Below are 54,597 nucleotides of genomic sequence, written 5' to 3'. Positions count from 1 at the left end.
ACGGCCGTCCGTGACCTGCTGGCGGACGCCGACCTCGAACATCCGCCGGAAGGCGAATCCCGCGAGATCACCCTCGACGTGACCTACGACGGCGAGGATCTCGAACTCGTCGCGCGGGACGCCGGAGTGTCCACTGAGGACGTCGTCCGGCTGCACACCGGCGCCGACTACACCGTGGCGTTCACCGGGTTCGCGCCCGGCTTCGGTTACCTGACAGGACTTCCCGAGCCGCTCCGTCAGCCGCGGCTGACGGCGCCGCGCACTCGCGTGCCACCGGGTTCGGTCGGCATCGCGGGTGAATTCACCGGCGTGTACCCACGCGTCTCACCCGGCGGCTGGCGGCTTATCGGCCACACCCGGACCGTCCTGTTCGATCCGCGCGCCGACCCGCCGGCCCTGCTGGCGCCCGGCGACCGCGTGCGGTTCCGGAGCGCCGGATGAGGGCCCTCGAAGTGGTCGCGACCGGCCCGCTCGCGCTGGTCCAAGATCTCGGCAGGCCCGGCTACGCGCATCTCGGCGTGCCGCCGTCGGGCGCGCTGGACGTCCCGGCGCTGAAACTGGCCAACCGGCTCGTCGGCAACGCCGAGGACGCGGCCGGCGTGGAGTGCCTGTTCGGCGGGTTGCGGCTGCGCGCGACGACGTCCTGCACGGTCGCGGTGACCGGCCCTGCCGTCGCCGTCGAGGTGGACGGGCGTCCTGTCGGCTCGCACGCCCCGGTGTGGCTGGCGAGGGGGCAGGTCGTGACGATCGGCGCGCCCGCCACCGGATTACGGTGCTACCTGGCGGTTTCCGGCGGCATCACGGTCGACGCGGAACTCGGCAGCCGATCGCGCGACGTCCTTTCGGAGATCGGCCCCGCGCCGCTGAAGGAGGGCGACGTCCTGCCGCTCGGCACGGCGTCCGTGCCCGGAGGCGCCGACGTCGTGCTGCCCACGACGGCACCGGCGGAACTGGTCGTGCGGGTGGACCCCGGCCCGCGGGCGCACTGGTTCGAGAACCTGGCGGCGGGGCTCGCGAACACCTGGACGGTGACGGCGGAATCCAACCGCGTCGGCCTCCGGCTCGACGGACCCGCGTTGACTCGCGGGGACGACTACGCGGGGCGGGAACTACCGAGCGAGGGCCTGCTGACCGGCGCCGTCCAGGTGCCGCCGAACGGGTTGCCGGTGGTGTTCTTGGCGGATCATCCGACTACCGGTGGTTATCCCGTGGCGGCCGTGGTGAGACAGGCGTCACTCCCGGCCCTCGCGCAGGCCAGACCCGGAACCCTTCTCCGCTTCCACTCGTCCACGAGGGTGTGGAACAGGTAAAGGTCGACGGTGGCACGGGTGTCATCGACACGAATTCGCTCCCAACCCAACCGGAACTGCCGCAGTCGCTGCGGATCGCGCTGGCCACGGGCCAGATGCGGCGTCCGCTCGGCGACACGCTCCGTCCGCTTCTCGATCTCTTCGCCGACGGCGAGTACCAGGTCACCGGACCCGAACGGCTGACCGAGGACCGCTACCTGACCCCGAGCGCCGACTGGCCGCCCGCCGACGTGTCCCGGGTCGGCTACTACCGGACCGCGATCAAGAGCGGGCACCGGCCGGTCGCGGTCGTGCTGGAGACCTCCGACGCGGCGGTGATCCTCGACGGGCACCACAAGATCGCTGCCTACCGTGAAGAAGCGATCCTGCCGCATCTGCTGATCATCAGCCCGCTCAGCTGATGGACGCCTCACGGTTCCGCGATCCGCAACTTCGGCTGAGGCACCTGGCCGACGAGCCGATCCTGGTCGTCTGCCCGCGCTGCTCGCGCCGGGCCTCGGTCACCCGTGAGCGGCTGACCTGCGCCGGGCTCAGGAATCCTCTCGGCATGCCCCTGGTCGCGCGGCTGCCCGCGGCGAAGCACCGGGACGAGGTCCTCCGGACCATCGCCAAGCTGCGCGCGACGCTCAGCTGATCGCGTACTCGCTCTCGTACGCGGCGGCCAGCTCGGCGTGGATCGCGCTGGAGTCGGTGAGGGCGACGCCGTCGAGCGTGTGCACCCTCGTCAGCTTGCGGACCGACGACGCGAGGAAAAGACCTTCGCCCTCAGTGAGGTCCGAGACCTTGAGCGGCTCGACCTTGACCGACCAGCCCGCGCGCTCGGCGCCGCGGAACAGCGCCGCCTGCGTCGTTCCCGGCAGGATGCCGATGGTCGCCGGCGGCGTGTAGAGCGTCCTGTCCTTCGCGAGGACGACCGTGGAAGTCGGTCCTTCGAAGACCGAACCATTGGCGGCGGTGAAAATCACATCGCTCGCGCCCCGGCGGCCCGCCTCCCGCAGCGCCGCCATGTTGACGCCGTACGAAATCGACTTCGCGCCGAGCAGCAGCCACGGCGCGCGCTCGGCGAGCTCGGGCTCGATACCGCGCTCGAGGGTGATCGCCGCGACGCCTTCGACGCGGGCCCGCTGGACCTTCTCGTCGATCTCCACGCCGAGCGCGAAACCGAACGGCTTCGCTTCCGGATCGCCGTCGATTCCCCTGGTGTACACCAGTTTCAGCGCGATCTCGGCCGGGCCGGACCAGTTGTCGATGACGACCTGCGCGGCGCGCTCCCAGTCGGCGAGGTCCGGCTCCGGCAGGTCGAGCATGGCCGCGGAACGGGCCAGCCGCTCGAGGTGCGGGCGGAGCTCACGAGGCCGTCCGTCGACGACGAGGATCGTCTCGAACACGCCGTCGCCGCGAAGCAGTCCCAGATCGTCCACCCGCAGGTGAGCGGCTTCGGGGTCGGCCAGGGTCCCGTCGAGGAAGGCAAGCACGCGCATGGGGACACGGTACTCACTAGCATGGGTTTCATGCCCTACCGCTCCCCCCTGCTCGACCTTCCCGGACCGATCGCGGCACCCGACGGGCATCCGGAAGAGGGTGTCCCGTGGCATTGGGGTGACCCCTTCGCCGAGCAACGGACCGCGGCGCGCGGCGCGGTGGTGATCGACCGTTCGCACCGCGAGATCCTGGCCGTGACCGGGGAAGAACGCTTGTCCTGGCTGCATTTGGTGATCTCGCAGCACGTCACCGGGCTCGCCGAAGGCACCGGCACCGAGGCGCTCGTGCTGGACAGCCAGGGCCGCGTCGACACGCATATGGTCGTCGCGCACGCGGACGGCACGGTGTGGCTGGACAGCGACAGGGGCGCGATGGCGTCCAGCGCGTTGCCGTCCGGCGGCAAGCAGACCCTGCGCGAGTACCTCGAAGCGATGAAGTTCTGGTCCAAAGTGGACATCCGCGATGTCTCGGACGAGCTGGCGCTGCTGACCGTCCTGGGCCCCGAAGCGGACCGCGTGCTGGACTCCGTGGGCGTCTCCGTGGGCTCGGAGCCGTACTCGGTCGTGGCGATCCCCGGCGGTTTCGCGCGGCGGATGCCGTGGCCGGGACGGCACAGCGTCGACCTCGCCGTGCCCCGCGCCGAACTCGCCACCTGGTGGCGCCGCCTGACCGACGCTGGCGCGCGACCCGCGGGCAGCTGGGCCTTCGACGCGCTGCGGGTCGAATCGCTGCGGCCGCGGCTGGGCATCGACACCGACGAGCGCACGATCCCGCACGAGGTGAATTGGGTCGACTCCGCCGCGCACGTGGCGAAGGGCTGCTACCGCGGGCAGGAGACCGTCGCGAAGGTCCACAACGTCGGGCGGCCGCCGCGGTACATGGCGCTGCTGCATCTGGACGGCTCGCCGGAGATCACGCCGGAAACCGGCGATCCGGTGGTGCTGGGCGAGCGGACGGTGGGGCGCGTCGGCAGCGTGGTGCAGCACCACGAACTGGGCCCGATCGCGCTGGCGCTGGTCAAACGCTCGACACAGCCCGGCGCGGAACTGCTGGTCGGCGCCGAGGACCGCGTCGTGCAGGCGGCCATCGACCCGGACTCGGTCCCGGGTGAGGCTCCGGCTCCCGGCCGGGAAGCGGCTCAGCGACTGCGGGGCTAGGCGACTTCTCGCTGGTCGGCGCGCTGGTCGGCGCGTTCCGTGAAGGCCTCCTTGAGGGACTCTGGGTCCCTCAAGGAGGCCTTCACTACCGCGGCCCAAGTACATGAAGGCCCCCATACTTGCGCCTAGGTACAGGAAGGGGTCCTTCATGTACTCACCACCCGCGCCCACCCAGCCATCCACAAGTTGTCCACAACCATCCCCACCTGTGGACAACTCCGCCGACCAGCACCTTTCCCCGCCCACCCCCGGTAGACTGGACCAGGGGCCGCCCCCGGGACGGGTGGGGGGCGGGCTCTGGAAGGAACCGAAGGAGCAGCGGCCCCGCGGAGGGTGTCGCGAGAGGTGAGGATCCTTGTGGTATCGCTCCCTGCGGAACATTTTCGCTGGAGCGCGATAAGCTACGCGCGTGATCGAAGTCCGGCCCGGTGGTCGCCGTCGTATCGACCGCGTGCTCGGCCCTGGGTATCTCAGCGACCTCGGCGAGCTGACCCTTTCCGTGCTGCGCGAGCGCCGTGACGAGGCCGCGCAGGAGGAGACCGACCTGTCGTATCTGCGGCGCCTGCTGCACGCGCGGATCGACATCGTGCGGGCCGAGCAGGAGCGCCGGAGCTCCGGCGGCGAGAGCAGCGTCGTCGAGCGGCTGGCCGCGATCCTGGCGGACAACGCGATCGGCCCGGCCACGGGTTCGGGCAGGCATCAGCGGCTGGAGCCGTCCCGCGCGGGCGAGCACCGGCGGTTCGCCGAGGCCCTCATCGGCGACACGGACCTTTCCGACGTCAGCACCCTTTCGGACGAGAAGCTGGTCAACGCCCTCAACCGCTACGCCGACGAAGAGGTCTCCGTCTCCTCGTACCGCCGCGAGGTGCAGGGAGTGATGGACACGATCAACGCCGAGATCGCGACCCGCTACCGCAAGGGCACGGCGTCGGTCGACGATCTGCTCGACACCGAACGCGGCGGGCCCGAGTGACGAACCCCGTCCTGGTCGAGGTCGTCCGATCCGGTTTCGTGGAGAGCGTGCACCGCGGCGCGCTCGTGATCACCGCCCCGGACGGCTCGGTGCGGTTCTCCGCGGGCGACATCGAGCGGCCGGTCTATCCGCGCTCGTCCAACAAACCTCTGCAGGCCGTCGGGATGCTCCGCGCCGGCCTCACGATCGGCGACGAAGAACTCGCGCTGGGCTGCGGATCGCACAACGGCGAACCCGGCCACGTCGAAGGCGCGCTGGCGATGCTTTCCCGTGCGGGACTCACCGAGGACGCGCTGGCCTGCCCGCCCGCCTTCCCGCTGCACGAGCCGAGCATGCTGGCCGTGGCGTCGACGGGGAAACGCCGGGCCGCGATGAACTGCTCCGGCAAGCACGCCGCGATGCTCACGACCTGCGCGCAGCTCGGCTGGCCGACCGACGACTACACGGCCGAGATCCACCCACTGCAGAAGATCGTCCAAGCCGCCGTCGCCGACCTCACCAGCGAGACGATCGAAACGGTCGGCGTCGACGGCTGCGGCGCCCCGCTGTTCGCGTTCTCCCTCACCGGTCTCGCCCGCTCCTTCGGCAGGCTCGTCACCGCCATCGGCGGCCCGGAACGCCGCGTCGCGGACGCGGTCCGCGCCCATCCGTGGCAGGTCGCGGGCACCGGCCGTGAGGACACCGTGCTGATGCGGACCATCGACGGCCTGCTCTCGAAGGGCGGCGCCGAGGGAGTGCACGCGTTCGCCCTCCCGGACGGCACGGCGCTGGCACTGAAGATCGACGACGGCGCGGCCCGGGCCCGGATCCCGCTGCTGCTCGCGACGCTGCGTCACCTCGGCATCGACCCGGGTGACGAAGCCGTCGCCCTCGCGCGCGACGCCGTTCTCGGCGGCGGGAAACCGGTCGGCGAGCTGAGGGTCGCCGAAGGCCTCTTCGGCTAGTTCGCGCGTTCCCGCGCGGCCAGGTCGCCCCAGAAGTCCCGCAGGTCGGCGAACAGTTCCGCCAGCTCGTCGACGTTGCCGGTGCGGAGCGCGTCGAGGATGTCGTGCACCTCTTCGGCGGTCGTGTCGGCCTGCAGGATCGAGTCGGCGAAGAGCTGCACGAGCCCGCCGTAGTCGAGTTCGACCGCGGATCCGGGATGGAAACTGTCGAGCCAGCGTCGCGTCTCGAGCAGCACCCGGCCGGGCCCGGAGTCACCGAAGGTCGCTTCGAGCAGGTCCCCGACATCGCGGGCGCGATACCGCGCGTCGGCGATGGAGACCCGCCACGACACCTCGCGCTCCGGGTCGTCGCGTCCCTTGCCGAGTTTGACCCGGCGCATCCCGGGGTCGAACAGGACGAACCACGGGAGCGGAACGGTCCACGTCGTCGAGAGGGTGTGCGAGGCCGAGGCGGACAAGTCGCCGATCGCGGACTTCGCGCGCGAGCGGATCATGTCCATCGACGCTCCGCCGGCGTCGAGCACCGCGTTCTTCAGCGCGGGATGCGCGTCGCCGAGGAAGGTCACCAACGCCGCGGCCGAGCGCGCGCGGATCTCCATCGGGCAGATCAGCGGCCCCGGACCGGCGTCGCCGTGCTCACCCTCCGGCACGTCTTCCGGGTCCAGGACGAGAACGTCGGTGACGAGACTGGGGGCGGCCCTGCCGTCCGCGAGCTCGGCGGGCAGCAATCGCCCGACATGCTGTGACTTGAGCCACAATGCCTGCTCGCGCTCGCCCGCGGCCGAACGATCGAGCCGGGCCGCTTCGACGGCCTCGAGCAGGCGTTCGTCCGGTGGATCCCCCAGCGCGAGCAGGGGCTCATAGACGCGGAGATAAGCCGCGAACGGACGGGGCACACGAGCATCGTGGCACGCCGACCTGCGACTATCGCCACCGACCGGCCGGTAACCGGCGTTCGGTGAACACTGTCGCCACCGGCACACCGTGCCACGTCGCATCCAACCCCCCGGACACGGTACGGTGTCAGCAGGAAAGAATTGTCGAGACGATGCGGGGCCGCCGATTCCCCCGGCCGCCCCGCCCCTGTGCGAGGGGGTCGAGCCATGGGGCGCGGCCGGGCTAAGGCCAAGCAGACGAAGGTGGCGCGCGAGCTCAAGTACAGCTCGCACGAAACCGACTTCGATGCTTTGCAGCGCGAGCTGTCCAGTAGTTCCTCGGAAGACAGGCACGAGGACGACAAGCGGTACGACGAAGACCCGTACGACGGGTACGACGAATACCGCCGCTGAGCAACGCGTGACACGCGAGGGTGGATCGGGGCTTGCCCCGGTGACCGCCCTCGCGTGTCGCGTGCTGCCCAAAAACAAGGAGGTGCCATGTCCGACGTAGAACGAGTAGGCGTCATCGGAGCCGGGCTCATGGGCTCCGGCATCGCCGAGGTGCACGCACGGGCCGGTCTGGACGTGATCGTCACCGAGGTGAACCAGCCGGCGCTGGATTCCGGGCGGGCGCGGATCGAGAAGTCGCTGCAACGCGGCGTCAAGAACGGGAAGCTCTCGCAGGAAGACGCCGACGCGGCGCTCGGACGGCTCCGCTTCACCACCGAGATCGGCGAGTTCGCCGACCGCGACCTCGTCATCGAGGCCATCCTGGAACAGGAGCAGGCCAAGGTCGAGGTGTTCCGGTCGCTGGACAAGATCGTCGAGCGTGAGGACGCGGTGTTCGCGTCCAACACCTCCTCGATCCCGATCATGAAGCTCGGGATGGCCACCGGCCGCCCGCAGCAGGTGGTCGGCATCCACTTCTTCAACCCGGTCCCGGTGCTGCCGCTCGTCGAGCTGGTGCCCTCGCTGCTGACCAGCGACGACACCGCCCGCCGCGCCGAGGAGCACGCGACGACGGCGTTGAGCAAGACGGTGATCCGGTCGCAGGACCGCGCCGGGTTCATCGTGAACTCGCTGCTCGTGCCCTATCTGCTTTCGGCGATCCGGATGATCGAGTCGGGTTTCGCGTCCGCGGAGGACATCGACCGCGGCATGGAGCTCGGCACCGCGCACCCGATGGGTCCGCTGCGGCTGTCGGACCTGATCGGCCTGGACACCATCAAGGCGATCGCGGACTCGATGTACGCCGAGTTCAAGGAGCCGCTGTACTCCTCGCCGCCGCTGCTGTTGCGCATGGTCGACGCCGGCCTGCTCGGCAAGAAGACCGGCCGCGGCTTCTACAGCTACTCCTGACTTGTCTTCCTACGCGTTTAGTCCTCTGGATGCGTTTCTTGCGCGCGCAACTACCGCATCCAGAGGACTGAACGCGGGGCCCTAGACTCGGGGGCGTGGGACAGGGACAGCTGCGCGCGGGTCTGGTCGGTGCCGGTCCGTGGGCGAAGACGGTGCACGCGCCAGGTCTCGCCGATCACCCCGGGACGACGTTGCGCGCGGTCTGGGCCAGGCGTCCCGAGGCCGCTAAGGAGCTGGCCGAGGCGCATGGCGCCCAAGCCGTCGACAGCTTCGACGAGCTGCTCGACCAGGTGGACGCGGTCGCGTTCGCCGTACCGCCCGCCGTTCAGGCGGAGCTGGCGGTCCGCGCGGCCGAGGCCGGCAAGCATCTGATCCTGGAGAAGCCGATCGCCGCGGATCTCGACGGCGCGCGGCGGCTCGCGGACGCGGTGGAGGCCGCCGGCGTGGCCGCCCTCGTGGTCCTGATCCTGCGGTTCTCCCCGATGACCCGCGAGTGGCTCGACGGCATCAAGGAAGCGGGCGGCTGGCGGGGCGGCGGAGCGCGCTGGCTTTCGGGCGCGTTGCTCGGCGGGCAGTACCAGTCCTCGGCGTGGCGCCACGACTCCGGCGCGCTCGCCGACATCGGCCCGCACGCGCTCGATCTGCTCGACGCAGCGCTCGGCGAGATCACCGACGTGCTCGCGGCGAACCGGACCGATGACGATCTGTGGCAACTGCTGTTAGCCCACGAGGGTGGCGCGACCAGTACCGCGACCCTGTCGCTGCGGCTGCCGATCCAGCCGACGGTCGTCGAAGTGGCCGTTTACGGCGAGCACGGCTACCGCACGTTGGGCCGGAAGCCGGGTTCGGCGGGCGAGTCGTACACCGCGCTCCTCGACGATTTCGCCGCGATGGCCGCGAGCGGGACGACCTCGCACCCGTGTGACGTGCGTCGCGGGCTGCACCTCCAGAAGCTGCTCGAACACGCGCGGGAGCTCGCCGGACACGGCAAGTAGTACACAGGTCACCCACAAGGCTTTTCCTTGTGCGACAAGGCCTTCTTCCGGTTACTTCGCGGCCGTCCACAGGTTTGTCCACAGGCTCCTTTGTGGACGGTCTTCAGCATGGGAAAACCTTTTCCGCGACCGGAAAAGATCACCTCATAGTGAGGTCGCTCCGGCCTGCCGAGTCGATCTTGCGATGCGAAGGTGATCTTGGGCGCTCCGGAAAGGAAGGCCATGGGTGAGCTGCTCCGCGCTTTCGGCGGGATGATCCCGTTGACGATCATCGCGATTCCGTACGCGTTGCTCGGGTGGCCGCTCCTCGCGGCGCATCGACGGCGACGAAGACGGGCCGACCCGTTCTCCGCCTCGGCGACGGCCGCAGTCGACATGACGCTCGTTCTGGCCTGCTTCCTGGTGTTGTGCCTGGTCACCATGCCAGTGGCCGGCGCGCGGGGCAGCACGCTGAATCTGCAACCCGGCACCGACCTGCGCCTCGCCCTGGACGACAGCGCCAATCTCTGGCAGGCGCTGGGCAACGTCCTCATGCTGAGCCCGCTCGGCGCTCTCCTCCCGGTGCGGGCTCGCCGTCTGCGGTCGCTGGGCCGGATCGCGCTCGGCGCGCTGGCCGTCTCGGTGCTGGTGGAGGGGACGCAATATCTGATCCAGGCGGGCAGGGTGACCTCGGCGGACGACATCCTGCTGAACACCTTGGGCGCCATCGCGGGCGCGGCGTTCAGCAAACGGCTGTGGCATCGCCTGGACGTCCAGCCGCCAGTGGCGATCCCGGCGCAGGTCCGGCGGGTGTGCGACGCGCCCGTCCGGATGCGGGTTCCCCGCTCGGTGTGGGACGAGCGGTATTCGAGCATCGCGCATCGGCAGCGGAGGTAAACCGGTTGACCGTCGTGCGAGAGTGATTCGCGAAAGCCCTACGCAGCAAGAAAGAGGGATGCCTCATGCCTGACGCCTTCGGTGGCGTCGGCACGAGCTAGCCGGCGCACAAGCCAGCTCCACCACGCACGCGGATCCTCCCGTGCGTCTCTTCCTCTTGCCCGAAAGGCCTTCCACCAGTGCTTTCCGAGACGATCGGCGCTCTGCAGTCCTACATCCGCGTCACCGCGGCGAAATTCCGCGAAACCGAGCGGATCGGGCCGTTCCTGGCCACCTACACGACCGGGAACGACCACATGTTCCTCAACTACGCGATCCCCGACAACGGCGGTGTTCCGTCCGCCGAGGATGTCGCGAAGCTCTCCGAGGCGTTCCGCGCACGCGGTCTCACGCCGCGGCTGGAGTTCTTGACCGAAGCCGCTCCCGAGGCGGAAGCCGTGCTCGTCGAAGGCGGCTACACCTTGGAACGGCGGGTCCCGTTGATGATCTGCCCGCCGTCGCAGGTCGTCGAGCAGCCGGTTCCCGCCGGGATCACGCTCGTCATGCCGAAGACGCCCGCCGAACTCCGGCCGATGATCCGGGCGCAGAACGTGGCGTTCGGCGAGCCCGACCCCGGCGAGCACGTCGAGCCGTCACCCGCCCAGCTGAACGGCGAGACGATCTCCGTCATGGCGCTCACCGAAACCGGTGAATGCGTCGGCGGCGGCGTGGCGACCGCGATCCTCGACGGCGCGTCGGAGGTCGCCGGGATCGGGGTGATCGAGGAGTACCGGAGCCGCGGGATCGCCGCGGCGATGACGGAGTACCTGACGCGTGAAGCCCACGCGCGCGGTGGCCGGTCGGTGTTCCTGACGCCGGGTGCAGGGCAGGCGGAACGCGTCTACGGCCGGGTCGGCTTCACGACCGCGGCCGAATGCGTGCACCTGTCAATCATCTGAATAGCCGCCGCGGCGTGACTTCTTGACCTCGCCGCGGCGCTTCTTCGACGCCAGGCGGCGTTCCTTCGAACCTCGTGAGGGTTTGGTGGGACGCCGTTTGGCGGCCGGGGGCGCCGACGCGTCCGTCAGGAGCATCACCAGCCGGGCCCGCGCGGCTTCCCGGTTCATCAGCTGGGAGCGGTGTTCGGACGCGGCGATCGTGACGACGCCGTCGACCAGGCGCGACGAAAGCCGGTCCAGTATCCGGGCCCGGAGGTGCTCCGGGACGGACGCCGAACCGGCCACGTCGAAGGACAGCTCGACCCGCGAGTCCGTGGTGTTCACGCCCTGCCCACCCGGACCCGAAGACCGGGAGAACCGTTCGCTCAATTCGGCACCCGGGATCACGAACCGGGTGCCGATCACCACGTCATCAGCCACGGGTCCAGTGTGTCACCCGGGCTCAAGCAGTTATTGAGCCGAAGGTCGAACGTGGCGTTTTCTCGGGCGGCCCATGGTGGGTGGGATGAAGGCTCCCTTCGCCGCGTCTCATGCGGTGAAAGGAGCCTTCGGCCCTGGTCAAGCACGGGTCGTGAGTGGCGTTTCGGGTTAGGGCCAAGGGTGTCTTAGGTACCTACTGAAGGTGGTGGCCAGGGGTCGCGGGCTCGTGAAGGCCTCCTTGCCTACCCTGAAGGTAGGGAAGGAGGCCTTCACGGACACCACGATCGCCACCCGCGGCCTCAGCAACACCACCAGCCCCAGCAGTCACAGCGGCTCCGCGTGAAGGACCCCTTCCCTCGGCTCAGCCGAGGAAACTCGACCTTCACACCTTCCCCAAGTACATGAAGGCCCCCTTCACTGCGCCTGGCGCAAGGAAGGGGGCCTTCATGTACCGCGGCCTGGGTCCAGGCAGTGTTCGCCTTACCCCTCGATAAATCAGAAGCGGGGGTGGTCACCGGAGAGCACGGCGCGCGGGCCGTCCGGGTCTTCCGCGGGCTGCACGTCGCCGAGGATCCACGCCGGCACGTGCCGCGCGGTCAGCATCGCCAGCGCGCGGTCGACGTCGTCGGCGCCGACGATCGCGACCATGCCGACGCCCATGTTGAACGTCTTCTCCAGCTCGGCGCGTTCGACCTTGCCGCGGTGGCCGATCAGCGCGAACACCGGCGCCGGGGTCCAGGTGCCGCGTTCGAGCCGCGCGACCAGGCCGCGAGGCATGACGCGGGCGAGATTCTGCTCCAGGCCACCGCCGGTGACGTGCGCGAACGTGCGGACGTCGGCTTCGGCCGCCAGCGCGAGGCAGTCCTTGGCGTAGATCCTGGTCGGCTCCAGCATCTCCTCGCCCAGCGAGCGGCCGAACTCCTCGACGTGCCCGTCGAGCGGCATACGCGCGATCTCCAGCAGCACGTGCCGGGCGAGCGAGTAGCCGTTGGAGTGCAGGCCGGACGAGCCGAGCGCGAGGACGACGTCTCCGGGGCGGACCCGCTCCGGGCCGAGCACGTTCGACGCTTCGACGACACCGATCCCGGTGCCCGAAAGGTCGTAGTCGTGCTCGCCCATCAGGCCGGGGTGCTCCGCGGTCTCGCCGCCGAGCAGCGCGCAACCCGCCTGGACGCAGCCCTCGGCGATGCCGCCGACCAGCGCCGCGATCTTCTCCGGGACGACCTTGCCGACGGCGATGTAGTCCTGCATGAACAGCGGCTCGGCGCCGGTGACGACCAGGTCGTCGACGACCATCGCGACCAGGTCGATGCCGACCGTGTCGTGCTTGTCGAGCGCCTGAGCGACGGCGATCTTGGTGCCGACCCCGTCGGTCGACGAGGCCAGCACCGGCTCTTTCCACTTGTCCAGCTTCAGGGAGAACAGCCCGGCGAAACCGCCGACGCCGCCCATCACCTCGGGCCTCGTGGCCCTCTCGGCGTGCGGTTTGAGCAGCTCGACGGCTTTGTCGCCGGCGTCGATGCTGACGCCGGCGGCGGCGTACGTGGCGCTCGTGGACTCGCTCACGGAAGCGGACTCCAACTCTGGAAGAGAGGTCTAGGGACGCCGGATGGCGTCCTCAGCACCGTACCCGGCAGCGCTGACGGGCTTCGCCGCGCCATTCACCGAGTCCAGGCTCTCCAGCAGGTGCTTCCCGATCAGCGCGTCTTCGGGCAGCGCGATCGGGTACTCGCCGGAGAAGCACGCGGTGCACAACCGCGACTTCGGCTGCTCCGACGCCGCGACCAGCCCGTCCAGGGAGATGTAGCCCAAGGTGTCGGCGCCGATGGAGCGGCGGATGCCGTCGAGGTCGACGCCGTTGGCCACCAGTTCGGCGCGGGAGGCGAAGTCGATGCCGTAGAAACACGGCCAGCGGACGGGCGGCGACGCGATCCGGACGTGCACTTCGAGCGCGCCGGCCTCCCGCAGCATGCGGACCAGGGCGCGCTGGGTGTTGCCGCGGACGATGGAGTCGTCGACCACCACGAGCCGTTTGCCGCGGATGACGTCGCGCAGCGGGTTCAGCTTCAGTCGGATGCCCAGCTGGCGGATGGTCTGCGACGGCTGGATGAAGGTGCGGCCCACGTAGGCGTTCTTCACCAGGCCGGTGCCGTAAGGGATGCCGGAGCCCTGCGCGTACCCGATGGCGGCCGGGGTGCCGGATTCGGGCACCGGCATGACCAGGTCGGCGTCGGCGGGATGCTCGGCGGCGAGTTTGCGGCCGATCTCGACGCGGGTGGCGTGCACGCTGCGGCCGGCGATCGAGGTGTCGGGGCGCGCGAGGTAGACGTACTCGAAGACGCAGCCCTTGGGCTCGGGGTTCGCGAAGCGCGAGGAGCGCAGACCCTCGGCGTCGATCGCGATGAGCTCACCGGGCTCGACCTCGCGGACGAACGACGCGCCGCAGATGTCCAGCGCGGCCGTCTCGCTCGCGACCACCCAGCCGCGTTCGAGCCTGCCGAGCACCAGCGGGTGCACACCGTGCGGGTCGCGCGCGGCGTACAGGGTGGACTCGTCCGCGAAGACCAGGCAGAACGCGCCCTTGAGGGTGGGCAGCAGTTCCAGCGCGGCGGCTTCGATGCCCTTGTCCGCGGCGTTGGCCGCGAGCAGCCCGCACACCAGGTCGGAGTCGCTGGACGAACCGGTCAGCCCCGCGTGCGGCTTGAGCCCGGCCTCGACCGTGCGATCCCGCAGCTCGGCGGTGTTGACGAGGTTCCCGTTGTGCGCGAAGGACAACCCGCTGCCGGTGGCGGTGGTGCGGAAGATCGGCTGCGCGTTCTCCCAGATGGTCGCGCCGGTGGTCGAGTAGCGGCAGTGCCCGACGGCGATATGTCCCTGCAGCGACTGCAGGACCTGCTCGTCGAACACCTGGCTGACCAGGCCGAGATCCTTGAAGACGACGATCTGCGAACCGTCGGAGACCGAGATGCCGGCCGCTTCCTGGCCGCGGTGCTGAAGTGCGTAGAGCCCGTAGTAGGTCAGCTTCGCGACCTCTTCTCCGGGCGCCCAGACACCGAAGACGCCGCATTCCTCGCGGGGTTCCGGATCGGGCTGGTCGGTCACGGGCTGTCCGGCGAGGGACGGGTCGGAAACCACCGAGGTGCTCCCAGGGAGAAAGAGGGCAGGCCGCCACCAGTGTAAACGGTGGGCACGAGATCAACGCGCCGCGCGAAGTGGCACTGGACACGCTTCAAGTTGGGACAGCACAGTGACCGTGAGTGACAGGCGGGTGTCAAGACCCGTCACTCACGACCCCCGACCAGCCGACCGCTCCCCCTCGACAGAGGCGGTCGGCTGTGCTTGGGAGATGGCTAGCCCGCGGCCAGCCATTTGGACGTGCCGCCGCGGCCGGGGACCCAGCAGCCCTTGGCCGCGGTCTCCGGGAGGTACAGCGCGCCGGGCGTGCGCTCGTCCGGGAGCGCGAGCAGTGCCGTCAGCACCGTCGCCGCGTCGCCGGCGGACCGCCACAACCAGACGTCGGGCTCGAGGATGTCCTCCTCGGTGCCCGGCATGCGGGTCGCGACGACGTCGTCCTCGGCGTTGAGCCGGACCACGTCGACCACGTTGTCGTGGACTCGCACGCCGACCACGGCCATGACCTCGCCGTTCGCGTCGCACGGGTGCACGAACTGGTACCCGCGGTGGATCAGTTCCTGCAGGCCGCTTTCGATGTCCGTGATTTCCGCGGTGATGGTGTCACCCGAGAACGTCATCGAATTCGCCGTCCTTGGCGCCCGCGAGGAACGCGGCCATCTCGGCCTGGGTGTAGATGAGGGCGGGACCGGTCGGGAAGCGCGAGTTGCGCATCGCGATCTCGCCGGACGCGAGCGGTGCCACCTCCACGCAGTTGCCGATCGCGTTGCTGTAGCTCGCTTTGCGCCATTGCGCGCCGGTAAGACGATCGGCCGGGATGCCGTTGTCGAACTGTTCAGCCATGGTCCCCACCTTCCCCGACAGAAGACTTAGGGCGATGCATCTGCATGTGCATTTGCCTGTGATCCCAAAGTTAGCACGTGTGACTGCAGCGGTAAATGCACGTGCAGAAGTTTTTGCAGAACTCGCGGGCAGTGATGACTTAAGTCCTCAGCCGTTCCACTAAAGGGTGACGGGCGCAGCCCCCAATGGGTGAACAACTACCACTCGTTGACGGAATTTCGGGTGCACGCAAGAAAACCCCGGCCGTCCCCGGAACGGCGGTCAGCCCCACAACGGTGAGCGGCTCAGATTTCGGCGCGGCGCTTCATCAGCATCTGGCGGCTGCGGTCCGGCGTCTCCGCGTCGACCGCGAGCATGTCCAGCGCCCGGCTGTACCGCTCGATCTCGTCGCGCTTGTCGATGTAGTGCGCGCCGGTCAGGTACTCGGTGTAGGCGATGTTGGGCAATTCCTCTTCCGCGAACCTGAGCAGCGAGAACGCGCTGTCCGCGGAGTAGCCGCTCCGGTCGTACGGGAGGATCTGCACCGAGATGTTCGGCTGCTGGATCATCTCCAGCAGGTGGTCGATCTGGGCCTTCAGCACCTCGCGGTCGCCGATCGGCCGGTGGAGCACCGACTCGTCGAGCACCAGCCACAGCCGCGGCGCGTCCGGCCGCGACAGCATCTTCTGGCGCCGCATCCGCAGCGCGACCCGGCGATCGATCTGCTCGTTGACCATGTCCTTGCGGCCGTGGCTCATGATCGCCCGCGCGTAGTCCTCGGTCTGCAGCAGACCCGTGACGTACAGCGGCTCCCACACCTGGATACGGGCCGCGGCCTCTTCGAGCCCGACGAGGTCGTTGAACCAGCTCGGCATCAGGTCGCCGTAGCGGCGCCACCAGCCCGGCTCGTTCGACTCCTTGACCATGTCGAGGAACTGCTGCCGCTCACCGGGATCGGTCATCCCGTACATGGTCAGCAGATCGGCGACGTCGCGTTCCTTGAAGCCGACGCGGCCGAGCTCGAGACGGCTGATCTTCGACTCGGAACCGCGGATGCTGTAGCCGGCCTCCTGGCGCGTGATACCCGCGTCCTCACGCATCCGACGGAGCTGAGAGCCGAGGATCATCCGTCGCGCGGTGGGACCCAGTGACTGCTCACCGCCGGGCGGGGTGACCGCGTTCATCGACCGGGGACCTTTCGTACGCCAACACTCGCCAGGGAACAAGCCGATTACTGAAAGTACACGTTTGGACCTCGACACGACAGGGACGGCTCGGTTTACCCGTCGCGTACGTGGTTCTACTCTACGTAGAGCCCGAGACTTCCGACACAGTTTTGTGAGGTTCAAGATGCCCGACGCCCCGACCCGGACGGAACGAGTGCCCGTGGGTGTCGACCCGACCCGGGCCAGCATCGCCCGGGTGTACGACGCCTTCCTGCTCGGCAAGGACAACTACGAGATCGACCGGGAGGTGCTGCGCAAGGTCCAGCAGGCCGCCCCCGAAGCGCAGGACCTGGCGACCGAGAACCGCGGCTTCCTGATCCGGGCCTGCCGGTTCCTCGCCAGCCAGACGGGCATCACGCAGTTCCTCGACCTCGGGTCCGGCCTGCCGACGGCCGAGAACACGCACCAGGTCGTGCAGCGGATCAACCCGGAGATCAAGGTCGTCTACGTCGACAACGACCCGGTGGTGCTCGCCCACGGGCGCGCGCTGCTCGAGGAGAACGAGAACACGCACTTCGTCTCGGACGACATCTTCGAGCCGGAGCGGATCCTGCAGAACCCGGACGTCCTCCGGCACATCGACTTCACGCAGCCGATCGCGTTGCTGCAGCTCGGGACCCTGCACCACTACAACGGGCCGCACGACCAGCCCGCCAAGATCATGAAGAAGTACATCGACGCGCTGCCGTCGGGTTCGTACGTGGCGATCTCGCACTTCTCCGACCCGGAGGACGAGCTGTCCGAGACCGCCCGCAAGATGGAGGACTTCTTCATCCACAGCCCGATGGGCTCCGGCACCTTCCGCACCAAGGCCGAGATCGAGGAGCTGTTCCACGACCTCGAGATGGTCGAGCCCGGCGTCAAGCTGTGCGTGGACTGGTGGCCGGACGGCCCGCGGATCAAGGAGCTGAACGCGGCGCAGCGGACGATCTCGGGCGGCATCGGCCGCAAGGTTTAAGGCCGCCTTCTGGCTGCAATGAAAGGTCCTTTCCTTGCGAAATTCGCGAGGAAAGGACCTTTCCTTGCACGCCAGGCGGGTTCAGAGGCGGACCAGGGGCAGCCAGCGGGCCAGATCGGCCCTGCTCCCGGAGGCGGTGACCCGCCCCGATTCGACGGCGTCGGCCCAGCCGAGCAGCCCGGTCGCCAGTTCCAGCCAGGTGCGCGGATCCGTTTCGACGACGTTCGGCGGGGTCCCGCGCGTATGGCGCAATCCTTCGACACACTGCACAGCCGCGAACGGCGGCACCCGCACTTCGACACTCTTCCCCGGGGCGTCCCCGGCCAGCGTCCGCAGGCTCAGCCGCACCGCCGCGGCCAGCTCGGGACGGGCCGGTTCCGGACCGGATCCGCTCAACCAGGGGGAAATCGCCGCGATCGCGGCTCGTAACTCAGCGGGGTCGACCGTACGCGAAGAGGCCATGGGAGAACAGTAGAGTGAGCGCGAACAAACCTTCAGGCACCCGGAACGTGGGGATGGCGATGGCGCAGCGGGACGAGGCGGATCGGTTGGCGTCGAGCCCGGCGGGCAAGAAGAAGCCGAAGATCACCGAAGAGATGCGCGCGAACGCCAAGGCCAACCCGAACAGCTGGCTTTACGTCATCGACGAGGCCTTCGACCCCGACGGCCCCGTGCCGTCCTGGGCGGTCGTCGGCGCGTACCCGGTGAACGGCGGGGGCGAGATCGTCGAGGACTTCCACCCCAACGACCGCTACCGGCCCTCGCCCAAGGCGCTCGGTTTCCCGGAGCCGCGCAACGAGCTGGAGCAGCTGCTCCAGCTGGTGCGCACGAACCACCGCCCGGCCGCCGACCTGCCGCGGGTCATCCTCGACTCGACGCTGTTCGTCTACGCCCTTTCCCCCGTGCAGCGCACGGTGATCGGCTTCCACAACATCGACGGCAAGGTGCTCGTGCCCGCGTACACGGCCAAATCGCTGGTCCCGCGCGAATGGCCGCACGCCCGCGCGGTGCTGGGCCGGGACATGGTCCCGCTGCTCGCCGGGCACCCGGTGACGATCAATCCCCACGACCGGCTCACCGCGATCATCCCCTCGGAGCACCTCGACAAAGCCCTTTCGGACGAGCGTCGTTAGGGCTCGATTAACCCACTCGGCCCAATTCATTCAGGTCGAACGCAACTCTTTCGGGTGATGTTCGAGTCGCTGATTCCCTTTTCCCGGGGGATCGTGGCGACGTGATGAGTCGCAGAGTGTGTTCGAAAGGCTGGGGGGCCGTCCTCGCGGCGGGGGTTTTGCTGCTCGCGCAGACCCCCGCCGTCGCACGGGAAAGCGGGCCCAGGTACGACGGGGCAGAGGAGCACTACGCCGGTTCACAGATCGCGCTGCACGAAGGCGTCAACGTCTCGGTGGGGCCGCTGTACGGCGCCGAGGCGCAGACGCTCGGCCACGACGTCAGCGGTCATCAGGGCGACGTCGACTGGCCCGGCGCGGCCAGGACCGGCGCGAAGTTCGTCTACGTGAAGGCGACTGAGGGCACCGGCTTCGTCAATCCCCGGTTTCCCCAGCAGTACAACGGTTCCTACGGCGCCGGCCTGATCCGCGGCGCGTACCACTTCGCGCGCCCCGACATCTCGGACGGCGCGGCGCAGGCGCACTACTTCGTCGACCACGGTGGCGGCTGGTCCGGCGACGGCAAGACACTGCCGGGCGCGCTCGACGTCGAGTACAACCCGTACGGCGAAACCTGTTACGGCAAGACGCCGGCGCAGATGGTCGCGTGGATGGCGTCGTTCGCCGAGACGTACCTGTGGCGGACCGGGCGGCATCCGGCGATCTACACGTCGACGAACTGGTGGAAGCGCTGCACCGGCAACAGCAACGTCTTCTGGCAGAACCCGCTGTGGATCGCCCGCTACAACACGGAGATCGGCGAGCTGCCCGCGAGCTGGAAGCACCAGACCATCTGGCAGTTCGCGAACAAGGGCAGCCTGCCCGGCGACCAGAACTGGTTCAACGGCACGGTCGAGCGCGTGCGCGCGCTCTCGCTCGGCTGAGCACTCACCCGAGTGGGTGTTACAAGATCACATAACCCGGCCTACTTGGAAATGAAAATCACCCACGCGTAGTACCAATTTCACGGAAGTTAGTGACAAACCCGGCACTCATCGTCAACAATCGTGCCCGGACGGCTACCACCTGCAAGGTTGCCGTCCTCAGCGAGGGTTATCCGTGAAGGGATTGTCGTAATGCGCACTTCCCGAAGAATCGCCATCGCCGTCGGCTCCGCGCTGCTCCTGCTCGGCAGCACGGTCCAGGCGTCGGCCGCCGCCCCGTCCCCCGAGATCATGTCGATCGAACAGGATCTCCAGCAGAACGACCACACGATCGGATCGCAGATCCGGCGCGTGGAAGGCGACACTTCCACCCCTGAGTCCAAGGCCAAGGCCGCCCAGCCGCAGCCCGAGGTCGGCGTGCTCGCGACGGTCGCGGGGATGGACGTGGCCAGTTACCAGGGCAACGTCGACTGGAACTACTGGTGGAACCAGGGCAAGCGCTTCGTGTGGACCAAGGCCACCGAAGGCACGAGCTACAAGAACCCGTACTTCGCCCAGCAGTACAACGGTTCCTACAACAAGGGCTTCATCCGCGGCGCCTACCACTTCGCCCTGCCGAACGTGTCGAGCGGCGCGGCGCAGGCCGACTTCTTCATCAACAACGGCGGCGGCTGGTCCAAGGACGGCAAGACCCTCCCGGGCGCGCTGGACATGGAATACAACCCGTACGGCGCGACCTGCTACGGCCTGAGCCAATCCGCCATGGGGTCCTGGATCCGGGCGTTCCATGACCGGTACAAGGCGCGCACCGGCCGCTGGCCCGTCATCTACACCTCGACCAGCTGGTGGAGCACCTGCGTCGGCTCGTCGCAGAACTTCGGCGGCACGGTCCCGCTGTGGATCGCGCGCTACGCGTCCACCGTGGGCGCGCTGCCCTACGGCTGGAGCTTCTACACCGTGTGGCAGTACACCTCCAGCCCGCTCGACCAGAACACCTTCAACGGCGCTTACGACCGCTTGCAGGCGCTGGCCAACGGCTGAGCTGCGCATTCCGTGAAGAAACGGCTCCCGGCCTCGGTCGGGAGCCGTTTTCGCGCGCGAGGTACCTTCCGAGCAGAATGCACTGAAACCCCTGGCACGGGCGGATCCGGAACCAGCGCTGACCGCCGGTCGTCTGATCTCCAGCCTCAGGCCCCAGTACGGAAGGCGAGACCGATGACCTACCCACCCCAGCCAGGCCAGCCCTACGGCCAGGACCCCCAGGGACAGCAGCCTCAGCAGGGCTGGGACCCGAACCAGCAATACGGTCAGCCGCAGCAATACGGCCAGCAGCAGGGCTGGGACCAGACGCAGCAGTACCAGCAGCAGCCGCAGCAGGGCTGGGACCAGACCCAGCAGTACCAGCAGCAGCCGCAGCAAGGCTGGGACCCGAACGCCCAGGGCTACCAGCAGCAGGGCTTCGGCGGCCCGCCCCCGCCGCCGCAGAAGAGCAAGACCGGACTGATCATCGGCATCGCGATCGGCGTGGTGGTGCTGGTCGCGTTCGGCATCACCGGATTCGTGGCGCCGGGCTTCCTGCTGAGCAAGGACGAGCCCGTGGCCGCGCCGCCCTCGTCGTCCGAGCCCGCGCCGACGTCCGAGCCGAAGAGCAGCCCGAAGTCGAGCTCGCCCAGGAGCAGCCCGCGGAGCACCGAAACCGCCGGCAGCTCCGGCGATCCCGAGGGCGTCAAGGTCATCCAGGACTTCCTCGCCAAGATCTCGTCGGGCGACCGGCCCGGGGCGATCGCCCTGGCCTGTGAAAACCGGCGGGCGAGCATGGGCTCCGTGCTCGACGTCTTCCTTCCGCCCGGCTCCACGGCGGAGGTCAAGCGGACGCAGGGGACGACCAACCTCGTCATGGCCGAGCTCACCGGCAAGGTCGAAGGTGCGGACGCCAAGGGAACGATGTTCGCGCAGAGCCAGTCCGGTTCCTGGTGCGTCTCCTCGATTCTCGTCTCCAAGGTTCGATGAGGCGGCTGCTCCGTTCCCCGCTGCTCTGGACGTTCGTCCTCTCGTTCGTCCTGCTGATCGCGGTCGGCGGCTGGTTGCTGACGGATCCGGCGACCAGCCGCAGTGAAGCGCTGAAGACCGGCGGCGTCGCCGGAGCAGCCATCGTCGCGCTGTACGCGTTGTGGCTCAACGACAGGCGGCGCCGCGTCGAGGAGCGGAGGCAGGAGGTCGAGCGACAGCGGCAGGAGCTCGAGCTGCGGCGGGCCGACCAGGACCGGGACCGGATCTCGGACGAACGGTTCGCGAAGGCCGTCGAACTGCTCGGGCACGACGCCGACCAGGTGCGGGTGGGGGCCCTGCACGCGCTGGCGGGGCTGGCCCGCGGCCGCGAGCTGTACCGGCAGACCGTGCTCGACATCCTGTGCTCGTACCTGCGGCGGCCGTTCGAGCATCCGCGGTACGGCGAAGAGGCGAAGCAGCACGGCACCAAGCGGCCGGAGACCGGGAATCCCGAGCAGGAGCAGGAACTCCAGGTGCGGCAGACCGCCCAGCGGCTCATCGGGGAACTGCTCCCGGCCGCGGACGCCGAGGACGCGCCCGGTTACGACCTCGACCTGACCGGCGCGGTCCTGGAGTACTTCGATCTTTCCGAGCGGAAGATCGGCAAGCTGCTGCTCCGTTACGCCGGTCTGTACAGCAGCACCAACCTGTCCGGCTGCGTGTTCGCCGGACCGGTGTACCTGACCGGCGCGGGAACGGCCGAGAAGAAGCTGATCGGCTACTTCCGGTGCGACGAGGCCAAGTTCGAGCAGCGGGCGTGGTTCAGCGGAGCGCAGTTCAGCGAAGACGTCGAGTTCCGCGGTACGACGTTCGCCGGCGAAACGTCCTTCAAGGACAGCGTTTTCGCGAAGGACGCGATCTTCGCCGGCGCCGGGTTCGAGGGGCCGCTGGATCTGCGCCGTGCGCGGTTCGAGGGCTTCGCGGATCTGAGTTTCCGTGAGCCACCCGGCACGGTGTCCCTGTACAACACGTCGGTGGAACCGTCGAGGGACCACGAACTCCCGGCGGGCTGGTCGATCGAGACCCTGCCGGACGGTCGCGCCCGGCTCACGGTGAAGGACTGATGAGACGCCTGCTCAAGTCCCCGTTGCTGTGGACTCTGCTGTCGTCGGTCGTGGTGCTCGTCGGCGTCACCGCCTGGCTGCTCACGGATCGCGCGACCAGCCGCGGCGACGCGCTCAAGACCGGAGCGCTGGCGGGTGGGGCGATCGCCGCGCTCTACGGGCTCTGGCTCAACGACCGGCGAAGGCGCACCGAAGAGGACCGGCACGAGATCGAGCGCAGCCGGATCTCCGACGAGCGGTTCGCCAAGTCGATCGAACTGCTGGGCAACGAGGCCGATCAGGTCCGGGTCGGGGCGATGCATTCGCTCGCGGGGCTGGCCAGGACGCGGCCGGAGTACCGGCAGACGGTGCTCGACGTGCTGTGCGCCTACCTGCGGCGGCCGTTCGACCATCCGAAGTTCCCGAGCGATACCAAGTGGGACAAGGAAACCGAGGCGGCCGCGGAACGCGAACGGCTGGTCCGGCGCGCGGCCGAGCGGCTGATCCGCGACATCCTCCCCCACGCCGGGAGCACCGGGCCGACGCTTTCGCTCAACCTCAGTGACGCGCGGCTCGACAAGCTGGGTCTGCTCGGCAGGCGGGTCGGCTGGTTCGGCGCGGATCGTTGCGAGGTGGCGAGCTACCTGGATCTCACCGACGCCCAGGTTTCCGGGAAGTTCCTGCTCAACGACGTGACCATCCACGGGACACTCGACCTCACGAGGGCGAGCTTCGAACGCAAGGTCTCGCTGAACCATCTCGTCGTGGAGCAACCCGTCGACTTCAGCGTGGCCACTTTCGCGGAGCCACCTTCGGTCGAGGGCGCGAAGTTCGCGGACGGTTCGAAGATGTCGTGAGTGGTAGTAGGGGTAAGTCAAACGTGGCGTGGCCCCTCTTCGCTGACGCCTAAGCGCCGCTGATTGTCCACAAGGGACATTCTTCGACTGTGCGGCGTTTGTTTTATGTCTATTTATACGATCCTGGCCGAGGTCGTGAGTGGCAATGAGGGTTCTAACCCTCATTGCCACTCACGACCCCCTTATGAAACCGTGCATACTACCCAAACCAGACACTTGCAGCCCAAAGAGTGTCCCTTGTGGACATTCATGGCGCGGTCGCCCCTCGTCGGTCAGCGCGAACCCAGGCCGCAAAGGGTGCGCGGCGCGCCATATTTGACTACCCCTCAATAAGTGTCGTTAGAACGACACTTACCACTCACGAGTTTTAGTCGAACAACTCCGGCAGCGTCTTCTCCCAGGTCTCCCGAAGCTCGTCCAGCGTGAACTCCGTGATGTCCTGGAGTTCGAGCGAGCCCGATTCCGGGTCCACCACACCGGTCTTGCGCCACGGCAGGCCGCGCGCGGTCAGCATCTCGGTGAACCGCAGTTCCTCGGTGCGCGGCACGGCGACCAGCACCCGGCCCGCGGACTCGGAGAACAGCTGCACGAACGGATCCTGCTCCGCGTCGAGGAAGACCCGGGCCCCGCACTGTCCGATGAGGACGGTCTCGACGAGCGTCTGGATCAGGCCGCCGTCGGAGATGTCGTGCGCGGCGGAGATCATGCCGTCGCGCGAACCGGCGATGAGGATGTCGGCGAGCAGCTTCTCCCGCGCCAGATCCACGCGAGGCGGGCGGCCGCCGAGGTGGCCGTGCAGTTCGCGCGCCCACGCGGAACCGTCCAGCTCGTCGTGGGTCTCGCCCAGCAACAGCAGGGTTTCCCCGGCCTCGGCGCCGATCCCGGTGGGGATGCGGCGGGTGACGTCGTCGATCACGCCGAGCACGCCGACCACCGGGGTCGGCAGGATGGCCACGTCACCGGTCTGGTTGAAGAAGCTGACGTTGCCGCCGGTGACCGGGATGCCGAGTTCGACACAGCCGTCGGCCAGACCGTGCACGGCCTGCTCGAACTGCCACATCACGCCCGGGTCGGTCGGCGCGCCGAAGTTCAGGCAGTCCGACACCGCGACCGGCTTCGCGCCACTGGTGGCGACGTTGCGGTACGCCTCGGCCAGCGCGAGCTTCGCGCCCTCGTACGGGTCGAGGTAGACGAACTTGCTGTTGCAGTCCGTCGAGACGGCGACACCGCGGCCGGTCGATTCGTCGATCCGGATGACGCCGGAGTCCGACGGCTGTGCGGAGACGGTGTTGCCGCGCACGTAGCGGTCGTACTGGGAGGTCACCCATTCCTTCGACGCCTGGTTCGGCGACGAGATGAGCTTGAGGATGTCGGCCCGCAGTTCGTCCGAAGTGGACGGACGCGGCAGCTTCGCCGAGGTGTCGGCCTGCAGGGCGTCCTGTGTGGACGGACGCTGGATAGGACGGTCGTACACCGGGCCCTGGTGCGCCACGGTGTGCGCCGGGACGTCGACGACGATCTCGTCGTTCCAGGTGATGACCAGGTGCTCGCCGTCGGTGACCTCGCCGATGTCGGTGGCGATGACGTCCCACTTCTCGCAGACCTTCATGAACGCCTCGACGTTCTCCGGCGAGACGACCGCGCACATGCGCTCCTGCGACTCGCTGGAGAGCACCTCCGCCGGGGTCATCCCGGTGGCCCGCAACGGAACCCGGTCGAGGTAGATGTGCATACCGCCGTCACCGGCGGCCGCGAGCTCGGACGTCGCGCAGGAGAGCCCGGCGCCGCCGAGGTCCTGGATGCCGACGACGAGCTTCTGTGCGAACAGTTCGAGACAGCACTCGATGAGCACCTTCTCGGTGAACGGGTCGCCGACCTGGACGCTGGGCAGCTTCTTGCGGCCGCCCGAAGATTCGTCGCCCGAGAAGGTGTCGCTGGCGAGCACGGACACGCCGCCGATGCCGTCGAGGCCGGTGCGCGCGCCGAACAGGATGATCTTGTTGCCCTTGCCCGAGGCGAACGCCAGGTGCAGGTCTTCGACGCGCATCGCACCGACGCACAGGGCGTTGACCAGCGGGTTCCCCGAGTAGCTCGGGTCGAACACCAGCTCGCCGCCGATATTCGGCAGGCCGAGGCAGTTGCCGTAGCCGCCGACGCCGGCGACCACACCGGGCAGCACACGGCGGGTGTCGGGGGCGTCCGCCGGGCCGAAGCGCAGCGCGTCCGCCACCGCGAGCGGACGCGCGCCCATCGCCATGATGTCGCGCACGATGCCGCCGACGCCGGTCGCGGCGCCCTGGTACGGCTCGACGTAGGACGGGTGGTTGTGGCTCTCGACCTTGAAGGTGACCGCCCAGCCTTCGCCGATGTCGACGACGCCCGCGTTCTCGCCGATGCCGGCGAGCATCTTTTCCTTCATTTCGGGAGTGGCCGTCTCACCGAAGTAGCGCAGGTGCTTCTTCGAGGACTTGTACGAGCAGTGCTCGCTCCACATCACCGAGTACATCGCCAGTTCGGCGTCGGTCGGACGGCGGCCGAGGATCTCCCGGATCCGGGCGTACTCGTCGTCGGCGAGGCCGAGTTCGACGTACGGCTGGGTCTGCTCGGGGGTCGCCTCGGCGTGTTGAGTGGTGTCAACGGTGCTGGTCACGGTGTCCGCATCAGGGTTCGCCACGGCCGCCAGAATAGGCGAGCGTTTAAGGCCGCCTGCGGTCGCCCACGGATAAATCGGTCGCGCCCGCGGCGGTGATCCGCTTACCGTCGATAATCGTGCTTTCCGCCACATATCCCCTTCCGCGACTACGCCTGCCCGCCAAGCCGACCGCCTGGCGGTACCTGGTCAGGATGATGCTCGCGCGCCCGGGACTGCTCGCCGTCTCGGCGATCAGCGGTGCGCTGTGGTCGCTGCCGATCGCCCTCCTGCCGGTCGCGATCGGCCGGGGTATCGACGCGATCGGCCGCGGCGACGGCGATTCCGTCTGGCTGTGGGGCCTCGCGGCCGCCGGGCTCGGGATCGCGCAGACGATCGCGGGGACGGTGCAGCATTTCGCGTCCTACGGCTGCTGGATCCACGGCGCCGGGGTGACCCAGCGGCTCGCCACCGAACACGCGGCGAAGCTGGGCGCGAACCTGCGCGACACGACCACCACGGGTGACGTGGTCGCGATCACCACCAGCGACATCAACCCGATCGGTGACTCCTTCGAGGTGCTCGGGCGGGCCTTCGGTTCGCTGATCGCGTTCATCGTGTGCGCGACGGCGCTGCTGACGACGTCCCCGCTGCTCGGCGTGGTCGCGCTGATCGGGGTCCCGCTGGCGGTGGTGGGCATCGGGCCGCTGCTGAAGCCGCTGGAGAAGCGCCAGACGAAGCAGCGCGAGGAGAAGACGCAGGTCAACGCGCTGGCGGCGGACATCGTCTCCGGCCTGCGGATCCTTCGCGGTGTCGGCGGCGAGAAGCAGTTCCTCGACCGCTTCCGCCGCTCCAGCCAGCGGGTCCGCGCGGCCGGCGTCCAGGTCGGGCGCAGCGAGGCGTGGCTTTCGGCGGCGGAGGTCGCGCTGCCGGGGCTGGTCACGGTGGTCATCACCTGGCTGGGCGCGCAGCTGGCGATCGACGGCACCATCGGCGTCGGCGAGCTGATCACGTTCTACGGCGTCTCGGTGTTCCTGGTGATCCCGGTGACGACGGCGACCGAGTTCGCGGGCGTGCTGAGCGCCGCGCTGGTTTCGGCGCGGAAGGTGTGCAAACTGCTGTCCACCGAACGCACGCTCGCCGAGCCGGAGCATCCGGTGCCGCTGCCGGAAGGCCCGCTGGACCTGTACGACGAGACGTCCGGGATCAAGGTCGAGGCCGGGAAGCTGACCGTCGTCGACGTCGGTGCCGACGCCGAAGCGGTGGCATCGCGGATGGCGCGGTTCACCGATCCGAGTGAACCTGCCCTCGTCGGCGGGGTTCCGGTGGACCGGGTCGCGCTCGACGAGCTGCGACGGCGGGTCGTGTTCGCGCACAACCAGGACATCTGGTTCTCCGGTGTGCTGCGCGAGCAAGTCAGCCCCACCGAGCCCGGCGACGTCGAGATCACCGAAGCGCTGTACGCGGCGGACGCCGAGGACATCGTGGACGCGCTGCCCCACGGCGTCGACGAGGTGATCGGCGAACGCGGACGTGAGGTTTCCGGCGGTCAGCGGCAACGGCTGAACCTGGCCCGCGCGCTGGCGACCGACGCCGACGTCCTGCTGCTCGACGAGCCGACCTCGGCCGTCGACGCGCATACCGAAGCCCGCATAACCGAACGCGTCGCGAAGCTGCGGCGCGGCAAGACCACCGTCGTGTTCAGTCAAAGTCCACTGTGGACACATGTGGCCGATGTGGTCGTGAGTACGAAAGTACCGGCATGAAGAAGCTGCCGCTGGCAGACAAGAAAGACGTAAGACGTTGGATCAAGGAGACCGCGCGCGCCAACAAGCGCGAGTTCTCCGTGATGCTCGGGCTGTTCTGCGTCGCGACCGCGATCGGGCTGGCCGGGCCACAGTTGCTGGGCGCGTTGGTGGACGAGGTCGTCGAAGGCACGACCACCGCGACGATCACCTGGCTCGCCGTCGCGTTCGTGGTCGTGCTGGGCGCGCAGGCGTGGTTCAAGGGTCTGGCACGGCTTCGCGCGCGGGTGTTCGGCGAGCGGATCCTGGCGAAGAACCGCGAGGAGTTCGTCGGGAACGCGCTGAACCTGCCGCTCGGGACGGTCGAGGCCGCGGGCACCGGTGACCTGCTCAGCCGGGCGACCACCGACGTCAGCCGCATCGACCACGCGGTGCGCTTCGGTGCGCCGGAGATCCTGATCGCCGCCGTCACGGTGGTGTTCACCGTGGTGGCGATGGTGCTCACGTCGCCGTTCCTGGCACTGGGCCTGCTGGTCGCGCTGCCGCTGCTGGTGCCGGTGAACATCTGGTACCAGCGGCGGATCCCGGACGTGATGCGGCGGATGCTGGACAAATGGTCCGAGCTGCAGTCCACCACGCACGAGACCGCGGAGGGCGCGCGGACGGCCGAGGCGCTGAACCTGACCGGCCGCCGGATCCGGACCGGACACGACGGTCTCGACGCGGCGATGCTGGGCGAGCGCGAGGTCCGGGCGCTGCAGATGCGGTGGATCCCGTCGCTGGAGATCAGTTACGTGCTGCCGGTGCCGGTGATGCTCGGGCTGGGCCTGCTCGCCTACTCGAACGGCTGGGAAGGGCTCGGCACGATCACCGCGATGCTGCTGTACTCGCAGGTCATGACGGGACCGCTGAACGAGGCGCTGTTCTGGCTCGCGGACATGCAGGTCGCGGGGGTCTCGCTGCGGCGGCTGCTGGGTGTGCGGCCCGCTCCGCCTTCCTGTGAGGCTTCAGAGGCCCCACGCGGCCAGGACATCGAGGTCACCGACGTGCGCTTCGGTTACAACGCGGACCGCGAGGTGCTGCACGGGATCGACCTTCGGGTGCCCGCCGGTGAACGGCTGGCGATCGTCGGGCCGTCCGGTGCCGGCAAGTCGACGCTGGGACGGCTGCTGGCCGGGATGTCGGCGCCGACGTCGGGTTCGGTGCGGATCGGCGGCGCCGAGGTGTCGACGCTGCCGGACGACGTCCTGCGCGGCGAGGTCCTGCTGCTGACGCAGGAGCAGCACGTGTTCGCGGGGACGCTGCGGGACAACCTCACGCTCCCGGCCGGGGACTGGTCCGACGACCGGCTGCTGGCCGCGCTGGCCTCGGTCGGCGCTTCGGAGTGGGTGGCGAGCCTGCCGGACGCGCTGGACACGAAGGTCGGGGCCGGCGCGGTCGCCGTCCCGGCGGCGATGGCGCAGCAGCTGGCGCTGGCGCGGGTCGTGCTGGCCGATCCGCACACGCTGGTGCTCGACGAGGCGACGTCGCTGCTGGACACGGGTTCGGCCCGGGAGCTGGAGCGGTCGCTGAGCGCGGTGCTCGAAGGGCGCACGGTGATCGCGATCGCGCACCGGCTGCACACGGCGGCCGCGGCGGACCGGGTCGCGGTCATCGAGGGCGGCCGGGTGACCGAGCTGGGTTCGCACGCGGAGCTGCTGGCGGCCGGAGGTCCCTACGCGGCCCTGGTCGCTGCCGCCTCCTGACGCATTTCGTCCTCTAAATGCGGTATCACGCATTTAGAGGACGAAATGCGGAGTGTCGTCAGGCGGAAACGAGCTCGTCCACGGCGCTGTAGAACATGCCGAGGCCGTCATCGGAGGGCCCGGTGAGGGCGTCGATGGCGTGCTCCGGGTGCGGCATGAGCCCGACGACGCGGCCGTTCTCGCTGCGGATCCCGGCGATGTCGTTGCGCGAGCCGTTCGGGTTGCCGCCGACGTAGCGGAACACCACGCGCCCCTCACCCTCCAGCTCGTCGAGGGTGGCCTGCTCGGCGACGAAGCAGCCGTCGATGTTCTTCATCGGGATGAGGATCTCGGCACCCTTGTCGTACCGGGTGGTCCACGCGGTGTCGTTGTTTTCGACGCGCAGCCACTGGTCACGGCAGATGAAGTGCAGGCCCGCGTTGCGGATCATCGCGCCCGGCAGCAGCCCGGCCTCGCACAGGATCTGGAAGCCGTTGCAGATGCCCAGCACCGGCATGCCCTTGTGGGCGGCTTCGATCACCGACGACATCACCGGCGCGAACCGGGCGATGACGCCGGCGCGCAGGTAGTCGCCGTAGGAGAAGCCACCGGGGACGACGACGGCGTCGACGCCCTTGAGGTCCTCGTCGGCGTGCCACAGCGGCACGGCCTCGGCGCCGGCGTAGCGGGCCGCGCGGGCCGCGTCACCGTCGTCGAGCGTGCCGGGGAAGGTGATGACCCCGATGCGGGCGCTCACGCGTCCACCCGCTTGATGGTCCACTGCTCGATCACGGGGTTCGCGAGGAAACCTTCGGCGATCTTTTCGAGCGTCGCGTCGTCGACGGAGTCGTCGACCTCGATCTCGAAGTGCTTGCCCTGACGGATCCCGGCGATGCCGGTGAAGCCGAGACGGCCGGCGGCGCCGAGCGCGGCCTGGCCCTGCGGGTCGAGGATTTCGGGCTTGGGCATGACGTCGACGACGACTCGGGCCACGGCAGGCTGCTCCTTATTCACGCAGGTCGTGGGTACCGCCCGAGCCTACTTCACTACGGTTGCCGCATGACCTACGGGCAACCGCAGTACGGGTACACGCCGCCGCCGAAGAAGTCGAAGACCGGGCTCTGGATCACGCTGGCGCTGGTCTTCGTCCTGATCGCGGGCGGTGTCGCGTTCACCGGCTTCGTGACGCCGGGGTTCTTCAAGGCCAAGGCCGACACCACCTCGCGCGCGACGCCGGAGCAGCTGGGCCAGTCGTTCGTGAACGGCGTGGGCGAAGGCCGTGTCAGCCAGCTCTGGTGCCCGATCCGCTCGAAGCGGTCCTACACCTTCGAGCAGATGATGGCCGTCTCCGAAGGCGCACAGCTGAGCACGCCCGCGCACCAGCGTGCGGCGCAGGAGTACTCGGCGGCGTTCACCGCCGGGGGCCAGACCGTCGGGATCGCGATGATCCCCGGCGAGGGCGGCTGGTGCGTGCGCGACGCCAAGATCGGCGGCGAGCCCGAGCCGCTGCCGGGCATCGAGACGAAACCGTCGCCCCGCCCCGACGTCACGACCGGGGAAGAGGCCGGGAACAAGTTCGTCGACGCGATCAACGCGCGCGACATCCCGGCGGCGTTGTCCGTGCTGTGCGAGAAGGTGCCCGACACGACGCGCGACGGCGTGCAGCAGATCATCCACGGCGAGGCGAAGTACACCGTCGACAAGGCCGACGTGCTGACCACCGCGAAGCAGACGATCCTGCACCTCGCCGGCGAGGTCGACGGCGTCCGGAAGCCCGGCCGGGTCGAGACCGAGGACGACGCCGAGGGCGGCCCCTGCGTGGCTTCTTTTTCACCCGACTCCGACTGAGCTCGCACCGATCCTTCGTCTGGGGGATGCTCGGAGCGCGGCGCTGGGCCAAGATGAGCCCATTGGCGGGGCGTCAACACCGGGCGAGCAGCAGGAGGCACCGTGGCCGATCAGGACTCCTTCGACTACGTGATCGTCGGCGCGGGCAGCGCGGGATGCGTACTGGCGAACCGGCTGAGCGAGGATCCGTCGGCGCGGGTGCTCCTGCTCGAAGCGGGTGGCGAGGACGACGCCGACGAGATCCACATCCCCGCCGCGTTCCCCGGCCTGTTCAAGACCAAATGGGACTGGAACTACGAGACGGTCGAGCAGAAGCACACCGGCAAGACGCTGTACTGGCCGCGCGGGAAGACGCTCGGCGGGTGTTCCTCGATCAACGCGATGATCTACATCCGCGGCAACCGCGCGGACTACGACGGCTGGCGTGACGGTCACGGCGCCGAGGGCTGGGGTTTCGACGACGTCCTGCCGTACTTCAAACGGGCGGAAGGCAACCAGCGGCTCGGCGGTCCACTGCACGGCACCGACGGGCCGCTGAACGTCGAGGACCGGCGCTTCACCCATGAGCTGTCCCTCGCCTGGGTCGATTCCGCCGTCGCCTGGGGCCTCAAGCGCACCGACGACTTCAACGGCGAGTCGCAGGAAGGCGCCGGCGTCTACCAGGTGACGTGCAAGAAGGGCCGCCGCTGGTCGACGGCCGACGCGTACCTGCGGCCGGCGTTGGCGCGCCCGAACCTCACCGTGCGGACCAACGCGCAAGCCACCCGCGTCGTCTTCGAAGGCACCCGCGCCGTCGGAGTGTCCTATTTGGACCAAGGAACCGAGACGACGGTGCGCGCGTCGACCGAGGTCCTGCTGAGCGGCGGCGCGGTGAACTCGCCACAGCTGCTGATGCTGTCCGGGGTCGGCCCGGCGGAACACCTGCGGGAACACGGGATCGACGTCGTGGCCGCGCTTCCCGGCGTCGGCGACAACCTGCACGACCACCCGGCCTGCGGGATCATCTGGTCGACGCGCGGCACCACCGACCTGGTGGACGCGGCGACACCCGGCGGCCTGGTGCGCTACCAGCTCACCAAACGCGGCCCGCTGGCTTCGAACATCGGCGAGGCGGGCGCGTTCTTCCCCGCCGCGGACGGCGTCTCGCCGCCGGACATGCAGATCCACGTCGCGCCGACGTTGTTCTACGACAACGGGATGCGCGAGCCGACGGTGCCGGGCTTCACGTCTGCGGCGACCCTCGTGGACGTCGCGAGCCGGGGACGTCTGCGGCTGAAGTCGGGGAATCCTTTGTGGAAGCCGGAAATCGACCCGGCCTACTACGCCGAATCCGTGGATATGGAGAAGATGCTCGCCGGGCTGCGCGCCCTGGTGGAGATCGGGAAATCCGGTCCGCTGGCGCGGTATCTGGACAAGCCGTTCCTGCCGGAGCGCCACGACCTGACCGACAGCGAACTGGCCGACTACGTGCGCGAGAAGACGCAGACGCTGTACCACCCTGTCGGGACCTGCTCGATGGGGACGGGCGAGAACGCCGTCGTCGATCCGTCGCTGAAGGTGCGCGGGGTGGAGGGGCTGCGGGTGGTGGACGCTTCGGTGATGCCCGTGGTGCCGCGCGGGAACACGAACGCGCCGACGATCATGGTGGCGGAGAAGGCCGCGGATCTTATCCGGGGCCGCGGCTGAAGGGGCCCTTCCCCGCATCAGACGCGGCGAAGGGCGCTTTCCCCGCATCCGATGCGGGGAAAGCGCCCTTCAGCTCAGCGCTTGCCGTGTAGCACCGTAATCAGCTTCGCCACCAGCGCGTCGGTCTTTTCCTTGCGGGAGAACGAGGTCAGCACGATCGGCGCGGTGAAGCGCTGCCGCGCGACGGCCTTCGGGCGGGCGAACTCGCGCAGGCCTTCCGGGCCGTGGATCCGGCCGAAGCCCGAATCGCCGACGCCACCGAAGGGCAGCGAAGCGATACCGGCGAAGGAAAGCGGCGCGTTGATCGACGTCATGCCGGTGCGCAGCCGTCCGGCCAGTTCGAGGCCGCGCGCCTTCGAGAACACCGTCGAGCCGAGGCCGTACTTCGTGTCGTTGGCCTTCTCGACGGCCTCGTCCATGTCGCGGACCTTGGCGATGGTGACGGTCGGGCCGAACGTCTCCTCCTGGACCGCCGAGGAGTCTTCGGGCACGTCGACGAGCACCGTCGGCTGCACGTAGCGGTCGCCGACCGCGTCGACACCGCCGACCAGCGCCTTGCCGCCGCGCTCGATGGCGTCCGCGATGTGGCGCTTGATCACGGCGAGTTGCGAAGGCATCGTCACCGGGCCGTACTGCGCTGCCGCGTCCGAACCGGCCCGCACGTCCTTCGACTTCTCGACGACCTTCGCGACGAACTCGTCGTGCACACGCTCGTGGACGTACACGCGCTCGACGCCGATGCAGGTCTGGCCCGAGTTGGAGAACGCGCCCCAGACGGTCGCGTCGGCGGCGGCCTCGAGGTCGGCGTCCGCGTCGACCAGGACGGCGTCCTTGCCACCGGCCTCGATGATCACCGGCGTCAGCGTCTCGGCGGCCGCGGCCATGATCTTCTTGCCCGTCCCGGTCGAACCGGTGAAGGCGATCTTGTCGACACCGCCGCTGACGAGCGAAGCGCCCGTCTCGCCGAAGCCGGTGATCAGCTGCAGTACCGGCCACTCCGGGACGACCTCGTTGAACGCGTCGACCAGCCATTTCCCGACGCCGGGCGTGTACTCGCTCGGCTTGAAGACGACGGTGTTGCCGGCGGCGAGCGCGTAGGCGATGGAGCCGAGCGGGGTGAACACGGGGTAGTTCCACGGGCCGATCACGCCCACCACGCCGAGCGGCTGGTATTCGACCGTCGCCGCCTGGTTCGACATCATCAGCCCGGCCGCGCGGCGCTGCTTGCCGAGGATCTTGCGCGCGTGCTTGCCCGCCCACGCGATGTGCTCGATGGCGAGGACGCTCTCCAGCTGCGCGTCGGCGATCGGCTTGCCGGTCTCGTCGCGGACGACCTGGCACAGCTGCGGCAGCCTGCGGGTGATGACGCCCTTCCAGCGGCGCAGCCGTTCGGCGCGCCCGTCGAAGCCGAGCCCGGCCCACCACTCGGCGGCGTCCCTCGCGCGGGCGATCGCGGCGCGGACGTCCTCCTTGCCGTGCACCGGATAGGTGCCGACGACCTCGTCGGTCGCCGGGCTGAGGGAATCGAAGGTCTCCCCCACGCTGTGCGCGGTCGGCTTCGGCTGGACTGCGGTCATCGACTTCTCCCGTGTCTCGGCTCAAAGCCCAGGCTACGACGTTACTGACGGCGTGCCAATAGCTCGCCTGGGGTGTGCCACCAGCATCGCACAGGAGACGAGCGCCGCAAGGACACCGAGAAGGGGGCACAGCCACACCGGCAGCACTCCGATCGCCAGCGAGCCCAGCCCGAAGCCCGACGCCTGCACGGTGAAGGCCAGCGAGAACCCCTCTGACCTGCGGCGTTCCGGCAGGAGCTGCTGCAGGTTGACCGACGAGACGGCCATCATCGGCCCGGTGCAGAGCCCGACCAGCGCGACCCCGCCGAGCAGCCCGGCCCACCCGAAGCCCGCCGAAACCACGATCCCGCCGAGCACGAAACCGGCCAGGAACAGCCGCGGATCGCCGACCTTTCCGCGCGCCGCGTACAGCGCACTCCCGCCGACGCTGGCGCCGCACAGCACGACGATGACGATCGCCGTCGCCGAATCGGGGGCGCCAAGGCGCTGGACGAGCGGCAGCAGGCCGACCTCGATGGTCGACAGCAGGAGCCCGACGGTGAACAACCCCGCCAGCCAGGGAACACAGGCGGCGACCGGGATCGCCTGTCGTTCGACTGTCCTTTGTGGATCAACGCGGACCGCGCGGCGCGGCACGAGCAGGGCCGCGAGCAGGGCGACGACGGCCATCGCGAGGACCGGGACGGCCGGGCCGGACGTCGCCAGGAGCGCCACCAGCAGCGGACCGCCGACGATGACGCCTTCGAGGATCATCGCGTCCACCGAAACGGCCCTCGGCAGCTCCTCGTCGGTCACCGTCGCGGCCAGCAGCGTCCGGAACCCGCCGTTCAACCCGCCCGCGACCAGTCCCGGCGGGATCGCCAGCCCGAGCAGCGCCCAGTCCGGCGCTCCGGCGGAAGCGACCGCGGCCAGCAGGAACAGCCCGGCCGCGACCAGGGGAAGCAGCACGACGAGACCGCGGGCGGGGCCGACGCGGTCGAGCAGCCGTCCGGTCGGCACGGCGCCTGCCATCTCGGCGGCGACGAAAACGGCCATCATGACCCCGCCGAGCCGGTACGAACCGGTCGTCGCGGTGGTCAGCACGGTGAAGGCCAGCGGCGCCATCGTCGCGGGCAGCCGGTTCAGCTGTACCCCCGCCGACCAGCGCCAATACCCGGAATTACGCAGCAACGTCATGCTGGAGGACCCTGCCGAACACGGCCTGGCGAGGACCATTGATTAGGGAATAGCCTAATCCGATGATCGAGCTGGTCCTGACCGCCGAAAGCGCCAACCGCGTCCGCTTCGGTATCTCCCCGCTCGACGAGACCATGGGCGCGATGCAGACCCTGCTCGGACGACGCGGACATCCGAGCCATCTGCCGTGGCTGCGCGAGGCCGCCGCGAAACTGCCGGACCTGCCCATCGGCGCCTTCGCCAAGGTGATGAGCGCGCGGCACTACATCACCGACTTCCTCAGCCCGCCGCCTAGCGGCCCGGAAACCACCGCGTCCGCCCAGCTCGCCGAAATCCGCCGCACACCACCGGAACAGGTCGCCCGCGAACTGTCCAAAGTAGACGCCGACCTGAGCGGACTCCCGCCGGACGCCGCCGAGGCAAGGGATCTGCTGGCAAGTCAGATGGAGATCGCCTGGACCGAACTGGTCGAACCGCATTGGCCCCGGATGCGCCGTTTCCTCGTCGCCGACATCGAGGAACGCTCGCGGCGCCTGGCCGCGGGCGGTATCGCGTTGGTACTGGAGGACATCCACCCGAGGGTCCGGCTCGTCGACGACGTCCTGGTGATCGAGATGAAGGAACGCGGCCGCGTCCACCTCGACCGCCGCGGCTTGCTGCTGATCCCCGGCGTCTTCGCGTGGCCTTCGGTCGGGGTGATCACGATGGAGCCGTGGCAGCCTTCGCTGCTGTACCCGGCTCGCGGGGTGGCCGAACTCTGGTCGGATCCCGAACGTCCGCCCGGCGCGCTCGCGGGAGTGCTCGGCCGGACGAAGGCCGCCCTGCTCACGACGCTCAACGAACCCGCGAGCACCACCGAACTGGCACGCAGGCTGGGCTTCTCGGCGCCGACGGTCTCGCAGCACCTGACCGCGATGCACGCCGCGGGCCTGCTCGAAACCCGGCGGCGCGGGCGCGAAGTCCGTTACCGGCGCACCGAACTTGGCGACGCCTTGCTCCGGGCATAGGCTGGAATCGAGCTACCGCGAAGGAGAACACCGATGCGTATTGTCCACTTTGGACACGCTTGCACCCTTCTGGAGACCGAGGGCGCGCGGATCCTGATCGACCCCGGCACCTTCTCGGCGGGCTTCGAAGGCGAGCGTGAACTCGACGCCATCCTGATCACCCACCAGCATTTCGACCACCTCGACCTGGACCGGCTGCCCACGTTGCTGGAGGCCAACCCCGGCGTGCGGCTGATCGTCGATCCGGGTTCCGCCGAAGCGGTGGGGAAGATCGGCACCGAGTTCCAGATCGCGAACCCCGGCGACGCCATCGAAATCGGCAGGAGTGCCATCAACGTCGTCGGCGGCGAGCACGCGGTGATCCACGAGGAGATCCCGGTGATCCCGAACGTCGGCTACGTCGTCGACCACGGCGCGTTCTATCACCCTGGCGACTCGTTCTTCGTGCCGGAACAGAAGATCGACGTCCTCGGCCTGCCCACCGGCGCCCCGTGGCTCAAGGCAGGCGAGGCGGTCGACTACTTGCGTGCGGTGTCGCCGCGCCTCGCCGTCCCGATCCACGAAGCGGTCCTCGCGCGGCCACAGATGCACTACGGCCTGTTCGCCAACCTCGCTCCGGAAGGGACCGAGGTGAAGGTGCTCGACGTCGGGGAGCCGGTGAAGCTTTAGCGATAGGCCAGTTTCCGCACCAGGATCTCCGCCGGTCCCCGATACGCCCGGCGGTGCATCAGGTACGCGACGACGACGGTCAGCAGCCACACGCCGAGCCCGCAGGCGGCCGCCACGAACGTGTCACCGCCCAGCCCCAGCATGAACGGTGGCGCCAGGATCAGCCACGCCACCGACTGGAACAGGTACGCGCTCAGGGTGCGCTGGCCGAGGGCGGAGATCGCGGTGACCACGACGCCGCGGCGCTTCTTGCCGACCGCCATGCCGATGAGCCCGAACAGGCTGATGTAGCCGACCGCGCCGAACAGACCGGCCCCCTCGTACATCAGCTTGGCGAGATCGGCGGTCCCCTCGTCGAAGCCGACGTAATCGCCGGCGAAGAGCCCCATCGGCAACGCGCCCGCGATCGCGATGCCGAATCCGCCGAACACGCCGAAGAGGAGCAGTTTCCGATTCGGCTCCTCCAGCACGCGTTTCTTCGCGGCCCAGGCGCCCACCCAGACGAAGAGGATCGACGGAAGCAGGATCGCCGTGGTCATCGGCCATTCGACGAGCCGTTCCCGCACGGCGTCGCCGTAGGTCGGCGCCAAGGACGACGCGTCGTCGACGGACGGGACCGGCGCGCTCCCGGAGTTCCCGGTGAGCACCAGGTACATCAGCACGGCGAGGTAGCAGACGCCGAAAGCCAGGTACAGCACCGGAATCCGATAGAAACCCTTGCCACGCCGCAAAAGCAGCAGCGCGAACACCACACCGATCACTCCGTACGCGCCGAGCACGTCGCCGGAGAAGAACAGCACCACGAAGTACGGCCGCTCCAGGCCTTCCGGTGTCTGATCGACGCCCGGTGTGTTGCCGAGGAAGATGCTCGCGGTATGCGCCAGCGTGACGAGCCCTCTTTAGTATCCAACGTACACTAATTAATGTCCGGCGGATACTAAAGCAGAGGGGGGTGCTTGTCAGCTCGCGTCCACGAGGGCGGCGATGCCGTCGAGCACGACGTCTAGGCCGAAGTCGAAATCGGAGTTCTGGTCGGAGCCACTCAGCCCCGAGGTCAGGAAGCCCACGGCGTCAGGGAAACGCTCCGGGTCGATCAGCTCGGCGAGCCCCTTGCCGTAGGCCTGCTCGGCCTGCGCCTGGCTCAGCCCGCTGTCCTCCCGGCCCTCGGCGAGCTGGATCGCCTGCGCGCAGGCGAGGCGGACGTAGCCGCCGACCAGGACCAGGATCCCGCCCTTGGTGCCCCAGTCGAGCCCGGTGTCGCGCAGCGTGCGGAGGATCGCGTCCATCCAGGCGACCGCGTGCGGACCGGCGGGCGGGCCGGAAAGCGGCAGCTCGACCAGCCACGGGTGCTTCATCAGGACGTCGCGGTTGGCCTCGGCCAACGTGGTCAGTTCGGCCCGCCAGTCACCGGTGGGCTCCACCGGCGGCGGATCGCCGATGGCGAAGTCGGCCATCAGCTCCAGCAGTTCCGCCTTCGAACCGATGTGGCGGTACAACGACATCTTCGTGACGCCTAAATCCTTCGCCACGTTCGCCAGCGTCACGTTCGCGACGCCTTCGCGATCGGCGAGGTCCACCGCGGCCGCCACGACACCGTCGATGTCGAGCACGGACGGCCTGCCGCGCGCCGGGCGCTCCGACCGGCGCCAGAGCCGCATCAGCGTCGCCGGTGCGCCACCCTCGTCGGTCATCCCGACAATTTAACCCGCGTTCCCGAGAGTGAGCCGTAGGTGGTTCCGAAAGCGCGGTTCTCCAGCGAGACGTCGACGGCGTCGAGGAACGCCTGCCGAAGCCCCTGCCGGGCGAGGTCCGCGGCGTCGATACCGAGCCGCACCAGCCCGCCGCGGCGCGCGGCCCTGGCGGCGGCCAGCACCAGCGCGAAACACCGGACGGTCTCCGTGCGGTGCGACGGCCCGCCGAACTCCTGCACCCTGGCGCGCTGGACGTCGCCGGTGACCAGGTCCCGCACCGACGCCAGATCCGCGCACAGCGTGAACCCGTGTTCGCGCAGGGCCTGAAGGGTGCCGTCCGACGCGATCCAGCGTGGCGGCGCGAACCCGTCGACGGTCATGCCGTTCGCGTCGAGCGCCGCCTTCGCCGCGATCAGGCGCAGCCGCGCCTCATGCGCGGGCAGTGCCGCGAACTCGGCACGTTTGCCCAGGTAGACGGCGCGATGAGTGGGCGGGATCCGGTGGTCGTAACCGTGTAGGAGGACTGAGTCGCCGGAAGTGCGGCGCGTCCGGACCCACTCGGTCACGGGGCCCTCGCCGGTACGAGCGGCGTAAAGCACGGACAACGGGACTCTGCGCCGGTCGAGTTCGGCCGCGAGATCGGCGCAGCGGTGCAACGTCCGGGTGGTCACGCCGGACAGGGAAACCAGCAAACGTGCGTCCACCCCACCAGTGGGCCAGCCCTGGCTTGCGCCGGACTGACGACGGAGTGAACGCCGCAGGTCAGGCGGGCCAATCCTGCAACGACCGGCCGGTGATGCGTTCGTACGACTCGATGTACCTCGCCCGCGTGGCGGCGACGATGTCCTCGGGCAAGGGTGGTGACCCGGGTCTGTCCCGGCGGTGCCAGCCGGACGCGGGGCTGGTGAGCCAGTCCCGCAGCGGCTGCTTGTCGAACGACGGCTGCGGGCTGTCCGGCGCGTAACCACCGGAAGGCCAGTAGCGCGAGGAATCCGGGGTCAGGACCTCGTCGGCGAGCACGAGGTTCCCTTCGCGGTCGACACCGAATTCGAGCTTCGTGTCCGCGAGCAGGATGCCGCGTTCGGCGGCGAACTCCGCGCCGCGGCGGTACACCGCGAGCGTCGCCTCGCGGACCTCCTCGGCCCGTTCGCGGCCGAGCTGCCCGACGACGTCGGAGAAGGCGATGTTCTCGTCGTGCGAGCCGCGGTCGGCCTTGGTCGCGGGCGTGAAGATCGGCTCGGGAAGGCGGGACGACTCGGTCAGGCCCGGCGGAAGTTCGACACCGCAAACCGTGCCGCGCGCGCGATAATCGGCCAGACCGGTACCGGTGAGGTAACCGCGGGCGACGGCTTCGAACGGCAGCATCGCCAGCCGCCGCACCAGCAGCGCGCGGCCGCGGACCTCGGCGGGGATACGTTCGTCGTCGTAGGAGACCAGGTGGTTGGGGAGGACATCGGAGAGCAGGGAGAACCAGAACACGCTCATCGCGGTCAGCACCCGGCCCTTGTCCGGGATGGGCGTGTCGAAGACGACGTCGTAGGCGGAGATCCGGTCCGAAGTGACGAGCAGCAGATGCTCGTCATCGACGGCGTAGAGCTCACGGACCTTGCCGGCGGCGATCTTCGGGTATTCGAGCGTCGTCACGGCTGCACCCTAGCGAGCAAGGATGATGGCTGATCATGCCGTTCCACTGCGTATCGTTCACGACCGACTACGGGCTGAGCGACGGTTTCGTGGCCGCGTGCCACGGCGTGATCGCGCGGATCGCGCCGTCCGTACGGGTGATCGACGTCAGCCACCAGATCCCTCCGCAGCAGGTCAGGACCGGCGCCGAGGTACTCGCCCAGACCGTTCCGTATCTGCCGGAGTCGGTCCATCTCGCCGTCGTCGACCCCGGCGTCGGCACGGCGCGGCGCGGTGTCGTGGTGGTCACCGAGCGCGGAATGCTCGTCGGCCCGGACAACGGACTTCTCATTCCCGCCGCCGAAACACTCAGCGGGGTGATATCCGCGTACGAACTCGCGGCGCCGGAATACCGCCTTCCGGTGACGTCGTCGACGTTCCACGGGCGTGACGTCTTCGCCCCCGCGGCGGCGCATCTCGCGCTCGGTGTCGCGCCCGAGGAGTTCGGGCCGCGCGTCGACGACCTCGTGCGGCTGCCGGACCCGTTCGTCGCGGTGTTCCCCGGCAAACTGGTGACCGAGGTGCTCACGGTCGACCATTTCGGCAACGTCCAGCTCGCCGCGAGCCCCGCCGACCTCGAACTGGCCGGGCTGTCCGGCGCGGTCTCGGTCAGCAGCGAACACGTCCTGGTGAAAGCGCTGATCGGCGACACCTTCGGCACGGTGCCGCCGGGCCGGAACGTGCTCTACACCGATTCCGCGGGGCGGCTCGCGGTCGCCGTGAACGGCGGTTCGGCCTCTGCGGTGCTCGGGCTGGGCCCCGCCCAGGAGTGCACGATCACCTCGTCGCCGACGGACACCTGACCCGGCCCGGTCACCGCCATCTTGATCCCGAACGAGACGCCGCCCTCGGGTTCGCGACGGTAGTCGGCGAGCGAACGGATCGGTTCGGGGCCTGCCTTCTTCCCGGTCTCCTGGTCGACCATCGGCACCGTGCAGCGGATGCAGACCTTGGCGTACCCCAGGTCGAGGCCACCGGCGGTGAGCGAGCGGACGTCGTCCTCCCGATGCGGCTCCGGCCAGCCCGCGACGACGATGTTGGGCCGGAAGCGGTCCATCGGCACGGCTTCGGCGCCACGCGACGCGATACGCTCGTTCAGACCGTCCAAAGAGGACTCGGAGGCCAGCAGGATCGCGTGCGCGTCGGCGAAGGCCGCGGTGCCGGGGATCTCGCCGTTGGTGACGCGTTCGTGCTCCGGCGCGAGCCCGACGAGCACCGACGGCAGGCCGAGGACGGCGGAGAACCACTCGGCGGCCTCGTCACCCTGGTGGACGCCCTTGCCCTGCCAGGTGAACGTCGCGGCGGGCAGCCTCGGCCCGTCCGTGACCGTCTCGACCAGCAGATCTTCGACGCCGGGAGCGGCGAGGCGCAGGCGGGCGCCGTCGTCGAGCACCTCGGCCCGGATCGAGGCCATCACCGGATGCTTCCGCTGGCTGCGGAACTCGCCCTCCGGGGAGACGGCCATCCAGGCCCGGTCGAACCTCAGCCCCGCGGGGGTGACGTCGGCCGTCTCGACCGACGTCCCCGCACAGCCCTTGACCGGGTAATAGACCAGCTTCGCCACTCTCGCCATAGCCGCAGATTAACGAGTCAGGTCGGTACAGGTGGTGGGGGGGGGGGGGGGGGGGGGGGGTGGGGGGGGGGGGGGCGGCGGGACCCCCCACACACCCCCCCCCCCCCCGCAGGCGCGGCGCCCGGGGCCGCCACGCCCGACGCACGCAAGCGGCCCCCCCCCCCCCCCACCACGGTGACCCACTCGGCGCCGTGCCCCTTGCTCGCCGGCTCAGAGCACTTGCGAGAGGAACCGCTGCAGCCGTTCGCTCCGCGGAGCGTCGAAGATCGCCTCCGGGGCACCCTGTTCGACGATCTTCCCGTCGTCCATGAACGCGACCTCGTCGGCGACGCCGCGCGCGAAACCCATCTCGTGGGTGACCACGAGCAGCGTCAGGCCGCGCTCGGCGAGCCCCGCCATCAGCGTGAGGACGCCCTTGACCAGCTCCGGGTCCAGTGCGCTGGTCGCCTCGTCGAACAGCATGACCTCGGGCTCCATGGCAAGCGCCCGCGCGATCGCGACCCGCTGCTGCTGCCCGCCCGAAAGCGCGCTCGGCCGGTACGGCGCCTTGTCCGCGAGGCCGACCTCGGCGAGGCGGGCGTGCGCGATCTCCGCGGCCTCCGCCTTGCCCAGCTTCCGCACACTGCGCAGCGGCAGGGTGATGTTGTCCAGCACGCTGCGGTGCCCGAACAGGTTGAAGTGCTGGAACACCATCCCGACCCGCTGCCGCAGCGCGTCCGGGTCGGAGGAGATGACGCTCTCGCCGCCCAGCAGCAGGTCACCCGAATCGGGCTCCTGGAGGCGGTTCACGCAGCGCAGCAGTGTCGACTTGCCGGAGCCCGACGGCCCGATGATGCAGGTCGTGCGGCCCTTCTCGACCTTGAGGTTCACGCCCTTCAGCACTTCGAGGGTGCCGAAGGAGACGTGGATGTCGCGGAGTTCGACACTCGACGAACGGACAGCGGTGGTCATGACAGCGGCACCTTTCCGGCGTTGAGCAGTTCCGTTTCGCCGCCGTCGTCGTCGACCCGGATCTTCTTGCCGGTGCGCAGCTTCTTGTCGATGTAGTTGACCAGATGCGTCAGCGGCACGGTGATCACCAGGTACACCGCGCCCGCCGCGACCAGCGGCGACAGGTTCCCGGTGTTCGCCGCGAGGTCCTGCCCGATGCGGAAGAGGTCGCGCTGCTCGGCGAGGAAGCCGAGGAAGTACACCAGGCTGGAATCCTTGACCAGCGAGATGAACTGGTTCACCAGCGCGGGCAGCACGCGCCGCACGCCCTGCGGGATGACGACGAGCGTCATCGCCTTGGTGTAGCTCATGCCCAGCGCGCGGCTGGCCTCCATCTGTCCTTTTTCGACACTCTGGATACCGGCGCGGAAGATCTCGCCGATGTACGCGGCGGCGATCAGGCTCAGCGCCAGAATGCCCAGGGGATACGGATTCCGGGACAGCGACGGGATCAGGATCCCGCCGCCCTGCCCGATCACCAGGATGGTCAGGATCGCGGGCAGGCCGCGGAAGATGTCGGTGTACACCCGGGCTGGCCAGCGCAGCCACGCCTTGCCGGACAGGCCCATCGTGGCCAGCACCATGCCGAGCACGGTGCCGATCAGCGCCGAGAACACCGAAAGGATCAGCGTGTTCAGCAGGCCGGTGCCGAGGAGGTCCGGGAAGACCTCCCAGATGTACTCCCAGTTCAGGAAGGTGTTGAGGAAGTCGTCCACTTACTTCTGCCCGGCCTTGAACTCCGCGGGCACCGGCGCGTTCGGTTCGAACCGCTGGTGCACCTTCTCCCAGGTGCCGTCGGCGATGACCGCCTTGAGCCCGGCGTTGATCTTGCCCGCCAATTCGGTGTTGCCCTTCTTGACCGCGAAGCCGTGCGGGATGGTCGTGGTGATCGCCTTGACCACCTTGAGTTTCGCGTCCGGGTTCTTCGCCGCGTAGTCCTCGGCGGTCGCCTGGTCGAAGATCGCGCCGTCGATCGCGCCGGACTTCAGCGCGGCGAGGGCGGCGGCGTCCTGCGGGAACTTGACGGCCCGCGCGGTGGGCGCGTTGGCCGCCAGCCAGCTGTCCGACACCGTGCCCTGGACGACACCGATCCGCTTGCCCGCCAAGGAGTTCTCGTCGGTGATGGCGACACCGTCGCGGGTCTCGATGCCGAGCGACTGGTAGTTGTACGGCGCCGAGAAGTCGACGGTCTTGCGGCGTTCGTCGGTCTGCGAGATCCCCGAGCTGCCGATGTCGAACTTTCCGGTGGCGACCTGGCCGAGCAGCGCCGAGAACTCCGTGGAGACGAACTCGAGTTTCAGGTTCTGGTGTGCGGCGATGGCCTTCAGCAGTTCGTTGTCGAACCCGGTGAACACGCCGTTTTCCTGATAGGCGTTGGGTTTCGAGTCGCTGAGGGTGCCGACGCGCAAGGTGCCCGCGCCGGCGTCTTCACCGCCGCCGCACGCCGCCAGCACCGCCACGAGGACAGCACCGACAGCGGCGGCGAGTGACTTCTTCATCGTGATCCTCACGCCTTGAACTGGTCCGGGACCGGGGCGGTCGGCAGGAACTTCTCGTGCAGCTTGACCCAGGTGCCGTCCGCGATGACCTGCTTGAGGCCCTCGTTGATCTTCGTTTGCAGCTCGCTGTTGCCCTTCTTCACCGCGAAGCCGTGGGGCACGTCGGTGGTGAAGGACTTGACGACCTTGAGCTTCGCGTCGGTGCTCTCCTTGACGTTCGTCTCGGCGATCGCCTGGTCGAGGATGTAGGCGTCGACGGCGCCGCTCTTGAGCGCGGCCAGCGCCGGCGCGTACCCCGGGAAGCGCACGGCCTGCGCGTCGGGCACGGTCGAGGTGAGCCACTTGTCGCCGACGGTCGCCTGGATGACCGCGACCCGCTTGCCGGACAGGCCCTTCTCCTCGGTGATCGGCGAGCCGTCCTTGGTCTGGATGCTCATGACCTCGAAGTTGTACGGGCTGGAGAAGTCGACGTTCTTCTTGCGCTCGTCGGTCTGCGCGATGGCCGAGCTGCCGATGTCGAACTGGTTGTTCGCGACCTGGCCCAGCAGCGAGGAGAAGTCCGTCGAGACGAACTCCAGCTTCAGGTTCTGCTTGGTGGCGATGGCCTTCAGCAGCTCGTTGTCGAAGCCGGTGAAGTTGCCGTTCTCGACGTAGATGTTCGGCGGCGCGTCGCTCAGCGTCCCGACGCGCAGGGTCTTCTCCGTGGCGGACTCGCCGCCACCGCAAGCGGCGAGCACGGCGACGAGACCCGCGGCCAGCGTGGCGAGGAAGGCTTTCTTCATGGTTTTCAGACCCCCGCGTTCTGCACGGGCAGGCCGGGGCCGCCCTGTTCGAGTTCCTTGGGCAGCGGCTCGGTCTTGAAGAACTGAGCGTGCAGGCGGGCGACGGTACCGTCCGCCACGGCCTTCGCGAGGCCGTCGTTGAGCTTCTTCAGCAGTTCCTTGTTGTCCTTGCGGACGGCGAACGCGGACGGCGTGTCCTTGGTCTCGACGGTGTAGCCGAACTCCAGCGGCACGTCCGGGTTCTGGTCGATGTACTTCTGCCCGATGTCCTTCGGCACGACCCAGCCGTCGAGGCTGCCTGCCTTCAGCTGCGCGAAACCGGCGTTGTAGTCGGGGAAGCGGACCACGTTGGCGCCGGGCACCTTGCCGCTCGCGAAGTCGTCCTGCACCGACGCCTGCACGACGCCGAGCCGCTTGCCGTTGAAGGCGCCGACGTCCTTGAGGGACGCGCCCTTCTTGGTGAGGATCGTGGTGAACCCGGTGCTGTAGCCGTTGCTGAACGCGACGGTCTTCTTGCGAGCCTCGGTGGTGGAGATCGTGGAGCTGCCGATGTCGAACTTGTTGGTGGCGACGGCGGCGAGCAGGCCGGCGAATTCGGTGCCGACGAACTCGACCTCGAAGCCCTCGCGCTTCGCGATGTCGCGCAGCAGTTCGTTGTCGTAGCCGGTGAAGGTGCCGTTCTCCAGGTAGATGGACGGCGGCGCGTCGGTCAGGGTGCCGACCCGCAGCTTCTGGCCGGTCGTGCTCGCGTCACCGGAGCCGCAGGCGGCGAGGGCGAGGGTGGCCGCTCCGGCCGTGACGACGGCGACGATTTTCGACAGCGTGGATCTCATCGCTTCTTCCGTGGGTTCGGCGCGCAAGGCGCGATACAAACACGCCAGGCCGCCTCATGGGCGGCCTGGCGCTCCGGGTTCAGCGATCGAGATTAGGCATTTCGCCCGATCGAGTAACTTCGTCCCACTCTGTGAACGCCCCGCGGTGGGGCTGCTCACAGGTCAGAGGATCGGGGCCGGCGAGTAGTTCGCCGCCTCCGGGAAACGCTCCAGAATGGCCTCGACGCGCGACGCGATCGCGGCCACCTGGCGGGGTGCGACACCGGTGAACGAGATCCGGTCGGCGAGGAGTTTGTCCAGCTCACCGCGGTCGAGCGGGATGCGCTCGTCGGCCGCGAGCCGGTCGAGGAGGTCGTTCTCCGCCAGCCCCTGCTCCCGCATCGCGAGCGCGACGCCGACGGCGTTCTCCTTGATCGCCTCGTGAGCGGTTTCACGCCCGACGCCCGCGCGGACCGAGGCCATGAGCACCTTGGTGGTCGCGAGGAACGGCAGATAGCGATCGAGCTCACGGGAAATGACCGCCGGGAAGGCGCCGAACTCGGCCAGCACCGTGAGGAAGGTCTCCAGCAGGCCGTCGAGCGCGAAGAACGCGTCGGGCAGCGCGACCCGTCGGACGACGGAGTCGGACACGTCGCCTTCGTTCCACTGGTCGCCGGCGAGCTCGCCGATCATCGACAGGTAACCGCGCAGGATCACGGCGAGCCCGTTGACCCGCTCGCAGGACCGCGTGTTCATCTTGTGCGGCATGGCCGACGAGCCGACCTGCCCCGGCTTGAAGCCCTCGGTGACCAGCTCGTGGCCGGCCATCAGGCGGATCGTCTTCGCCAGGCTCGACGGCGCGGCCGCGAGCTGGACGACGGTGGACAGCACGTCGAAGTCGAGCGAACGCGGGTACACCTGGCCGACGCTGGTGAACACGTTCTCGAAGCCGAGGTGGGCCGCGACCCTCGACTCCAGTTCGTCCAAAGTGGACTCATCGCCGAGCAGGTCGAGCATGTCCTGCGCGGTGCCGACCGGGCCCTTGATCCCGCGCAGCGGGTAGCGGCCGATGAGGTTTTCGAGCCGGTCGAAGGCGACCAGCAGTTCGTCGGCGGCGGTGGCGAATCGCTTGCCCAGCGTCGTCGCCTGCGCGGCGACGTTGTGCGAACGGCCCGCCATCACCGTGTCGGCGTGCTCGACCGCGATCGCGGTGAGCCTGGCCAGCACCGCGCCGACGCGTCCGCGCACCAGCTCCAGCGACCGCAGCACCTGCAACTGCTCGACGTTCTCGGTGAGGTCCCGCGACGTCATGCCCTTGTGGACGTGCTCGTGCCCGGCGAGCGCGTTGAACTCCTCGATACGGGCCTTCACGTCGTGCCGGGTGACCCGCTCGCGCGCGGCGATCGACTCGAGGTCGACCTGCTCCAGGACGCGTTCGTAGTCGGCGACGACACCGTCCGGCACCTCGACGCCGAGGTCGGCCTGCGCGCGGAGCACGGCGAGCCAGAGCTCACGCTCCAGCACGACCTTGCGTTCCGGGGACCACAGTTCGACCAGCTCAGGCGAGGCGTAGCGGCCGGCGAGCACGTTGGGGATGCGGGGCTTGTCCGTCACGCGGCCAGACTAACCCGCCCCGCGTTTCGTCCTCTAAATGCGGTGGTTCGTCATGCCAACTACCGCATTTAGAGGACGAAACGCGGGAGTTCAGGCGAGGGCGGTCTGGAGCATCCGGGCGGCGGCGGCACGCGGCTCCGGGTCGACCTCGATCAGCGCGTTGACCACGGCGCCGTCGACCAAGGCGACCAGCCGCTCCAGTTCGGCCGCGTCCACGGGGGTGCCGGAGCGCGCGAAGATCTCGTGGAGCAGCTCGTACAGCTGTGCGGACAGCGTGCGCATCAGGGGGCGAAGGTACGGACGACGCCCTGTGCCGACGAGGCGTTCGTAGCGCAGGAGGACCGCTTCGGCGTCGGCCTCGCGATCCGGGCGGAGCGGGCCGAGGAGCATGTCCAGCACCAGGTCGACGGTGGCCTCGACACCGCGGTTGCGGGTCGCCAGCTCGTCGAGACGCCGCCGCCCGGTCTCCAATTCCACCTTCGCGTGATGTTCCACCGCGGCCGTGACGAGTTCTTCGAGCGAGTCGAAGTAGTACGTCGTCGAGGCCAGCGGCAGTCCGGCCCGCTCGGCGACCGCACGATGCCGCACGGCGTCGAAACCGCCCTCGGCCAGCAGCGACGCGGCGGCCTCGATGAGCTCGGCACGGCGTCGCTCACCCTTCGGCGTGGTCGCTGCGGCGGTCATGACGGGCTATTTTGCCAGCTGCGCTCAATAGCGGGCGGCGAGCACGCCGACCAGCCTGTCGACGTCGGACTCGGGGAGGGCGGGCCTGCCGGAACCGTCGCCGAGGCTCACCACGACCACCAACGACCCCTTCGCGGTGGTCCGCCGCGCTTCGGCGGCCCCGGTGGGCGTCGGCGGGACGGACGAGCCCGCCGGGAAGATCGCGGCCGACACCGTGCCGCCCGGCACCTGGAACCCCGCGGACCTGGCCCCCGTCGTACAGATGTCGCCGGGCGTCGACTTGGCGACATCCACGGGGACCGGGAGCTCGCCAGCGAGGGCGGTGGCGAGCTCCCGGTCCACCTGGTCGCACCCGAAGGTGCCTTCGGCCGTCATCCGGCCGGTCCTCTCTGGCCCGTCGCCCCCCTGCTGAGGCGGCGGGTTCGAGAAGTTCGAGGGGTCCCCGCTGTCAAGAGGACGTGCGGACGCCGCCCCGGGTTGCCCCGCGGACGCCGCTTCCTGATCGGATTTGGCCGCAGTCCCCAGCTGGTCTCCGGTTCCGCCGAGCACGCCGAACATGCCCGCTCCGGCCAGAACCAAAACCACCGCACTACAGGCCACCGCGATACCGTTTCGGCGTCGAGCAGTGGCGCGTTTCGAGGCGCGGACCACGTCGGCGGTGTCGAAGGTCGGCGACGGCGCGTCGCCGGGGGCGTCACGGAACAACGCCTTCAGGTCATTCTCGTCCATCCCGTGCCACCTCCTCCTTCTCCATGACCTGCCTGAGGTTCGCCAGCCCGCGCGCGGTCTGGCTCTTCACGTTCCCTTCGCTGCAGCCCAGCGCCTTCGCCGCCGCACCGACGTCCAGCCCCTCGAAGAACCGGAGCACCAGCACGGCCCGCTGCTTCGGGGGCACTTCACGCAACGCGGCCAGCAGGTCTTCCCTGGTGACGACCTGTTCGCCGAGGTCGAAGCCGTCCTGCGGCGGTTCGGGCAGCTCTTCGGTCTGCCACTCCCGCCGCCACGGCCGCCTCGACTCGTCGATGGCCGCCCTGACCAGCGTTTTCCGCACGTAGGCGTCGGTCGCCGCCCGTTCTCTGATCTTCTTCCACCTCCGGTGCAGCGCGACGAACGCCGTCTGCGCGAGGTCGTCCGCACGATGCCAGTCACCGCAGAGCATGTACGCGGTCCTGCGCACGGAGTCCCGCTTCGCGGCGAAGTACTCCGCGAATTCTTGTTCGTCGCGCTGGTTCACGCGGTTTTTGTCTCCGCTCTTGCCTCGTCGGTGGGTAGGACGGAACCGGGGGCGTCCACGGTTGCATGAGCGGGCGCGGCGGACCAGCCGGGGAGGAGATTCATGGCGGGCCCGTCGATGTGATGTGATCGTACCGTGACCTCGCGCTCGCTTCCGCTGATCGATTTCCGCTCCGACACCGTGACCCGGCCGGACGACGTCATGCGTCAGGCCATGGCGAAGGCCGACGTCGGCGACAACGTCCTCGACGGTGATCCGACCGTCGGCGCGCTGGAACGGCGTGCCGCGAAACTCCTCGGCATGCCCGCCGCGCTCTGGACCCCGTCCGGGACCATGGCGAACCTGATCGCGCTGAGCATCCATCTCCAGCGCGGCGACCGGTACCTCGCGCCGCGCGGCGCGCACGTCATCACCGACGAGCTCGGGTCCGCCGCCTGGCTCGCGGGCGGTATGCCGGAGCCGCTGGAGCACGACGCCGGGCCGGGGCGGCCGACGCCGGAGACGCTTTCGGCCGCGATCGGCAACCCGCGCGGGCCGTACTACGCGCTGCGCACCCCACTGCTGTGCCTGGAGAACACGCACAACTCCGCGGGCGGCGCCGTCACCCCGCCCGACGAGCACGCCCAGCTGGTCGCGGTGGCGAAGGAGGCCGGGCTGACCGTGCACCTCGACGGCGCCCGCATCTGGCACGCGGCGGTCGCGCTGGAGGTCCCGCCCGCGGCGCTCACGGTCGGGGTCGACACCGTTTCCGCCTGCTTCTCCAAGGGGCTCGGCGCGCCCGTCGGCTCGGTGGTGGCCGGCAGCGAGGAGTTCGTCGAGAAGGCACGGCGGATGCGCCAGATGCTCGGCGGCGGCATCCGTCAGGGCGGCGTGCTGGCCGCGGCCTGCCTGGTCGCGCTGGACCGCATCGGCGACCTCGCCGAGACACACGAGAACGCGGCACGGCTCGCGGCCGGGCTCGCCGAGCACGGCTGGGAGGTCAACACCCCCGAAACCAACATCGTGCAGGTCACCGCCCCCGACCTCGAAGGACGGCTGGCATGGCTGGCCAGGCTCGGGATCCGGACACTGCCCAGCTCGGGCCGGATCCGGTTCGTGGCGCACCGGGACCTTTCGGCGGCGGACATCGAAGAAACCCTTCAACGCATCAAGACCGGGGGCTGAACATGAACTGGATCGTCTTCGACTACGGCGACGTCATCAGCGCGCACACCGACGCGCTGCCGGCCCTGGCCAAGGCCTTCGACCTCGAAGTCGCCGACTTCGAGCCGCACTACTGGGCCGAGCGGGTCCGGTACGACTCCGGCGGCTCCGACCTCGAGTACTGGCAGAGCGTCGGCCGCGCGCTGGGCACCCCTGTCGACAAGGCGTTCTCCGACGAGCTGACCCGCATCGACGTCGAGGGCTGGACACACGTCGAACCCGACGTGCTCGAACTGCTGGAAGGGCTGCACGAAGCGGGCGCGGCCCTCGCGCTGCTCTCGAACGCGTCGTCCACCTTCGGCCGCTGGGTGCGCGAGCAGGAGTGGGCGGACCTGTTCCGCGTGAAGCTCTTCTCCGGCGACCTCGGCTGTATGAAGCCCGACGCGAAGATCTATCGGATCCTGCTCGCCGAACTCGGCGCCGAGCCGTCGGACTGCCTTTTCTTCGACGATCGTCAGTCCAATGTGGACGGTGCACGGGCGGTCGGGATGCGAGCCGAACGCTGGGTCGGCGTGACAACAGCGAAATCCGGCTTCGGCTCTTCGGAGGAATAATTCACCCTCACCGCTCATCCGCTTACGCGCGGTGAAGCCGATGACCTACGCTGGACGCGTCCAGACCGAATCACCCGGTAGGTGCCCATGTCCGCGGACCAGCGTCCGTTCGTACCCGTCGATTTCGACCGGCCGAGCATCGCGAGGGTTTTCGACGCGCTCATGGGCGGCCAGGACAACTACGAGGCCGACAGGGTGGCTCTGCGGCAGATCCTGGACATCGCGCCGGGTTCGCGGGCGATGGCCAAAGAGGTCCGGCACTGGCTGGTCAGGACCGTGCGCTACCTGACCGACCAGGAAGGCATCGACCAGTTCCTCGACCTCGGTTCCGGCTTCCCGACCATGGACAACACGCACCAGGTCGCGCAGCGGTACAACCCCGAGGCGCAGGTCGTCTACGTCGACCGGGATCCGGTGGTGCAGGCGCACGGCCGCGCGCTGCTCGCGGCGAACGACTTCGCGCATATGGCTGCCGCCGACCTGACCGAACCGGCCGAGGTCGTCGAGGAACTCGCCCGCACCCACCGGCTGGACTTCGATCGGCCCGTCGGGCTCGTCCTGTGCGCGATCGTCCACCACATCCAGGACCTCGACGAGGCGCGGAAGATCGTCCGCGCCTACGTCGACGCGCTGGCCCCGGGCTCGTTCGTCGCGCTGCTGCACCAGCACAATCCCGCCGACGGCTCCGAAGCCGCCGACATCGCGACGGCACTCGAGAAGCGCTTCACCGGCACGGGGCTGGACACGATGTTCCGCACGCGTGAGGAGATCGAGTCGTTCTTCGAAGGACTCGATCTCATGGAGCCGGGGCTGACGTACCCGCACCTGTGGTGGCCGGACGGCCCGCGCTTCACCCCGCTTTCGCCCGTGAACTTCACGTCGCTCGGCGGGGTGGCGCGTAAGCCCTAGCTTTTCGGTGACTCAGCGGCGGAGCTGCTTCGGGGTGCCCTTGCCCTTGATGGCGCCGTACGCGGCCGTGCCAAGGAAGACCGCACCGCCGATGACGGCGATCCAAAAGACGGCCTTCACGAGGAAACCGAGCACGGATCCGAGCACCATGAAGGCCACCCAAGCCAGGATCAGCCCGCCGACGATCTTCCAGAACATGGCATCCTCCGATTGCCTCACCGTGCCCGAGCGGGCCCGGTGAGTCCAGGTTGTCAGGCGGGAGTCGTGAGCGCCTTCTTTCCGGCTAACGTTCAGGGAGAACTCCGGGTTCCCCCTGACTTGTGAGCCAGTCGCCGAGCCTGCGGACGCCCTCGTCGATGTCCTCGCGGGCACCCGCGAAGGAGAACCGCACGAAACGGCCACCGTCGACCGGGTCGAAGTCGATCCCGGGAGCGATCGCGACACCGGTGTCGGCGAGGAGCCGCTGACACCAGCTGAGACTGTCGCTCGTGTACGCGGAGACGTCGGCGTAGGCGTAGAAGGCGCCTTCGGCCGGGGCGAACTTGTCGATGCCGATGCCCTTGAGCCCGCTGAAGAGCACGTCGCGGTTGGCCCGGTAGCGCTCGACGTGGGCGTCGGCCTCCGCATACGCCTCCGGAGTGAACGCGGAGACCGCGGCGTGCTGGGAGACCACGGGCGGGCAGATGGTGAAGTTGCCGGTCAGGACGTCGATCGCGCGGTGCAGCCGCTGAGGCGCGAGCATCCAGCCGAGCCGCCAGCCGGTCATGGCGAAGTACTTGGAGAACGAGCCGAGGACAACCGCCTCGTTGCCGTATTGCCAGGCGCAGTCGAGGCCGGCGCCGTAGGAGATCCCGTGGTAGATCTCGTCGCTGATCAGTTGCACGCCGCGTGACGCGCACCAGCCGCTGATCGCCGCCAGTTCACCCGGCGGGAGGACGGTGCCGGTCGGATTGCTCGGGCTGGCCACGATGAGTCCCTTGATCGGCCCCAATTCGTCGAGCAGCGCGACGGTCGGCTGGAAGTTCGTGTCCGGCCCGGTGGCGAACTCGACGACCTCGCATCCGAGCACCTTCAACAGGTTGCGGTAGGCCGGGTAGCCGGGACGCGCCATCGCGACGCGGTCGCCCGCCTCGAAGGCGCTGAGGAACGAAAGCAGGAAGCCGCCGGACGAACCGGTCGTCATGATGACGTCCTGCGGGCTCACCTCGACCGGGTACGTGCGGTTGTAGTGCTCCGCGACGGCTTCGCGCAGTTCGGGGATGCCGAGCTGCTCGGTGTAGCCGAGATTGTGGTCCTTCAGCGCCCGTTGCGCGGCTTCGAGCACGGGTCGCGGCGCCGGTGCCGACGGCTGCCCGGCGAGCAACGGGACCAGGTCTCCGTGACTGCGCTGCCGGGCTTGCGCGGCCGAAAGGACGTCCATGACATGGAACGGCGGGACGTCGGAACGTGGTGCGGGACCAGGGAAGGACATGGAGGTGAGGCTAACCCGCCTTCGCGAGGAGAACCGCGTAGCCGTCGAGGAGTCGTTGCAGGCCGAACTCGAGGAGCGTGTCGAGGTCGTAGTCGAACGGGGCGCGCGAGACGACACCGGCGAAGTTCGGGAAACGGCCGCCGGACACCAGGTCCCAGAGGATCGGCGCGGTCCCTAGTGTCCACAAAGGACATACCCTCAGCCCAGAGTGACCGATTTGGGAACTTTGCACATCTTCGCGCGGAGGTCGTGAGTGGCAAGTGGGGTTCTAACCCCATGTCTGAGTTCAGGACATGTCGGACAGTTGATGTTTCAGGACCTCACGGACACTGACCGGCCTGTCGGCGTGGTGACCAGGGCTTGTG

Annotated in this window: 60 protein-coding genes (1 of these 60 only partly in view); 29 read left to right on the top strand and 31 right to left on the bottom strand. The window is 69.0% G+C overall.

All coding sequences use genetic code 11. From position 1 onward, the window contains the following. The 4 genes in view from pxpB to ACIRGA_RS12635 are tightly spaced (each overlapping or abutting the next) and all read left to right on the top strand, a layout consistent with a single transcriptional unit that may run on beyond the window. Positions 1–441, top strand: the 3' portion of a protein-coding gene (pxpB, locus tag ACIRGA_RS12650; RefSeq protein WP_400940002.1) for a 5-oxoprolinase subunit PxpB. It extends 171 nt beyond the left edge of the window; the window shows 441 of its 612 coding nt (coding positions 172–612); the start codon falls outside the window, past its left edge; it ends in the stop codon at positions 439–441. Next, entirely contained in the window at positions 438–1,310 is an 873-nt protein-coding gene (locus ACIRGA_RS12645; protein ID WP_400940000.1) for a biotin-dependent carboxyltransferase family protein, read from the top strand. Before pxpB ends, ACIRGA_RS12645 begins: the two co-directional genes overlap by 4 nt. Beyond that, complete coding sequence (locus ACIRGA_RS12640; RefSeq protein WP_400939997.1) at positions 1,298–1,711, top strand: hypothetical protein; 414 nt, start codon at positions 1,298–1,300, stop codon at positions 1,709–1,711. The genes ACIRGA_RS12645 and ACIRGA_RS12640 overlap by 13 nt, the downstream gene beginning before the upstream one ends. Then, a complete protein-coding gene (locus tag ACIRGA_RS12635) occupies positions 1,711–1,944 on the top strand; it encodes a hypothetical protein (RefSeq protein ID WP_400939995.1) in 234 nt (77 codons plus the stop codon). The genes ACIRGA_RS12640 and ACIRGA_RS12635 overlap by 1 nt, the downstream gene beginning before the upstream one ends. Here the strand turns inward: ACIRGA_RS12635 and ACIRGA_RS12630 are convergent. Then, positions 1,937–2,791: an aminodeoxychorismate lyase gene (locus ACIRGA_RS12630; protein ID WP_400939992.1), complete on the bottom strand. Its 855-nt coding sequence runs from the start codon at positions 2,789–2,791 to the stop codon at positions 1,937–1,939. The two genes, ACIRGA_RS12635 and ACIRGA_RS12630, sit on opposite strands and share 8 nt — an antisense overlap. Positions 2,792–2,821: 30 nt before the next feature. Here ACIRGA_RS12630 and ACIRGA_RS12625 point away from each other — a divergent pair, with 30 nt between their 5' ends. The 3 genes from ACIRGA_RS12625 to ACIRGA_RS12615 all read left to right on the top strand — a co-directional run bounded on the left by ACIRGA_RS12625 (position 2,822) and on the right by ACIRGA_RS12615 (position 5,866). After that, a complete protein-coding gene (locus ACIRGA_RS12625; RefSeq protein WP_400939989.1) occupies positions 2,822–3,949 on the top strand; it encodes a YgfZ/GcvT domain-containing protein in 1,128 nt (375 codons plus the stop codon). Between the two features lie 409 nt (positions 3,950–4,358). Beyond that, on the top strand, positions 4,359–4,922 hold the full coding sequence (locus tag ACIRGA_RS12620) for an aerial mycelium formation protein (protein ID WP_400939987.1): 564 nt from the start codon (positions 4,359–4,361) through the stop codon (positions 4,920–4,922). After that, positions 4,919–5,866, top strand: coding sequence for an asparaginase (locus ACIRGA_RS12615; RefSeq protein ID WP_400939984.1), 948 nt, complete (start codon positions 4,919–4,921; stop codon positions 5,864–5,866). The genes ACIRGA_RS12620 and ACIRGA_RS12615 overlap by 4 nt, the downstream gene beginning before the upstream one ends. Here the strand turns inward: ACIRGA_RS12615 and ACIRGA_RS12610 are convergent. Next, positions 5,863–6,762 (bottom strand): hypothetical protein, encoded by a 900-nt coding sequence (locus ACIRGA_RS12610; protein WP_400939981.1) that lies wholly within the window; start codon positions 6,760–6,762, stop codon positions 5,863–5,865. The two genes, ACIRGA_RS12615 and ACIRGA_RS12610, sit on opposite strands and share 4 nt — an antisense overlap. A 207-nt stretch (positions 6,763–6,969) precedes the next feature. Here ACIRGA_RS12610 and ACIRGA_RS12605 point away from each other — a divergent pair, with 207 nt between their 5' ends. The 5 genes from ACIRGA_RS12605 to ACIRGA_RS12585 all read left to right on the top strand — a co-directional run bounded on the left by ACIRGA_RS12605 (position 6,970) and on the right by ACIRGA_RS12585 (position 10,912). After that, positions 6,970–7,155, top strand: a complete 186-nt coding sequence (locus tag ACIRGA_RS12605) for a DUF3073 domain-containing protein (RefSeq protein ID WP_016338022.1) — start codon at positions 6,970–6,972, stop codon at positions 7,153–7,155. 87 nt (positions 7,156–7,242) lie between these two features. Continuing rightward, positions 7,243–8,103: a 3-hydroxybutyryl-CoA dehydrogenase gene (locus ACIRGA_RS12600; protein ID WP_125784883.1), complete on the top strand. Its 861-nt coding sequence runs from the start codon at positions 7,243–7,245 to the stop codon at positions 8,101–8,103. A 95-nt stretch (positions 8,104–8,198) separates the two neighbouring features. After that, positions 8,199–9,098, top strand: a complete 900-nt coding sequence (locus tag ACIRGA_RS12595) for a Gfo/Idh/MocA family protein (RefSeq protein WP_400939979.1) — start codon at positions 8,199–8,201, stop codon at positions 9,096–9,098. Positions 9,099–9,320: 222 nt separating this feature from the next. Next, complete coding sequence (locus ACIRGA_RS12590; protein ID WP_400939977.1) at positions 9,321–9,974, top strand: VanZ family protein; 654 nt, start codon at positions 9,321–9,323, stop codon at positions 9,972–9,974. Between the two features lie 179 nt (positions 9,975–10,153). Further along, positions 10,154–10,912 (top strand): GNAT family N-acetyltransferase, encoded by a 759-nt coding sequence (locus tag ACIRGA_RS12585; protein WP_400939974.1) that lies wholly within the window; start codon positions 10,154–10,156, stop codon positions 10,910–10,912. On the opposite strand, the gene arfB is transcribed toward ACIRGA_RS12585, so the two are convergent. The 6 genes from arfB to ACIRGA_RS12555 all read right to left on the bottom strand — a co-directional run bounded on the left by arfB (position 10,901) and on the right by ACIRGA_RS12555 (position 16,470). Further along, positions 10,901–11,332 (bottom strand): alternative ribosome rescue aminoacyl-tRNA hydrolase ArfB, encoded by a 432-nt coding sequence (arfB, locus tag ACIRGA_RS12580; RefSeq protein WP_400939971.1) that lies wholly within the window; start codon positions 11,330–11,332, stop codon positions 10,901–10,903. The two genes, ACIRGA_RS12585 and arfB, sit on opposite strands and share 12 nt — an antisense overlap. Before the next feature lie 495 nt (positions 11,333–11,827). Then, entirely contained in the window at positions 11,828–12,898 is a 1,071-nt protein-coding gene (gene purM / locus ACIRGA_RS12575) for a phosphoribosylformylglycinamidine cyclo-ligase (protein WP_400939968.1), read from the bottom strand. A 30-nt stretch (positions 12,899–12,928) separates the two neighbouring features. Next, positions 12,929–14,467 carry an amidophosphoribosyltransferase gene (gene purF / locus ACIRGA_RS12570; RefSeq protein ID WP_400939965.1) on the bottom strand — a complete coding sequence of 513 codons (1,539 nt, stop codon included), beginning with the start codon at positions 14,465–14,467 and terminating at the stop codon, positions 12,929–12,931. Between the two features lie 215 nt (positions 14,468–14,682). Further along, a complete protein-coding gene (locus ACIRGA_RS12565; RefSeq protein ID WP_400939963.1) occupies positions 14,683–15,084 on the bottom strand; it encodes a hypothetical protein in 402 nt (133 codons plus the stop codon). Then, positions 15,068–15,307 carry a DUF397 domain-containing protein gene (locus tag ACIRGA_RS12560; protein WP_005152616.1) on the bottom strand — a complete coding sequence of 80 codons (240 nt, stop codon included), beginning with the start codon at positions 15,305–15,307 and terminating at the stop codon, positions 15,068–15,070. The genes ACIRGA_RS12565 and ACIRGA_RS12560 overlap by 17 nt, the downstream gene beginning before the upstream one ends. 284 nt (positions 15,308–15,591) lie before the next feature. Further along, positions 15,592–16,470, bottom strand: coding sequence for a helix-turn-helix domain-containing protein (locus ACIRGA_RS12555; RefSeq protein ID WP_400939961.1), 879 nt, complete (start codon positions 16,468–16,470; stop codon positions 15,592–15,594). Positions 16,471–16,672: 202 nt separating this feature from the next. Here ACIRGA_RS12555 and ACIRGA_RS12550 point away from each other — a divergent pair, with 202 nt between their 5' ends. Further along, positions 16,673–17,470: an SAM-dependent methyltransferase gene (locus tag ACIRGA_RS12550; RefSeq protein ID WP_400939958.1), complete on the top strand. Its 798-nt coding sequence runs from the start codon at positions 16,673–16,675 to the stop codon at positions 17,468–17,470. Between the two features lie 81 nt (positions 17,471–17,551). Here ACIRGA_RS12550 and ACIRGA_RS12545 read toward each other — a convergent pair whose 3' ends face one another. After that, positions 17,552–17,932, bottom strand: coding sequence for a sterol carrier family protein (locus tag ACIRGA_RS12545; RefSeq protein WP_073845766.1), 381 nt, complete (start codon positions 17,930–17,932; stop codon positions 17,552–17,554). A 53-nt stretch (positions 17,933–17,985) separates the two neighbouring features. Between ACIRGA_RS12545 and ACIRGA_RS12540 the strand changes: the two genes are divergently transcribed. From ACIRGA_RS12540 to ACIRGA_RS12515, 6 genes are all read left to right on the top strand, one after another. Next, positions 17,986–18,603 carry a type VII secretion system-associated protein gene (locus ACIRGA_RS12540; RefSeq protein ID WP_400940327.1) on the top strand — a complete coding sequence of 206 codons (618 nt, stop codon included), beginning with the start codon at positions 17,986–17,988 and terminating at the stop codon, positions 18,601–18,603. Between the two features lie 104 nt (positions 18,604–18,707). Beyond that, a complete protein-coding gene (locus ACIRGA_RS12535; RefSeq protein WP_400940326.1) occupies positions 18,708–19,523 on the top strand; it encodes a lysozyme in 816 nt (271 codons plus the stop codon). Positions 19,524–19,715: 192 nt separating this feature from the next. Continuing rightward, positions 19,716–20,564 carry a lysozyme gene (locus ACIRGA_RS12530; protein ID WP_400939954.1) on the top strand — a complete coding sequence of 283 codons (849 nt, stop codon included), beginning with the start codon at positions 19,716–19,718 and terminating at the stop codon, positions 20,562–20,564. A 174-nt stretch (positions 20,565–20,738) separates the two neighbouring features. After that, the gene (locus tag ACIRGA_RS12525; protein ID WP_400939952.1) at positions 20,739–21,533 is read left to right on the top strand and encodes a Twin-arginine translocation protein TatA; all 795 of its coding nucleotides are present in this window, start codon (positions 20,739–20,741) and stop codon (positions 21,531–21,533) included. Continuing rightward, on the top strand, positions 21,530–22,636 hold the full coding sequence (locus ACIRGA_RS12520) for a pentapeptide repeat-containing protein (RefSeq protein WP_400939949.1): 1,107 nt from the start codon (positions 21,530–21,532) through the stop codon (positions 22,634–22,636). The genes ACIRGA_RS12525 and ACIRGA_RS12520 overlap by 4 nt, the downstream gene beginning before the upstream one ends. Next, positions 22,636–23,472 carry a hypothetical protein gene (locus tag ACIRGA_RS12515; RefSeq protein WP_400939946.1) on the top strand — a complete coding sequence of 279 codons (837 nt, stop codon included), beginning with the start codon at positions 22,636–22,638 and terminating at the stop codon, positions 23,470–23,472. Before ACIRGA_RS12520 ends, ACIRGA_RS12515 begins: the two co-directional genes overlap by 1 nt. 367 nt (positions 23,473–23,839) lie before the next feature. On the opposite strand, the gene purL is transcribed toward ACIRGA_RS12515, so the two are convergent. Then, positions 23,840–26,122, bottom strand: coding sequence for a phosphoribosylformylglycinamidine synthase subunit PurL (gene purL / locus ACIRGA_RS12510; protein WP_400940324.1), 2,283 nt, complete (start codon positions 26,120–26,122; stop codon positions 23,840–23,842). 119 nt (positions 26,123–26,241) lie between these two features. On the opposite strand from purL, the gene ACIRGA_RS12505 reads away from it, so the two are divergent. Together ACIRGA_RS12505 and ACIRGA_RS12500 are read left to right on the top strand one after the other, a co-directional pair. Beyond that, positions 26,242–27,867 carry an ABC transporter ATP-binding protein gene (locus ACIRGA_RS12505; RefSeq protein ID WP_400939944.1) on the top strand — a complete coding sequence of 542 codons (1,626 nt, stop codon included), beginning with the start codon at positions 26,242–26,244 and terminating at the stop codon, positions 27,865–27,867. Further along, positions 27,864–29,591, top strand: a complete 1,728-nt coding sequence (locus ACIRGA_RS12500) for an ABC transporter ATP-binding protein (protein ID WP_400939941.1) — start codon at positions 27,864–27,866, stop codon at positions 29,589–29,591. The genes ACIRGA_RS12505 and ACIRGA_RS12500 overlap by 4 nt, the downstream gene beginning before the upstream one ends. Positions 29,592–29,649: 58 nt before the next feature. Here ACIRGA_RS12500 and purQ read toward each other — a convergent pair whose 3' ends face one another. Then, complete coding sequence (purQ, locus tag ACIRGA_RS12495; protein ID WP_400939939.1) at positions 29,650–30,327, bottom strand: phosphoribosylformylglycinamidine synthase subunit PurQ; 678 nt, start codon at positions 30,325–30,327, stop codon at positions 29,650–29,652. Further along, positions 30,324–30,563, bottom strand: coding sequence for a phosphoribosylformylglycinamidine synthase subunit PurS (gene purS / locus ACIRGA_RS12490; protein WP_276365134.1), 240 nt, complete (start codon positions 30,561–30,563; stop codon positions 30,324–30,326). Before purS ends, purQ begins: the two co-directional genes overlap by 4 nt. A gap of 66 nt (positions 30,564–30,629) precedes the next feature. On the opposite strand from purS, the gene ACIRGA_RS12485 reads away from it, so the two are divergent. Both ACIRGA_RS12485 and ACIRGA_RS12480 read left to right on the top strand, forming a co-directional pair. Further along, the gene (locus ACIRGA_RS12485; RefSeq protein WP_400939935.1) at positions 30,630–31,418 is read left to right on the top strand and encodes a hypothetical protein; all 789 of its coding nucleotides are present in this window, start codon (positions 30,630–30,632) and stop codon (positions 31,416–31,418) included. Positions 31,419–31,520: 102 nt separating this feature from the next. Continuing rightward, positions 31,521–33,104: a GMC family oxidoreductase gene (locus ACIRGA_RS12480; RefSeq protein ID WP_400939933.1), complete on the top strand. Its 1,584-nt coding sequence runs from the start codon at positions 31,521–31,523 to the stop codon at positions 33,102–33,104. Between the two features lie 74 nt (positions 33,105–33,178). Here the strand turns inward: ACIRGA_RS12480 and ACIRGA_RS12475 are convergent, their stop codons facing one another. Together ACIRGA_RS12475 and ACIRGA_RS12470 are read right to left on the bottom strand one after the other, a co-directional pair. Continuing rightward, positions 33,179–34,681 carry an aldehyde dehydrogenase family protein gene (locus ACIRGA_RS12475; RefSeq protein WP_400939930.1) on the bottom strand — a complete coding sequence of 501 codons (1,503 nt, stop codon included), beginning with the start codon at positions 34,679–34,681 and terminating at the stop codon, positions 33,179–33,181. Between the two features lie 33 nt (positions 34,682–34,714). Further along, the gene (locus tag ACIRGA_RS12470; protein ID WP_400939927.1) at positions 34,715–35,857 is read right to left on the bottom strand and encodes an MFS transporter; all 1,143 of its coding nucleotides are present in this window, start codon (positions 35,855–35,857) and stop codon (positions 34,715–34,717) included. A gap of 62 nt (positions 35,858–35,919) precedes the next feature. On the opposite strand from ACIRGA_RS12470, the gene ACIRGA_RS12465 reads away from it, so the two are divergent. Both ACIRGA_RS12465 and ACIRGA_RS12460 read left to right on the top strand, forming a co-directional pair. Beyond that, complete coding sequence (locus ACIRGA_RS12465) at positions 35,920–36,864, top strand: DUF5937 family protein (protein ID WP_400939924.1); 945 nt, start codon at positions 35,920–35,922, stop codon at positions 36,862–36,864. A 33-nt stretch (positions 36,865–36,897) separates the two neighbouring features. After that, positions 36,898–37,533 (top strand): MBL fold metallo-hydrolase, encoded by a 636-nt coding sequence (locus ACIRGA_RS12460; protein ID WP_400939921.1) that lies wholly within the window; start codon positions 36,898–36,900, stop codon positions 37,531–37,533. On the opposite strand, the gene ACIRGA_RS12455 is transcribed toward ACIRGA_RS12460, so the two are convergent. The 4 genes from ACIRGA_RS12455 to ACIRGA_RS12440 all read right to left on the bottom strand — a co-directional run bounded on the left by ACIRGA_RS12455 (position 37,530) and on the right by ACIRGA_RS12440 (position 40,868). Then, positions 37,530–38,336: a DUF418 domain-containing protein gene (locus ACIRGA_RS12455; RefSeq protein WP_400939918.1), complete on the bottom strand. Its 807-nt coding sequence runs from the start codon at positions 38,334–38,336 to the stop codon at positions 37,530–37,532. The two genes, ACIRGA_RS12460 and ACIRGA_RS12455, sit on opposite strands and share 4 nt — an antisense overlap. 156 nt (positions 38,337–38,492) lie before the next feature. Continuing rightward, positions 38,493–39,224, bottom strand: a complete 732-nt coding sequence (locus ACIRGA_RS12450) for a TetR/AcrR family transcriptional regulator (RefSeq protein ID WP_400939915.1) — start codon at positions 39,222–39,224, stop codon at positions 38,493–38,495. Then, on the bottom strand, positions 39,221–39,928 hold the full coding sequence (locus ACIRGA_RS12445; RefSeq protein ID WP_400939912.1) for a DUF2334 domain-containing protein: 708 nt from the start codon (positions 39,926–39,928) through the stop codon (positions 39,221–39,223). Before ACIRGA_RS12445 ends, ACIRGA_RS12450 begins: the two co-directional genes overlap by 4 nt. A 58-nt stretch (positions 39,929–39,986) precedes the next feature. Continuing rightward, positions 39,987–40,868 carry a phosphoribosylaminoimidazolesuccinocarboxamide synthase gene (locus ACIRGA_RS12440; protein ID WP_400939909.1) on the bottom strand — a complete coding sequence of 294 codons (882 nt, stop codon included), beginning with the start codon at positions 40,866–40,868 and terminating at the stop codon, positions 39,987–39,989. Between the two features lie 35 nt (positions 40,869–40,903). Here ACIRGA_RS12440 and ACIRGA_RS12435 point away from each other — a divergent pair, with 35 nt between their 5' ends. After that, positions 40,904–41,710: an S-adenosyl-l-methionine hydroxide adenosyltransferase family protein gene (locus ACIRGA_RS12435; RefSeq protein ID WP_400939906.1), complete on the top strand. Its 807-nt coding sequence runs from the start codon at positions 40,904–40,906 to the stop codon at positions 41,708–41,710. Here ACIRGA_RS12435 and ACIRGA_RS12430 read toward each other — a convergent pair. The 10 genes from ACIRGA_RS12430 to ACIRGA_RS12385 all read right to left on the bottom strand — a co-directional run bounded on the left by ACIRGA_RS12430 (position 41,593) and on the right by ACIRGA_RS12385 (position 50,095). After that, a complete protein-coding gene (locus ACIRGA_RS12430; protein ID WP_400939903.1) occupies positions 41,593–42,480 on the bottom strand; it encodes an MOSC domain-containing protein in 888 nt (295 codons plus the stop codon). The genes ACIRGA_RS12435 and ACIRGA_RS12430 overlap by 118 nt on opposite strands. Before the next feature lie 210 nt (positions 42,481–42,690). Beyond that, positions 42,691–43,431: an amino acid ABC transporter ATP-binding protein gene (locus tag ACIRGA_RS12425; protein ID WP_034312531.1), complete on the bottom strand. Its 741-nt coding sequence runs from the start codon at positions 43,429–43,431 to the stop codon at positions 42,691–42,693. After that, a complete protein-coding gene (locus tag ACIRGA_RS12420; RefSeq protein ID WP_400939901.1) occupies positions 43,428–44,186 on the bottom strand; it encodes an amino acid ABC transporter permease in 759 nt (252 codons plus the stop codon). Before ACIRGA_RS12420 ends, ACIRGA_RS12425 begins: the two co-directional genes overlap by 4 nt. Continuing rightward, entirely contained in the window at positions 44,187–44,969 is a 783-nt protein-coding gene (locus ACIRGA_RS12415; protein ID WP_400939898.1) for an ABC transporter substrate-binding protein, read from the bottom strand. Positions 44,970–44,977: 8 nt separating this feature from the next. Then, the gene (locus ACIRGA_RS12410; RefSeq protein WP_400939895.1) at positions 44,978–45,751 is read right to left on the bottom strand and encodes an ABC transporter substrate-binding protein; all 774 of its coding nucleotides are present in this window, start codon (positions 45,749–45,751) and stop codon (positions 44,978–44,980) included. Between the two features lie 5 nt (positions 45,752–45,756). Then, complete coding sequence (locus ACIRGA_RS12405; RefSeq protein WP_400939893.1) at positions 45,757–46,584, bottom strand: substrate-binding periplasmic protein; 828 nt, start codon at positions 46,582–46,584, stop codon at positions 45,757–45,759. Between the two features lie 162 nt (positions 46,585–46,746). Continuing rightward, entirely contained in the window at positions 46,747–48,177 is a 1,431-nt protein-coding gene (gene purB, locus ACIRGA_RS12400; RefSeq protein ID WP_400939891.1) for an adenylosuccinate lyase, read from the bottom strand. 90 nt (positions 48,178–48,267) lie between these two features. Then, positions 48,268–48,861 carry a TetR/AcrR family transcriptional regulator gene (locus ACIRGA_RS12395; protein ID WP_400939889.1) on the bottom strand — a complete coding sequence of 198 codons (594 nt, stop codon included), beginning with the start codon at positions 48,859–48,861 and terminating at the stop codon, positions 48,268–48,270. A 24-nt stretch (positions 48,862–48,885) separates the two neighbouring features. Further along, on the bottom strand, positions 48,886–49,590 hold the full coding sequence (locus ACIRGA_RS12390; protein ID WP_400939886.1) for a hypothetical protein: 705 nt from the start codon (positions 49,588–49,590) through the stop codon (positions 48,886–48,888). Next, positions 49,577–50,095, bottom strand: a complete 519-nt coding sequence (locus ACIRGA_RS12385) for a SigE family RNA polymerase sigma factor (RefSeq protein ID WP_005152531.1) — start codon at positions 50,093–50,095, stop codon at positions 49,577–49,579. The genes ACIRGA_RS12390 and ACIRGA_RS12385 overlap by 14 nt, the downstream gene beginning before the upstream one ends. 135 nt (positions 50,096–50,230) lie before the next feature. Between ACIRGA_RS12385 and ACIRGA_RS12380 the strand changes: the two genes are divergently transcribed. The 3 genes from ACIRGA_RS12380 to ACIRGA_RS12370 all read left to right on the top strand — a co-directional run bounded on the left by ACIRGA_RS12380 (position 50,231) and on the right by ACIRGA_RS12370 (position 52,761). After that, the gene (locus tag ACIRGA_RS12380) at positions 50,231–51,259 is read left to right on the top strand and encodes a threonine aldolase family protein (protein ID WP_400939883.1); all 1,029 of its coding nucleotides are present in this window, start codon (positions 50,231–50,233) and stop codon (positions 51,257–51,259) included. Positions 51,260–51,261: 2 nt separating this feature from the next. Continuing rightward, entirely contained in the window at positions 51,262–51,852 is a 591-nt protein-coding gene (locus ACIRGA_RS12375; RefSeq protein WP_400939881.1) for an HAD family hydrolase, read from the top strand. Between the two features lie 87 nt (positions 51,853–51,939). Continuing rightward, on the top strand, positions 51,940–52,761 hold the full coding sequence (locus tag ACIRGA_RS12370) for an SAM-dependent methyltransferase (RefSeq protein ID WP_400939879.1): 822 nt from the start codon (positions 51,940–51,942) through the stop codon (positions 52,759–52,761). Positions 52,762–52,773: 12 nt separating this feature from the next. On the opposite strand, the gene ACIRGA_RS12365 is transcribed toward ACIRGA_RS12370, so the two are convergent. From ACIRGA_RS12365 to ACIRGA_RS12355, 3 genes are all read right to left on the bottom strand, one after another. Continuing rightward, the gene (locus tag ACIRGA_RS12365; protein ID WP_007032516.1) at positions 52,774–52,959 is read right to left on the bottom strand and encodes a hypothetical protein; all 186 of its coding nucleotides are present in this window, start codon (positions 52,957–52,959) and stop codon (positions 52,774–52,776) included. Positions 52,960–53,044: 85 nt separating this feature from the next. Further along, the gene (locus tag ACIRGA_RS12360) at positions 53,045–54,232 is read right to left on the bottom strand and encodes a pyridoxal phosphate-dependent aminotransferase (RefSeq protein WP_400939876.1); all 1,188 of its coding nucleotides are present in this window, start codon (positions 54,230–54,232) and stop codon (positions 53,045–53,047) included. A 10-nt stretch (positions 54,233–54,242) separates the two neighbouring features. Further along, positions 54,243–54,419, bottom strand: coding sequence for a hypothetical protein (locus ACIRGA_RS12355; protein ID WP_400939873.1), 177 nt, complete (start codon positions 54,417–54,419; stop codon positions 54,243–54,245). Between the last annotated feature and the right edge of the window lie 178 nt (positions 54,420–54,597).

Source organism: Amycolatopsis sp. NPDC102389, from assembly GCF_044765885.1.
GTDB lineage: Bacteria > Actinomycetota > Actinomycetes > Mycobacteriales > Pseudonocardiaceae > Amycolatopsis.
Note: the sequence above shows the minus strand (reverse complement) of the source record. Positions and strands in the feature narration are given on the sequence as shown.

Bases quoted from the DNA above. Each gene is read 5' to 3' on its own strand.
- ACIRGA_RS12645 (WP_400940000.1), top strand. From the start codon at position 438: ATGAGGGCCCTCGAAGTGGTCGCGACCGGCCCGCTCGCGCTGGTCCAA.
- ACIRGA_RS12635 (WP_400939995.1), top strand. From the start codon at position 1,711: ATGGACGCCTCACGGTTCCGCGATCCGCAACTTCGGCTGAGGCACCTG.
- ACIRGA_RS12630 (WP_400939992.1), bottom strand. From the start codon at position 2,791: ATGCGCGTGCTTGCCTTCCTCGACGGGACCCTGGCCGACCCCGAAGCC.
- ACIRGA_RS12625 (WP_400939989.1), top strand. From the start codon at position 2,822: ATGCCCTACCGCTCCCCCCTGCTCGACCTTCCCGGACCGATCGCGGCA.
- ACIRGA_RS12605 (WP_016338022.1), top strand. From the start codon at position 6,970: ATGGGGCGCGGCCGGGCTAAGGCCAAGCAGACGAAGGTGGCGCGCGAG.
- ACIRGA_RS12600 (WP_125784883.1), top strand. From the start codon at position 7,243: ATGTCCGACGTAGAACGAGTAGGCGTCATCGGAGCCGGGCTCATGGGC.
- ACIRGA_RS12590 (WP_400939977.1), top strand. From the start codon at position 9,321: ATGGGTGAGCTGCTCCGCGCTTTCGGCGGGATGATCCCGTTGACGATC.
- ACIRGA_RS12565 (WP_400939963.1), bottom strand. From the start codon at position 15,084: ATGACGTTCTCGGGTGACACCATCACCGCGGAAATCACGGACATCGAA.
- ACIRGA_RS12560 (WP_005152616.1), bottom strand. From the start codon at position 15,307: ATGGCTGAACAGTTCGACAACGGCATCCCGGCCGATCGTCTTACCGGC.
- ACIRGA_RS12555 (WP_400939961.1), bottom strand. From the start codon at position 16,470: ATGAACGCGGTCACCCCGCCCGGCGGTGAGCAGTCACTGGGTCCCACC.
- ACIRGA_RS12545 (WP_073845766.1), bottom strand. From the start codon at position 17,932: ATGGCCTCTTCGCGTACGGTCGACCCCGCTGAGTTACGAGCCGCGATC.
- ACIRGA_RS12540 (WP_400940327.1), top strand. From the start codon at position 17,986: ATGGCGATGGCGCAGCGGGACGAGGCGGATCGGTTGGCGTCGAGCCCG.
- ACIRGA_RS12535 (WP_400940326.1), top strand. From the start codon at position 18,708: ATGAGTCGCAGAGTGTGTTCGAAAGGCTGGGGGGCCGTCCTCGCGGCG.
- ACIRGA_RS12530 (WP_400939954.1), top strand. From the start codon at position 19,716: ATGCGCACTTCCCGAAGAATCGCCATCGCCGTCGGCTCCGCGCTGCTC.
- ACIRGA_RS12525 (WP_400939952.1), top strand. From the start codon at position 20,739: ATGACCTACCCACCCCAGCCAGGCCAGCCCTACGGCCAGGACCCCCAG.
- ACIRGA_RS12520 (WP_400939949.1), top strand. From the start codon at position 21,530: ATGAGGCGGCTGCTCCGTTCCCCGCTGCTCTGGACGTTCGTCCTCTCG.
- ACIRGA_RS12515 (WP_400939946.1), top strand. From the start codon at position 22,636: ATGAGACGCCTGCTCAAGTCCCCGTTGCTGTGGACTCTGCTGTCGTCG.
- ACIRGA_RS12500 (WP_400939941.1), top strand. From the start codon at position 27,864: ATGAAGAAGCTGCCGCTGGCAGACAAGAAAGACGTAAGACGTTGGATC.
- ACIRGA_RS12485 (WP_400939935.1), top strand. From the start codon at position 30,630: ATGACCTACGGGCAACCGCAGTACGGGTACACGCCGCCGCCGAAGAAG.
- ACIRGA_RS12475 (WP_400939930.1), bottom strand. From the start codon at position 34,681: ATGACCGCAGTCCAGCCGAAGCCGACCGCGCACAGCGTGGGGGAGACC.
- ACIRGA_RS12470 (WP_400939927.1), bottom strand. From the start codon at position 35,857: ATGACGTTGCTGCGTAATTCCGGGTATTGGCGCTGGTCGGCGGGGGTA.
- ACIRGA_RS12465 (WP_400939924.1), top strand. From the start codon at position 35,920: ATGATCGAGCTGGTCCTGACCGCCGAAAGCGCCAACCGCGTCCGCTTC.
- ACIRGA_RS12460 (WP_400939921.1), top strand. From the start codon at position 36,898: ATGCGTATTGTCCACTTTGGACACGCTTGCACCCTTCTGGAGACCGAG.
- ACIRGA_RS12450 (WP_400939915.1), bottom strand. From the start codon at position 39,224: ATGACCGACGAGGGTGGCGCACCGGCGACGCTGATGCGGCTCTGGCGC.
- ACIRGA_RS12435 (WP_400939906.1), top strand. From the start codon at position 40,904: ATGCCGTTCCACTGCGTATCGTTCACGACCGACTACGGGCTGAGCGAC.
- ACIRGA_RS12430 (WP_400939903.1), bottom strand. From the start codon at position 42,480: ATGGCGAGAGTGGCGAAGCTGGTCTATTACCCGGTCAAGGGCTGTGCG.
- ACIRGA_RS12425 (WP_034312531.1), bottom strand. From the start codon at position 43,431: ATGACCACCGCTGTCCGTTCGTCGAGTGTCGAACTCCGCGACATCCAC.
- ACIRGA_RS12415 (WP_400939898.1), bottom strand. From the start codon at position 44,969: ATGAAGAAGTCACTCGCCGCCGCTGTCGGTGCTGTCCTCGTGGCGGTG.
- ACIRGA_RS12410 (WP_400939895.1), bottom strand. From the start codon at position 45,751: ATGAAGAAAGCCTTCCTCGCCACGCTGGCCGCGGGTCTCGTCGCCGTG.
- ACIRGA_RS12405 (WP_400939893.1), bottom strand. From the start codon at position 46,584: ATGAGATCCACGCTGTCGAAAATCGTCGCCGTCGTCACGGCCGGAGCG.
- ACIRGA_RS12395 (WP_400939889.1), bottom strand. From the start codon at position 48,861: ATGACCGCCGCAGCGACCACGCCGAAGGGTGAGCGACGCCGTGCCGAG.
- ACIRGA_RS12390 (WP_400939886.1), bottom strand. From the start codon at position 49,590: ATGGACGAGAATGACCTGAAGGCGTTGTTCCGTGACGCCCCCGGCGAC.
- ACIRGA_RS12375 (WP_400939881.1), top strand. From the start codon at position 51,262: ATGAACTGGATCGTCTTCGACTACGGCGACGTCATCAGCGCGCACACC.
- ACIRGA_RS12370 (WP_400939879.1), top strand. From the start codon at position 51,940: ATGTCCGCGGACCAGCGTCCGTTCGTACCCGTCGATTTCGACCGGCCG.
- ACIRGA_RS12365 (WP_007032516.1), bottom strand. From the start codon at position 52,959: ATGTTCTGGAAGATCGTCGGCGGGCTGATCCTGGCTTGGGTGGCCTTC.
- ACIRGA_RS12360 (WP_400939876.1), bottom strand. From the start codon at position 54,232: ATGTCCTTCCCTGGTCCCGCACCACGTTCCGACGTCCCGCCGTTCCAT.